Consider the following 57,671-nt stretch of genomic DNA (forward strand, 5'->3'; position numbering starts at 1 on the left):
CGCGCACGCTCGACGGCAACGCCGAGGGCGGCGTGCACCGCGAAGAAGTCATTGCCATCGACGATCACCCCCGGCATGCCAAAGCCCACGGCGCGCTCGGCGATGTCCTTGCACGCCACCGACCAGCCGGAACCGGTGGCTTCGGCATAACCGTTGTTTTCGGCGACGAACAGGCACGGCAACTTCATGATCGCGGCCAGGTTCATCGCTTCAAACACCGCGCCTTCGTTGGAGCCACCGTCGCCAAAAAACGCCACGGCCACGCCCTGGCTGCCCTTGAGCTTGGACGCCAGCGCCGCGCCGGCCGCCAGCGGTGCGCCGGCACCGACGATGCCGTTGGCGCCGAGCATGCCCTTCTCCTGGTCGGCGATGTGCATGGAGCCGCCCTTGCCGCCGCATACGCCGGTTTTCTTGCCGTAGATCTCGGCCATCATGCCGAACACATCCACGCCCTTGGCGATGCAATGGCCGTGGCCACGGTGGTTGGAGGCGATGCAATCTTCATCGTTGAGGTGGGCCATGACCCCGGCGGCGCTGGCTTCCTGGCCGGCGTACAGGTGCACAAAACCGGGGATCTCGCCGGTGGCGAATTCCACGTGCAGGCGTTCTTCAAAATCACGGATGGTGCGCATCACGGTGTAGGCATGCAGCAATTGATCGGTGGACAGGTGAGTGGACATCTTGTTGTTCTCCAGGTTGTCTCGACACACAAAAGGCTGATCGTGTTCAGCTACAGGGCCTTCAGCACAGCCTGTGCCAAGGCCCGGAAAAACCTGGCAAAGCCTTGATCCAGAGCAGTTGTAGTGGTGCGGCACAGCATCGCAGAATGAGACGCCGGATTGCACGGCGCAGGCCGCGTCTCAGGCGCGATGAGACGCGGCGTCTCAGCCCGGGCAGTTGGTCAGGCCGCGCTTGTCCCACGCGCCCCATGCGCGCTTAATGGCGGGCATAACAACAAAGATCGAGAACCGGAGGCCTTATGCTCGCCGCGAACTCCAGGGAACACGTCGACTGCGTCAGTCGCGTGGTCCGCAACGCCGACCGCCTGCCCCAGGCGCCGGTGCCGTCGCTGATTTTCGATTCGTGGCGGCGTTCCATGGAACAACATCACCTGGACCCCGGCTCCTTGCAGGGGCCACGCATCCTCAGCGAACCCTTGCTCAAGGAATGCCGCGAGCGCGCCGAGCTGTTCATGCGCATCGCCGGTGAAGCGGTCGGCCAACTGCACCATCGCGTGCGCCACGCCGATTACTGCGTGATGCTCACCGACGCCCAGGGCCAGACCATCGACCACCGCGTAGACACCGCGATCCGCACCGACTGCCGCAAGGCCGGCCTGTACCTCGGCACCTGCTGGTCGGAAGCCGAAGAAGGCACCTGCGGCGTGGCCACGGTGCTCACCAGCAAAGCCGCCGTGACCGTGCACAAGCGCGACCACTTTCGCGCCGCGTTCATCGGCCTGACCTGCTCCGCCGCGCCGATCTTCGACCCCCAGGGCAACCTGCTCGGGGTGATGGACGCCTCGGCGCTGCAATCCCCGGACGACCGACGCAGCCAGCACCTGGTACGCCAGCTGGTGGCGCAAAGTGCCGAAGCCATCGAAAACGCCTTCTTCATGCACAGCGCCCGCGAGCACTGGGTGTTGCAGGCCCACAGCACGCCGGGCTTCGTCGACAGCCAACCCGACCTGCTGCTGGCCTGGGACCGCGACGGCCGCTTGCATGCCTTGAACAGCAAGGCGCGCCAGGCCCTGCGCCTGCGCTTTGGCCAGGTGCCGGCGCATATCGGCGAAGTGTTCGACCTCGACGCATTGCGCGCGGTGACCGATCAATCCGCCCAGCAATTGCACTGGCTGGGACAGCCCGGCGCCTTGCACGCACGCGTCAACGCGCCCCGCCGCACACCGGCACGCAGCGCGCTGGCGCCGCAGGTCGATGCGCGGGTGGAAGAACACCTGCGCCTGGCCGTGCGGGTCAAGGACCGCAACCTGCCGGTGCTGGTGCAGGGCGAAACCGGCGCGGGCAAGGAAGTGTTCGCCCGCCAACTGCATGAGCGCAGCGCCCGTCGCACCGGGCCGTTTGTGGCGGTGAACTGCGCGGCGATCCCTGAGAACCTGATTGAAAGCGAGCTGTTCGGCTATGTCGCCGGCGCCTTTACCGGCGCCTCCAGCAAAGGCATGCCGGGCCTGCTGGTACAGGCCGATGGCGGCACCTTGTTCCTTGATGAAATCGGCGACATGCCGCTGGCCTTGCAGACGCGCCTGCTGCGGGTGATGGCCGAGGGCGAAGTGGCCCCACTGGGCGCGGCGAAGACCCGTGCGGTGGAGATCCAGGTGATCTGCGCCAGCCACCGGGATCTGGCGGTGTTGGTCGGTGAAGGCCGCTTTCGTGAAGACCTGTACTTTCGCCTTGGCTGTGCACGCTTCTGCCTGCCGCCGTTGCGCGAGCGCACTGACAAGCTGGCGTTGATCAACCGCTTGCTGGAGCAGGAAGCACGCAACAGCGGGGTTGCAGTGGGCATCGGCCAGGCTGCGCTGGAGTTGCTGCTGGGCTATGCCTGGCCGGGGAATGTGCGGCAACTGCGGCATGTGCTGGCGTATGCCTGCGCGGTGTGTGAGGGCGATACGCTGCAGGTGGCGGATTTGCCGGTGGAGGTGCGTGGGGAGCAGATAGAAGCGTTGGTTGAAGAGAGCGTGAGCCCCGAAAGGCAGATAGTCCTGGACGCGTTGATTCGCCATCGCTGGAAGCCTTTGCCGACGGCGCAGGCGCTGGGCATATCCAGGGCCACCCTCTATCGTCGGGTCAACCAACTGGGCATCCACATGCCCAACAAAACCACCTGACACAATGGGCTCAAAATGTGGGAGCTGGCTTGCCTGCGATGGCGGTGTATCAGGGCCAAATGGGCAAACTGACCCTCCGCTATCGCAGGCAAGCCAGCTCCCACATTAGACCGAGTAGACCCTGCCTTATCAGCGGTAGACCAGGCCACCATCGATCAACGGCGCCTGCCCGGTCATGTAATCCGCATCCGGCCCCGCCAGGAACGACACCAACCCCGCCACATCCTCCGGCGTCTCCGCGCGGCCCAACGCAATGCCATCCACGTACTTTTTGTACGTCGCGCCAATTTCAGCACCGGTAATCTCGGCCATGCGCTTGTCGATCTCGACCCACATATCGGTGCCGACCACACCCGGGCAATATGCATTCACCGTGATCCCCGCGCTCGCCAATTCCTTGGCCGCGGCCTGGGTCAGCGCGCGCACGGCAAACTTGGTGGCCGAGTACACGCCGAGCAGCGCAAAACCTTCATGGCCGGCGATGGAGCAGGCGTTGATGATCTTGCCCTTTTGCTTGAGCGCCTTGAACTTCTTGCCGGCGGCCTGGATGCCCCACAGCACGCCCTGCACGTTGATGCCCAGGGTGCGCTCGACTTGCTCCGGGCTCACGTCCAACAGTGAATCGATCTGCGCCACCCCGGCGTTGTTGACGATGATGTCAAAGCCGCCAAGGGTCTGGTGTGCATGTTCAACGGCGGCCACCACTTGCTCCAGCTTGGACACATCGGCGACGAACACCGACGCCTTGCGGCCCAGCCCGACCACTTCGGCCGCCACGGCTTCGAGCTTGGCGCCATTGATGTCCACCAGGGCGATGTCGGCACCGTCCTGTGCCAGACGCAACGCAATGGCCCGGCCGATGCCCTGCCCGGCGCCGGTGACCAGCGCAACTTTTCCAGCAATAGCCATGACACTCTCCTGCAATCGATGAGGGAAGCCTTGTCTATCGCAGGTCCCTGCCATGGCTGTCGAGGCGCAACAGGATTGGCGTGAGGGCTGAGACGGGGCGTCTCAAGCCGCGAACCATTCTCGAAAACTTGTAAAACCGCGCACTTATGCCTAGCTTATGCGCCCCCCGCCCTGCGCTTTAAGGCCCTGCCCCCATGGTTTTGCGTTTTCGTCCCGTTGTCACTTCACGTTTCGCCCTTGGCCTGCTGCTGAGCGGCAGTATTGGCAGCAGCTTTGCGGCTGAGCTGGAACTGCCAGCGGTGAAAGTCCAAGGCCAGGATGAGTCCGGCCTGCGCAGCCAAACCGCGTCGGTGGGTGGCTTCGACGAAGCGCCGCTGCTGGACACCCCCGCCTCGATCACCGTGCTCAATGCCGCGCTGATCAAGGACCAGCAAGCGCGCCTGCTCAGCGAACTGCTGCGCAACGATGCCTCGGTGGGCGACAGCTATGCGCCCATCGGCTACTACGAAAACTTCGTGGTGCGCGGGTTCTCGCTGAATGCGGCGAGCAGCTACAAGATCAACGGACGCACCATCACCGGCGAGCAGAACGTCGCCCTGGAAAACAAGCAGCAGGTGGAAGTGCTCAAAGGCCTCGCCGGCTTGCAGAGCGGGATTTCCGAGCCCAGCGGCGTGATCAACTACGTGACCAAGCGCCCGGAAGACGTGCGTTCGGTGACGGTGGCCACCGATGACCGTGGCAGCGGTTATATCGCCACCGACGTCGGCGGCTGGTTTGGCAGCGAAAAACAGTTCGGCCTGCGCGCCAACGTCGCCCATGAAGATTTGAACTCCTACGTCGAACACGCCAACGGCCAGCGCGATTTCCTATCCCTGGCCTTCGACTGGAACATCAGCCCCGACGCCGTGCTGCAACTGGACGCCGAATACCAGGACAAGCAACAGCGCTCGGTGCCGGGTTATCAGCTACTGGGCGGCACCGAGGTGCCCCACGACGCTTCGCCGAAGAAACTGCTGGGGCATCAGAGTGGGTCCAGGCAGGTGGGGATTGATTCGCTGAACCTCAACGGCAAGTTTGAGTACCGTTTCAGTGATCAGTGGAAAGGCAGCGTGAGTGCGGCGCGTAGCAAGGTGGTAATTGACGATTACAGTTCGTTTGCCTACGGCTGCTTCTACGTAACCGATTGCGGCCTCGCCACCTTCGGCCCCACGGGCGACTACGACATCTACGACTACCGCAGCCCCGATGACACGCGCCGTGACGACGAAGTGCAGGCGGCGATGACCGGGTTGTTCGACACCGCTGGCCTGGGTCATGAGCTGACCTTCGGCACCAGCGCCTTCCGCCGCGTGATCGATAAACGCAAGTCGGTCAACGAGTACATCGGCAGTTCCAATATCAACACCGACGCGCCGACCTTCACGCCCACCGACGTGCCGCTGAACGACAAGCACCGTCGTCTCGACAGCCGCCAATACGGCCTGTTCGTCACCGACCGCATCCGCTTCAACGAGCAATGGCAGACCATCATCGGCGGGCGCGAAGTACGTCTGGATGAAAAGGCCTTCGATAAGAATGGCGATCAGGAGCGCCACACCCAGAAATACCAATTCCTGCCCCAGGCGTCGTTGATCTACAAACCCGTGGAAAACGTGTCGCTGTACACCAGCTACAGCAAGGGCCTGTCCCTTGGCGGTGAAGCACCGTGGACAACCACCAACGACGGCGAAACCCTCGCCCCCACCACCTCCCGCCAAATCGAAGCTGGGGTGAAATACGACTGGCGCCGCATCAGCTTCGCCGCCGCCGTGTTCCAGACCCGCCAGGCCTACCAATACGCCAAGCCCGACGGCACGGGCCTGTTCAACTACGTGCAACAAGGTGAGCAAAAGAACACCGGCCTGGAACTGTCAGCCAATGGCTGGGCCACCGAGCGCTTGCAGATCGCAACCAGCGTCGCCGCCATTCGTGCACGGGTCACCGGCAGCGGCACACCGCAATACGAAGGCCACCAGGCGATCAACGTGCCCAAGCTGCGCGCCAGTGTGTATGCGGACTATGCGTTGCCGTGGGTCAACGGTCTGGCGGTGCTGGGCGGCGTGCAATACAGCGCGAAGAAATCGGCCAATCGCGACGGCACCGTTGAGGTAGGGGATTACGCGGTGGTGAATGTGGGCAGCCGCTACACCACCAAGGTGGACGGCTATGAAACGGTGTTCCGCCTGAGCGTCGACAACCTGTTCGACAAGCGCTACTGGCGCGACGCGGGCGAGTACATGGGCGATGACTATCTGTTCCAGGGCGCGCCGCTGACGGCGCGCCTGAGTGCCTCAGTCAACTTCTGACGCAAAACCTGTGGCGAGGGAGCTTGCTCCCGCTGGGCTGCGTAGCGGCCCCAAAATCTTGGGAGCGCTGCGCACTCCAGCGGGAGCAAGCTCCCTCGCCACATCCTCAGCGACAGCTACAGCGGTGTTATTTAGGCATCTTGCGGAAACCCACCGCCAGGCGGTTCCAGCTGTTGATGGTGGCGATGGCCACGCTCAGGTCGATCTGTTCCTTGGCGCTGAACTGCTCGGCCAGGGCGTTGAAGTCTTCGTCCGGGGCGTGGGTGTGGCTGATCAGGGTCAGACTTTCGGCCCAGGCCAGTGCCGCACGCTCACGCGGGGTGAAGAACGGCGTTTCACGCCAGGCCGACACGGTGTACAGGCGGCGCTCGGTTTCGCCGCCCTTGCGGGCATCGGCGGTGTGCATGTCGAGGCAGAACGCGCAGCCGTTGATCTGCGACACACGCAGGCGCACCAACTCCAGCAGCGGCAGCTCGATGGACAGTTTGCCGACGGCGGTTTCCAGGGCCATCATGGCTTTCATCGCGTCTGGGGAAGCGGTGTAGAAATCGGTACGGGTTTGCATGGTGGAACTCCAGAACGGTGGGGATTGGTGGCTAGATTAGTCACCGTACCGCTCGGGAGGAATATCCAATTCGGCCTAAGAACAGGTGACCAATCGCACTACAGGCCGCGCTTGCGCAACCACTGCAAAAAGCCCTTCTTCACCGGCACCACCGGCGCTTCCTGAGTCAGCACCTGCGCCGCATGCAGACGGAAATCCAGCAACGCCTTCATTGCCTCGCCAATATCGTGTCGCGCGTCCAGGCACGGCTTGAGGTATTCCTTTTCGATGCGGTACAGCGTGCAAAAGGTCTTCGCCAAAAAGTCCGCCAGCGCCGCCTTGTCGGCGAGAATGCCCGCCTCGCCAATCACCTCGCCCGGCCCCATGCGCCCGGCCTCGAACGTGTGGCCGTCCTTGATCAGCATCACCGAGACCACGCCGGTCTCGACGATAAACAAATGATCGCTGACCTCCCCCGCCGGCAAGATCATCTCGCCGGTGCGGTAGGTATGCAGGGTCATGTTCTGGCTGAAGGTGTCTTTTTCTTCCTGGCGCAAGGTGGAGAAAATCGGCGAGCGCTCCAGCAGCGCGCGGGCGGCGGACATCGCTGACGGCGTGCTGCCTTCGGTGGCCGACAACAGGCTCACACCCGCCGCTTGCAGATGGCGGAAGGCCAAGTCGTAAAGCTGGTTGCGCACTTCGCGCTTGAGGGCCATGGCCGGGACAAAGCCGCTGATCTCGTACTCCACGCCACCACTGGCACTGGTCTTGAACGCGACGCTGGGCGCCGGCGTGGCCAGCAGCGGCCGGCAGCCTTGCATCGCCCGCTCCAGTGCCTCGATGACGATCTGCGGGCGCGCATGGGGGCTGACTTGCAGGCTGACCGCCAGGCCGAACATATCCGCCGGGCGCGAAAAGTTGATGATCTTGGCCTTGGCCGCCAGCGAGTTGGGAATCACCGCCATGCTGCCCTGGGAGGTTTGCAGGCGCGTGGCACGCCAGTCGATGTCGGTGACCCGGCCCTCGGTACCGTCGATGGAAATCCAGTCATCCAGCTGGTACGGCTTGGTGGTGTTGAGCACAATCCCCGAGAACACATCGCTCAAGGTGCTTTGCAACGCCAGGCCGACGATGATTGCCACCGCGCCCGACGTCGCCAGCACGCCCTTGACCGGCAGGTCGAGCACGTAGGCCAACGCTGCAATGATCGCAATCAGGAAAATCACCGCACCGAGCAAATCCTGCAACAACCGCCCGGTGTGCCCGACCCGCTGCATCATCACCGCGCCGAGCAACACCGTCAGCGTACGCGCCGCGAACAGCCACCAGCCAATCTGCAAGGCCGTGGCGGCCAGGTGCAAGGCGGTGTTGTCGGCATACGGCGCGACTTGCATGGGGTTCATGCCATCGTTGAACAGCACGGCGCTGAACACCGCGAAGATCAACAGGCGCGCGGCGAGCTTCCAGTTGGCGAGGTTGGCGGAGATCAGGCGCCAGACGGCGATGTCGATGAAGATCAGCGCCAGGGCGCAGAACATCGGGTGATCGGAGATAAATGACGGCATCCAGGCGACTCCAGGGCGAATGCGCTGAAGATCGCATGAAATGGCAACGCTGGAAAACGAAATGTGGGAGCTGGCTTGCCTGCGATGCGGGCACCTCGGTATGTCAGTGACACCGGGGTGATGCTATCGCAGGCAAGCCAGCTCCCACAGGGGTTTGGCGGTGGGCGGTTAATCGTGCATCTGGCCAAACCGGCCCGAATGGAAGTCCTCAAACGCCTGATGAATTTCCTGCTCGGTATTCATCACAAACGGCCCGTGCCCCACGATCGGCTCATCGATCGGCTCGCCGCTGAGCAACAGCACCTTGGCATCGTCGTTGGCTTCCAGGCTGATCTGGCTGCCATCGCGCTCAAACAACACCAGTTGCCCTTGGCGCGCGACTTCCTCGCCGTTGACCAACACCGTGCCGCGCAGGATCACCAGGGCGGTGTTGCGCCCGGCGTGCAGGTCCAGGGTCACGGGTTTGCCGGCGTTGAGGCGCAGGTCCCACACGTCGATTGGCGTAAAGGTCCGCGCCGGGCCTTGGGTGCCGGCAAATTCACCGGCAATCAGGCGCAGTTGCCCGGCAGCGTTGGCCAGCGGCAGCACGGGAATATCGCCGTCAACGATGGTCTGATAACCGGCATCGGCCATTTTGTCCTTGGCTGGCAGGTTGACCCACAGTTGCACCATCTCCAGCGCGCCGCCTTTGCGGGCGAAGGCTTCGGAGTGGAATTCTTCGTGGATGATGCCCCGGGCAGCGGTCATCCATTGCACGTCGCCAGGGCCGATGACGCCGCCGGCGCCGGTGGAGTCGCGGTGTTCGACTTCGCCGTCGTAGACGATGGTCACGGTTTCAAACCCACGATGGGGGTGTTGGCCTACGCCGCGACGCTCCTCGGTGGGGGTGAAATCTGCCGGGCCAGCGTGGTCCAGCAGCAAAAATGGGCTGATGTGTTTGCCCAGATTGTCGTAGGAAAACAGGGTGCGCACCGGGAAACCGTCGCCGACCCAATGGCCGCGTGGACTGGTGTAGATGCCGATGAGTTTTTTCATGGTGATCCTCCAAAGTGGATACACCTTAAATCCGACAACAATAATGCGCTAGACGGCAAAAACGGCCTTGATCGTTCTACTGATGGAACGACATACCGGCACCTCACGACAAATCCGCGTTAATGATAATGACTCGTAGTAATATCCGCCCTCTCCCGCTCAACCCACCGAGGGCTGCAATGCCGTTTGCCGCAGCAACTGTCGCACCGCGCGTGCTGGTGGTGGATGACCACCGCAAAATCCGCGAACCGCTGGCCACCTATCTGCGCCGCCACACCTTTGAAGTGCGCACCGCCGAAGACGCGGCCGGCATGTGGCAGTTGCTCAAGAGCCAGGCGTTCGATGTGGTGGTGCTCGACGTGTTGCTGCCGGACGGCGATGGCTTTGAGTTGTGCAACCAGTTGCATCGGCGCAGCAATACCCCGGTGATCCTGCTGACCGCCCGCGACACCGCCGCCGACCGCATTCGCGGCCTCGACCTGGGCGCCGACGATTACGTCACCAAGCCCTTCGAACCGCGTGAACTGGTGGCACGCATCAACAGCGTGCTGCGCCGCCAAGGCCGCAATACCGGGCCCGTCGCCCCCACCAGTGGCGCTCGCGCGTACCAGTTCGCCGGCTGGCATTTCAGCGCTGCCAGCGCGATGTTGACGCGCGCAGACACCCCGGCGATTCAACTGAGCACCGCCGAAAGCCGCCTGCTGCAAGTGTTCCTCGACCACCCCAACCGCCTGCTGCCCCGCGAACGCCTGATCGACCTGACCGCCGCCGCCGACAGCGACGTCAGCGACCGCGCCATCGACCGCCAGGTCAGCCGCCTGCGGCGCAAGCTGGCCCAGGGCGATGCCACGCCGGACCTGCTGCGCACCATCTGGGGCGGTGGTTACCTGCTGGCCGCCGAGGTCAGCGAGTGCACGCCCTGATCCGGCTGTGGCCGCGCACACTGGCGCGGCAACTGAGCCTGTTGTTGCTGCTGGCGTTGCTCGCATCCAATGCCATTGCCATGCTGTTTCTGCAACGCACCGGCAGCCTGATCCACCCGCTGTCCCGCAGTTTCAGCCTGGAACGCCTGGGGATTGCGCACCACACGGCCATCGACCTGCCGCCGACTGAAACCGCACACCTGCTGGAAGCCATGGGCACGGGCGACACACGTTTCTGGATCGCCGCCACGCCGGAAGTCCCACCGTTTGAGCTGCGCCCGGAAGAACAACGCCTGGCCAACGAACTGCGCAGCCAGCTGCAATTGGATAACGCCGCCAGCATCGGCATGCAGCTGGAACGTATCAGCGGCGCCAACGCCCGCACCCACGTGTTCAGCCCCGCTGGCTGGGCGCCGTTGCGCCTGCGCAGCAGCATTGCGTTGCCCAACGGTAGCTATCTGAACGCCGTGCAATATCCTGCCGGCGCCTATGAATGGGGCCGCGTATTGGCCTACAGCCTGCCCGTCACCACGCTGCCGGTGCTGTTGATCGTGATGTTTTTTATCGCCCGCGTGGTGCGCCCGGTGAAAACCCTGGCCCAGGCCACCGAACGCGTGAGCCGCGGTGAATGGATCGCCCCACTGGCGGAAACCGGCCCGCAGGAAGCCCGCGACCTCACCGCCGCCTTCAACACCATGCAAGCCAACCTCGCGCGGCATGTCGAAGGCCGCACGCGGATGCTCGCAGCCGTCAGCCATGACCTGAACACGCCGATCACCGAACTGCGCCTGCAAGTGGAACTGCTGGAACCCGGCGAGACCCGCGACGACATGCTGGAAAGCCTCGCCGAACTGAGCGCGATGGTGCGCGAAACCCTGAATTTTGTGCGCGATGATGCGGTGCAGGAACCCACCGCCACCGTGTCCCTGAGCGGCCTGCTGGATGACCTGGCCAAGCGTTATCAGCGCCTGCAACAGCCCGTCACCTGGCACGGCGCGCCGCCGCTGCTGCTGACCTGTCGCCCCTTGGCGCTGAAACGTGCCCTGACCAACCTGATCGACAACGCCCTGCACCATGCCGGCGACGCCAGCCTGGGCCTGCGCCGCGAAGACGATGGCTGGCTGCGTATCGACATCCTCGACCACGGCAACGGCTTGCCCGAGGACTGGTTGAGCAAAGTCTTCGAGCCTTTTGTGCAACGCGGCGTCAGCGACGGCGGCGTGGGATTGGGCCTGGCGATTGCACGCTCGTGCATCCAGGCCCATGGCGGCGAGTTGCTGCTGGAAAATCGCCCACCCGCCGGCCTGTGCGCCGTGGTGCGCTTGCCCGCCGCGCTTTAGAAGTTCAGCGTGGCACCCATCCACAGCGTACGGCCGTAGTTCACCGTGCCGTAGGTTTCATCGTCGAGGCGCTTGTCGGTGAGGTTGTTGAGGGAGGCGTTGAGGGTCAGCGAGTCGGTCACATCGAACGAACCGCCAAGGTCCGCCGTGGTGTAGCCCGGCGCCGGCTTGTCGGTGGTAATGGTGTTGCCGGTTTCTTCGCCGTAGTAGCTCAGCGAGGCCCAGGCCTGGGTGCGGTCGTTGATGCTCCATTCCGTACGCACATTGGCTTTTTGCTCGGGGGTGAGGGCCAGCGGTGCGCCTTTGTTGGCGCCGCTTTTCTGCTCGGAATCGGTGTAGGTGTAGTTGGCCTTGAGCAGCACGCGGTCGTTGATGTCCCATTGGCCGTTGAGTTCGACGCCCTGGATGATCGCCTTGTCGACGTTGACCCGCTCAACCACGGTGTAGCCATTCCACATGCGGTCGGTGGTGACGGTGGAGAGCTTGTCCTGGAAGTCGTTGTAGAACAGCGTCACGCCGCCCGAGAGGTTGTCGCGGTTGCTCCACAGCGCCGAGATTTCGTAGTTGGTGCTGGTCTCGGGCTTGAGGTCGGGGTTGCCAAACATCACGAAACGGTTGCGGCGCAGGTAGGCGTAATCGGCAACCACCGCGCGCAGTTCCGGCGCCTTGAAGCCACGGGCGATGCCGCCTTTGAACGTCCACTGCTCGCTGGCGCGCCATACGCCGTAAACGCGCGGGCTGATGTGGGCGCCGTACTCTTCGTGCTCGTCCAGGCGCAGGCCGGTGGTGAGGGCGAAGGTGTCGGTGACCGACCATTCGTTCTCGGCGAACAGGGCTTTTTGCGCAACGGAGAAGGTGTAGTCGACACGGTCGCCGAGGCCCTGGTTCCAGTCGGTCAGTTCGCTTTTGTTCCATTGCAGGCCGACGGTGCTGACGTTATGCGCGGTGGGCACCACCAGCTTGGCGTCGAACACGGTGTTCTTGATCTCGGGCTTGCGCCCGTAGATATCGGTTTGTGCCGGCGTGGCCTTGCCTTCACGGCTGGAGGTTTCCTGGGACAGCGCGACGTCCGACGTGGCCCAACCCCAGCGTCCCTGGTGGGACAGCGACCAGTGATCGCGGTTGTTCTCCTGCTCGCGGGTGGCCCAGTTGGCGCTGGTGCCGTCACCGTTTTTCAGGCGGGTAGCGCCGGCTTCCAGAAGAATGTCGTGGTCGATGCTCGGGGTGAAGGCCAGGCGCGCGGTGAGGTCGCGGTGGTCGGCGTTGCTGAAGCCATTGGTCTGCTCGATGTCGTCGTCGGCCTGGCGGTCGAGGTAACGACCCCACACCTGCAAGCCGAGGAAGTCTTCCTTGAGCGGGCCGCTGAGATAGAACTGAGTCTGGCGCGCGTTGCCCTGGTCGCTGTGTTGACGCGCGGAATAGTCATAACCAATGGAGCCGCCCCAGGTCGGCGAAACCTTGCGCGTGATCACGTTGATCACCCCGCCGATGGCATCAGAACCGTACAGCGACGACATCGGCCCGCGCACCACTTCGATACGCTCGATGGCGGCGGCCGGCGGCACAAAACTCTGCTCGTAGCCGCTGTTGCCGTTGACCCGCGATTCCCGCGCGCTCTGCCGTTTGCCATCGACCATGATCAAGGTGTAGTCGGCCGGCATGCCACGGATGGAGATGTCCGTTTCATTGGCGCCGCCGTTCACCGTCACCCCTTCCACGTCACGCACCGCGTCGCCCAAGTCGCGGTAGGACTTGCGGCGCAGCGCTTCACCATCAATCACAGTGACCGAGGCCGGCGCGTCTTCCACGCTTTGCGCAAAGCCGGCAGCCGTGACCACCACATCGTTGAGTTGCAGGGCAACGGGCTCGTCGGCATAGGCGTTAAAGCTGCCGGCGACCAGCAGCGCCAAGGGTGTGAAGCGGAAAGCAGGAAGCATGGGTGGGGACCTTAGGAGTGGACTCAAAAGAGAATCGTACTCATCCAGGCCCGGATAACTTGGACAAAGTGTGACATCGCCATATGCGCCCCCGCCCACCTCAAAGTCATATGGAGATCAAAATGTGGGAGCTGGCTTGCCTGCGATAGCGGTGTGTCAGCCTGCACATCCTTGGCTGACAGAACGCCATCGCAGGCAAGCCAGCTCCCACAAAAGCCCGCTCCCACATTTGATCCCAATCGTTTCCGATGACTGGGCGGCATCCAGATAAAAGAGGCTGGCTTAATTTTTATTTCGATCATAATATTCAACAAAATATTACCGACGTAATTTTATGTAATACCCCCGGAGCCCGCCATGCACCCTTCTCCCCTGCGCCTACTCACCCCCCTGGCCCTGTTGATCATCCTCAGCGGCTGCAACAGCCAGGCCGACACCGCCGCCCAAGCGCCCCAACCACGCCCGGTGCTCGCGGCCAAAGTCGAAGCCGCCAGCACCCAACAAAACGCCTACACCGGCGTGGTCGCAGCGCGTACGGAAAGTGACCTGGGCTTCCGTGTCAGCGGCAAAGTCATCGAACGCAAGGTCGACCCCGGCCAGCACGTCTCCCGTGGCGACACCTTGCTGGTGCTGGACATCGGCGACTTCGAACTGGCCCTGCGCTCGGCGAAAAACCGCGTCAACGCCGCCCAGGCGCAACTGCGCCAACGCCGTGACGACGAAAACCGCTACCAGCGCCTGGCCAGCACCGGCGCGGTGTCGCGGCAGATCTTCGACCAGTCGGCGACCAACCTGCGCGTCGCCGAGGCCGAACTGGCCGCCGCGCAATCCGACGCCAGCCAGATCGAAAACCGCCGCACCTATTCCGTCCTCAAGGCCGACGGCGACGGCATCATCACCGACGTGCGCGTGGAACGCGGCCAAGTGGTCGCCGAAGGCCAAGTCGTCGCGCGCCTGGCCCATGACGGCGCCCGCGAAGCCATCGTCAACCTGCCGGAAAACCAGCGTGACCAAGCCTCCCAGCGTGCCCTGGCCTTCCCCTTCGGTTCGCCGGATCAGGCGGTGACCGCGACCCTGCGCGAACTGTCCGCCAGCGCCGACCCCACCACCCGCACCTACCGTGCCCGCTACGTGTTGCACGGCGCCGTCGAGCGCTTCGCCCTCGGTTCCACCATCACCGTGCGCCTGCAAGGCAACGGCCAGGCCCAACACACCCGAGTCCCCATCGGCGCCTTGCAGGATGCAGGGCAAGGCACCGGCGTGTGGCTGATTGGCGCGGACGACCGCGTCAGCTTCGTCCCGGTAAATGTCGTCAGCCTCGGCCAGGAAGACGCCCTGCTCGACAGCGGCGTGGCCCCCGGCCAACTCATCGTCGCCCTTGGCGCCCACCTGCTGCACAGCGGTGACGCGGTACGCCTGCTGCCCGCCCAGGCACTGGCCCTCAACCGCAAGCAGGACCACTGAACATGCGCGGCATCAACCTCTCAGAACTGGCGGTCAAACACCGCGCGGTCACGCTGTTCCTGATCCTGGCGATTCTCGCTGCCGGGATCTTTTCCTTCGGCAAACTGGGCCGCGCCGAAGACCCGTCGTTTACCGTCAAGGTCATGACCATCACCGCCGCCTGGCCCGGCGCCACCGCCCAGGAAATGCAGGAACAGGTGGCCGACCGCCTGGAAAAACGCCTGCAGGAACTGGACTACTACGACCGCGTCGAGACCATCGCCCAGCCGGGCTTCGTGTCGATGCGCATGACCTTCAAGGAATCCACACGCCCCGGCGAGATCCAGGACTTGTTCTACCAGACCCGCAAAAAGCTCAGCGATGAAGCCGCGAAGCTGCCCAAAGGCGTGATCGGCCCCTTCTTCAATGATGAATATTCCGACGTGTACTTCGCCTTGTACGCACTGGAAGCCGAGCATATGCCCCACCGGCAACAGGTGCAGATGGCCGAAGAACTGCGCCAGGGCTTGCTCAATCTACCGGGGGTGAAGAAGGTCAATATCCTCGGCGAGCAGGCACAACGGGTGTTTGTCGAGTTTTCCTACGAGCGCCTGGCGACGCTGGGCATCAAGCCGGATCAGATCTTTGCCGCACTGGCCGCGCAAAACGCCGTGGCGCCGTCGGGATTCGTCGAGACGGCCGGCGCCCGCGCCTATATCCGTATCGACGGCGCTTTCGACAGCCTGGCGCTGATCGAAAACGTGCCGCTGGAAGTCAACGGCCGTGTCCTGCGCATCGCCGATGTGGCCACCGTCAGCCGTGGTTACGAAGACCCGCCCAGCTACCGCATCCGCCACCAGGGCGACCCGGCGCTGATGCTCGGCGTGATCATGGAAAAACACTGGAACGGCCTGGAACTGGACAAAAGCCTCAAGGCCGAGGAAGCCAGAATCCACGCCGACCTGCCCTTGGGCGTGAACTTTGCCAAGGTCTCCGACCAGGCGAAAAACATCCGCCTGGCGGTCAACGAGTTCATGCTGAAATTCTTCGTCGCCCTCGCCGTCGTCATGCTGATCAGCCTGCTGGCCCTGGGCTTTCGCGTCGGGTTGGTGGTGGCCGCCGCCGTGCCGCTGACCCTGTCGATCGTGTTTGTGATCATGCTGCTCACCGGCCGCGAGTTCGACCGCATCACCTTGGGCGCGCTGATCATTTCCCTGGGTTTGCTGGTGGACGACGCGATCATCGCCATCGAGATGATGGTGGTGAAACTGGAAGAAGGCTTCGACCGCATTCACGCCGCCACCTTCGCCTGGAGCTCCACGGCAGCGCCGATGTTGACCGGTACCCTGGTGACCATCATCGGTTTTCTGCCGGTGGGTTTTGCGCGTTCAGGTGCGGGGGAATATGCCGGCAATATCTTCTGGATCGTCGGTTTTGCGTTGATTTCATCCTGGCTGGTGGCGGTGGTCTTCACCCCGTATCTGGGCGTGAAACTGCTGCCGCAGGTCAAACCGGTGCCCGGCGGGCATGAAGCGATTTACGCCGGACGTTATTACCAGAAGCTGCGTGATTTGGTCGAAATCTGTGTACGTCGGCGCTGGCTGGTGACCGGCCTGGTAGTCACAGCGTTTGTGCTGTGCGGTTTGGGCATGGGCGCGGTGAACAAGCAGTTCTTCCCCAATTCCGACCGTTCCGAGCTGATTCTTGAGGTGTACATGCCGCCCGGCAGTGCGTTCAAAAGCACCGAAATGGTCGCCGCGCAGCTGGAAAAAGCCCTGCTGCAAGAACCGCAAACCACCCTGGTGGACACCTACGTGGGCGGCGGCGCGCCGAGGTTCTTTCTGTCGCTGAACCCGGAATTGCCTGACCCGGCATTCGCCAAGTTGATCGTGCAAACGGCGGATTCCCACGCCCGTGACGCCTTAAAGCTACGCATGCGCGAGCGCATTGCCGCAGGCGAATTCCCTGCCGCCCGCGTGCGGGTGACGCAATTGCTGTTCGGCCCGCCCGTGCCGTTCCCGGTGGTGTTCCGCGTTTCCGGCCCCAACGTCGATGTACTGCGCGGCGTGGCCGAAGACGTGCGCAAGGTCGTCGCCGCAAACAAGCTCACCAAGGACGCCTTCCTCGATTGGGGCGAGCGCACCAGTGGCTACCGCCTGGCGCTGGATCAAGACCGCCTGCGCCTGTTGGGCTTCACGCCCAACGAGGTCAAATCCCAGCTCAACGCCCTGCTCAGCGGCAACCCCATCACTGAAGTGCGCGAAGGCAACCGCACCGTGTCAGTGGTCGCCCGTGCCCAGGGCAGCCAGCGCGAAAACCTCGGCAACCTCAACAACATGACCCTGACCAACAGCACCGGCACGGCGGTGCCACTGGCCCAGGTCGGCCACTTCCAGGCGGTCATGGAGGAGCCGATCCTCAAGCGCCGCAACCGCGCAGCCACCGTGGAAGTGCGCGCCGACATCATCGACGGCGTACAACCGCCCGACGTGGAAATGGCCGTGTACAAAGACCTGCAACCCTTGCTAGCGACGCTGCCCGCCGGCTATCGGATCGACATCGGCGGCCCGGTTGAAGAAAGCGCCAAGGCCAACGTGGCACTGGCGGCGCTGTTCCCGATCATGATCCTGCTGACCCTCACGGTGATCATGTTCCAGGTGCGCTCGTTCGGCGTGATGTTCATGGTCTTCGCCACCGCGCCGCTAGGCTTGATTGGTGCGGTGCCGACCTTGCTGCTGTTCAACCAGCCGTTCGGCTTCAACGCGATCCTGGGGCTGATCGGCATTGGCGGGATCTTGATGCGCAACACGCTGATCTTCACCGACCAGATCCGCCAGAACCAGGAACACGGCATGGCCATCCGCGAGGCCATTGTGGAAGCCACCGTGAGGCGTGCGCGGCCAGTCATCCTCACCGCGCTGGCGGCGGCGCTGGCCTTTATCCCGCTGACGTTGTCGGTGTTCTGGTCGTCCCTGGCCTACGTGCTGATTGGCGGAGTGCTGGTGGGCACGTTGTTGACGCTGCTGTTTCTGCCGGCGCTGTGCAGCCTGGTGCTGGGGCGAGAGAAGACACGAGTTGTCGAAACGTCCCACGTAAGCGCCGGATAAGCTCTACTCCCTGCCCCTGAAAACCTCTGCAAAGTCCCTCGCCTGATTTCACAGTGCGAGGGATTGCAGATGGATTTAGTTCTAAGTGTCCTAGTTGTCGGGGCTGTCGCTTGACTCCGGTAATCGCCAGCTTTGTCCTGGCCCCCATGGATGGCAAAAATCCGGATATCGAAAGTGTCCTACGTGACTTCCGTAATTGCCTGAACACCTTTGACGAATGGGCTGAGAGCTTCTGGAGTGGCTCGGTGCTGGAAGTCGAGCAGGTATTCAAGGTTGGCGAAGAGGTCGCTCTCGTCGCCCCGGCGTCTTCCAAAAAACCCAAGCGTACCGTTGCCGTGTGCAAGGCCCAAGGCTCGCTGACCCTGGTGCACATGTTCGAAAGCACGCGGTTCGTGCCCATCGGCAACACGCCGGTGACACTGCAACCGATTGCCCCGGACGGCGGCCTGGTAGGTGCGCCGATCCCACACACCATCGGTCCCAGCGGCATTCTTGAAGTTACAGACTGCACCCGCAACCAGCGCTACCAAATCATCTTTTATCCCAACGTTTCCAAGGATCACGTCAAGGCGCTGTATGCGTCTTATCAATCAATGATTAGCGAGCTGGAAAGCCAGCTGCGCAATGAGTGGACAGAGACCTTTCAAGCCCAATGGGCCGACTTTGCCAACGCCACGCCCAGGGGGCGCAGTGCAAAGCAGGGTATCGCGTTTTCGGATGGGCTTTGCAACGTGCTCTACAACCTTTGGGACAACATCTTACAGCTGTATGACCTGCTGACTGACCTCAAGGCCAACAGCGAGAAGTTGTTGCGATTCGTCACCCAAGGCGAATTGGATGAGCTGCTGAAACTGGGCAAGGATGCGGTCGCCAAAGGTTTCTTGATGCTCAGTGATGAACCACTGCTGTTCATCTATTTATCAGCGATGGTCGGCTGGATTCGCATGCTGCCGCCGCCGCAGATGTACGAATTGCTGGGCGAAATCACCGGCGAGGTGCTTATCAATCTGTTCCTGGTGTGGGCCACGCGCGGCATGGGGGTGAAGGTGCGTCTGGGGGCCCAGGTATTAGGCCATATGAAATCCGGGCAGGCGCGTAAGTGGTTGCAGAGGTTGGCTGATCAAGTGGTGGGGCCGAAGCTCGACGCGCATGTCGAGGCGTCGAAGCCCTTGCTGCTGGGTGGTCCGGCAACGGCGATCAAGACGATCCCGGATGTGCCGTTGAAGGCTGGGGATCAGTTGGTTGCGAACCCGGTGCCGATGGTGCGGGGCAAGGGTCGGCAGCAGACCGTGTTGGTTCGCCAGGAAGCTGTCGATGATGTGCCTGCTTCCGGCAGGAATGCCAACGGTGATGCGGCGGCTTCTGCGGACAAGACCGCCACCAACGGCTGTCCGGTGTCGATGGTCACCGGGGAAGAATTGCTCACCCTGACTGACGGCGTGCTCGACGGGATTTTGCCGTTTGAGTGGACGCGGTTGTATCGCACCAGTGCGGTGGACGTGGAGTGCGGGTTGGGGTTTGGCTGGAGCCATTCGCTGGCCCACAGGCTTTGTGTTTCGGGCGATTCGGTGGTGTGGACGGATCATGAAAATCGGGCTACCACCCTGCCCTTGCCGACGGTTGCCCGGCCGGCGATCACCAATAGCCTGGCCGAAGTGGCGATCTATCTCGGGACTTTGCCTGACGAGTTGGTACTGGCGCAGGCGTCGCGTTTCTACCACTTTCGAGAGGGTTTGCTGACAGCCATCAGCGATGCGTATGACAACCGGCTGCGGATTTCCCGGGATCTTTTGGGGCGCATTGAACGGTTGGACAACGGTGTCGGGCGTTCGCTGTTTTTGCGGTATTCGGCCAGCCGTATTGTGGCGGTGGATTACCAGATTCAGCGGGCCGAGGGTTCTGATCCCTACGTCTGGATGACCGAGTACGGCGTTATTTCCTACGCCTATGACGACCTTGGCCGGTTGGTTTCGGCGACCAATGCCGTAGGCGAAAGCGAGGTTTATCGCTACGACGATCAGCATGTGATTCTTGAGCGTGGGTTGGCCGGTGGGGCGAGTTTCTTTTGGGAGTGGGAACGGTCTGGCAAGGCTGCGCGGTGTGTCCGGCATTGGGCGAGCTTTGCGCAGATGGACACGCGCTATGCCTGGGGGGACGACGGGCGCGTCACGGTGTTTAACGCCGATGGCAGCCAGGAAGTCTACGTCCACGATCAGCGGGCGCGGCTGGTGCAGCGGGTTGATCCAGATGGCTCGACGCACTTCAAATCCTACGACGACAAGGGCCGGCTGACGGTCGAGCAAGACCCGTTGGGCGCGGTGACGGCGTATCAGTACGACGACGCCGGACGTTTGGTAGCGCTGTTTCCAGGGGATGATGAGCCGACCTCCTACGAACATGACAACGGCTTCGTACGGGTTGTGCGGCGTGGTGAGGCGGTCTGGAAGTACGAGCGCAATGATCAGGGCGATGTCACGCGTAGGACGGATCCAGACGGCAATGTCACGGACTACAGCTACAACAAATATGGGCAACTGACGGGGGTTTGGTATCCCGATCACAGTTGCCATCGGCTGGTGTGGAATGAACGTGGGCAGCTGGTTGAGGAACAGTTGCCCAATGGCGGCGTTAAGCGTTATCGCTATGACGATGTTGGCCGGCAGGTTGCGAGAGAGGATGAATACGGTGCGCTGACCCAGTACCAGTGGGACAACCTGGGTCGGTTGATTCGTGTGGTTTTGCCAGACGATTCGACGCGGGAATACAGCTACAACCCGTACGGAAAAATCACCTTCGAGCGGGATGAGTTGGGTCACGTTACCCGCTACGAATACGCCGATGGCCTACACCTCATCAGTCGGCGGATTAACGCTGACGGCACCCAGGTCAAATACCGCTACGACAACGTCCGGCTACTGCTTACCGAGATCGAAAACGAAGTCGGCGAAACCTATGCATTGCAGTACCACCCCAACGGCCTGATCCAGCAGGAAACCGGCTTCGACGGCCAGCGCACGTCCTACCTCTACGACCTCAACGGCAATCTGCAGGAAAAGACCGAATACGGTGATGACAGCAGTCAGCTCGTTACCCGTTACGAGCGCGACTTCGCCGGCCGCCTCGTACGAAAAACCCTGCCCGACGGCGGAGTTGTGGATTACACCTACGACCGCCAAGGCAACCTCCTTGGCGTCGAAGACGGCCACTGGTCATTGGCCTACGAATACGACCGACAAAACCGCCTCACCGCCGAACACCAAGGCTGGGGCACCCTGCGCTACGGCTACGACGCCTGCGGCCAGCTGCAACACCTGCGCCTGCCCGACAACAACCGCGTTACGTTCAACCACGGCAAAGGCGGCCACCTCACCACCGTCGAACTCAACGGCGAAACCCTCACCTCGCACCTGTTCAAAGCCGGCCAGGAACACCAGCGTCAACAAGGCCAACTGCTCAGCCACTATCACCACGACGACCAACAACGGCTGCACGCCCACACCGTTACCCGACAGCAAAACCACCTCTACCGTCGCCAATACGACTACGACAAAACCGGCAACCTGAGCCGCATCCTCGACACCCGCAAAGGCGAACACCACTACAGCTACGACCCGCTAAACCGCCTAGTTCGCTCCAACCAAGAGCACTTCGCCCACGACCCAGCGGGCAACCTGCTCATGCAAAACCGCCCCGGCCCCGACATCGTCGCGGGCAATCGGTTGATGATCCAGGGGGATCGGCACTACGACTATGACGCCTTCGGCAACCTGATCCGTGAGCGACGCGGCAAAGGTCACCAACTCGTCACCGAATACCGCTACGACTGTCAGCACCGCTTGATCGGCGTCACCCAACCGAACGGGCAAACCGCCGCCTACCGCTACGACCCGTTTGGCCGACGCATCAGCAAAACCGTTGACGGCCTGACGACCGAGTTCTTCTGGCAAGGCGACAAACTGATCGCCGAACACCATGCGGATCGCCATCGCAGCTACCTCTACGAACCCAACAGCTTCCGCCCAATGGCCCTGCTGGAAGGCTTCGGCCCCAAAGCCACCCAGCCCTACCACTACCAACTGGACCACCTCGGCACACCCCAGGAACTGACAACCCCCGACGGCAAAATCGCCTGGTCCGCCTACTACCGCGCCTACGGCGAAATCACCCGCCTGGACGTGGGAACAATCGACAATCCGCTGCGCTTCCAAGGCCAGTACTTCGACGAGGAAAGCGGGCTGCACTACAACCGGCATCGCTACTACAATCCCGATATTGGTCGCTACCTGACGCCGGACCCGGTGAAGTTGGCGGGGGGGATCAATGGGTATCGGTATGTGCCTAATCCTACGGGGTGGGTGGATCCGCTGGGGTTAAGCACCTGCCCTGGTTCCGACGGATGCAAGCCAAAAGCAGGGCTCGAAGCCCCAAATGAAAGGGCAAGGGTTGATGAGCGACAACCCGCGATACCTCAACCCGCGCGGGAAGAACGACGAGCGCGAATAGAGGATTTAACCGAAGCAAACGCCAAAAGACGGGTACTGGAATTAGAGGAAAAATACGACATGCACACTGTCGCAAAGCACGGCAAGGAGATACCAAGTACAGCAATGCAAAAACGTTCAATAGATGGCACTAACCCAGCTAACGGAAAAAAGGGAAAAGTAAACTCCAGCTCACAATTCAAAAGCTGGAAAATTCAACTGCACGCGCTCAACAAAGCCATCCACAAAATGCAGGGCGGCAATCCGTCATACACGGGGCATGATCCATCCGGCAACCCGGTAATCAAGATGGAAATGCCCGGTGCTGGCCACGGATACAAACCTAACAAGAAAGACAAAGAAAACCCAAAGTACATAGAGAACATGGATCACGTCGAAGTCAGGTTTGATAAAAACAACAAAACCCGCCCATTTACTGCATTCCCATATTGAGCACCTACAATGCTGAAATCACCATTTATAGATGCCCCATTCACGCCAAAAATCTCCTACATTTTGGCAGCACTATCAATATATGACCTTGAAGAAACTAAAGGAGAAGCACTGTGGAAGTTTGACCCAAACAGCCCTACTGACAGAGAAATAATAGTAAAAGAATTCATCTTGAAAGAGCTTATGTACCTTTCTTACAGACATCGCTTTGCATTAATTTCAATGCTAAAAAAGGCATTAAACGTACCAGACTTTGACTTCGCGAAAGAATTCGAAAGTGATCATGACGAATACATAACAATGGCCTGGGACGAAACCGAAATAACCGACCCTCGAGGTTTCTTCACCGACATCTACCGACTCGCCAATGAGGTCTGGAAAGACGACCTCCAAAAAGCCAGCCTCGAAGACCAGTCAACGTGGTAACCACACCCCCTACACCGACCTCAACCAACTAACCTGCACCGAACTCACCCGATTCCGCCCACTGCTCTTCGCCTCATACAACGCCAAATCCGCATCATTCAACCAACTGGTGGAATCCACATGCCCCAGTTGGTAAGGCGCCAACCCAATACTCAAGCTCGCGCGCAACGTCGGGTCCTGCGCATAGGCCAGCGCATTGAAACGATCCCGCAACGCGTCCATCACTTCCGTGGCACGGTTGAGGGGCATATCCGGCAAAATCACGCAGAACTCATCCCCGCCGTAGCGTCCGGCCAGGTCGGTGGCGCGTAGGTTCTGGCGTAGGACTTTGCTCAGCCGGCGTAGGACAATGTCGCCGGTGACGTGGCCGTAGGTGTCGTTGATGGTCTTGAAGTGGTCGATGTCGATTAGCGCGATAGCAGCACCGGTCTGGCCACGGCGGCAGCGTTGGAATTCAAGTTCCAGTTGGTCTTTCCACGCGCCATGGTTGAGCAGGCCGGACAGGCTGTCGGTGCGGCTCAGGGCCAGCAGTTCGCGTTTATGCGCGGCCAGGGTGACGGCCTGGCGGTAGCAGATCCAGCCGAGAGCCAAGGGGTACAACATCAGGATCGGCAAGCAGGCATAGAGTTGCGCCTGGGTCGTGACGCCGATGAAGGCCGGGGCAAACACCAGCAGCGCGGTGCCGATGCCCAGGCCTTGGGCGAGCCAACCGGCGAGCATGAAGCGCAGCCCGCCGATGGCGACGTTGTTCATGGTCATCATCGACAGGGTGGTCACGGCGGGCAGCGGGTTGAAGTGCATGGCGCCAACCCAGAAGCCGCCGCAAAAGGAGTCGATCAGCAAATTACGCCGCTCGCTGCGCAGTGCATGTTCCGAACGCCGCGAGATCAGGTATGCCACATGCGGCCAAATGAAGGCGTTGGTCAGCATCAGCGCCCACACCCAGGGGTGCGGGTTCAGCGGGTACATCGCAAATGCCACGCACACAAAGCCGAGTGTCAGCCCCAGGGTGCGGGATTTGTACATGCGCGAAGCAAGCGGAAGTCCCTTTCCTCCGACGGCTGCCATGGTGGGGTGCGATCCTGAGGGCGTGCTCGGAGTCTATCAGGGCAACGGCAAATCGCCACTACCGCTCATAAGCTCAGCGCCCTCAGTGGGAAAAGCCCCGCGCGAGCATCAAGGCAACCCCCAGCAGCAACACCGCCGTGACCCGTTGCAGCAGCACGCGCCGTGCGGGGTTTTCCAGGACATGCTTGATGCGCTGGCCGAAATAGCAGTACAGGCAGCCACTGGCAAACTGTAACACCAGGAAAGTCAGGCCCAGGATGGCGATGTCCGACGCCGAGTTGTGCTCCCCTCCCCCGGCAAACTGTGGGAACACGGCGCTGAACATGATGATCGCCTTGGGGTTGGAAAACCCCGTCAGCAAGCCCTTGCTGAACAGGCTGCGCGCGCCTTCAACGGCGCCGGCCTTGTCGAGTGGCACGCCGCTGCTGGTCCACTGCTTGTACGCCAGGTAAAGGATGTAGGCCACGCCCACCAGTTGGATACCCTGGGTAATCGCGACATTGCCCTTGATCAACTCCGAAAAGCCCACGGCAAAGATCAGGATGGAAATCAGGTACGACACGCTGGCGCCGATCTGTGCGGGGATCGATCGGCGCAGGCCGTCCTTCAGGCCCAGGCTCAACAACAGCATGGTCATGGGGCCGGGGCTGAAGGTCAGGGTCGCGCAAAACAGTAGGAAGTAGAGAAACGAAGAGAGCGTCAATGCGCTGGTCATGGCCGTGGACCTTGAAGGAGAAGGCTCGCAGTCTAGGCAAGTGGCCTTGCGCAAGGCAGGTAAAGTACGGCCTAATCCGCCCGAACTTCACCGGTAAAATCACCGGCAAAGATAAGGAAGCCCCATGTTCGTCTCCGCCATCGCCTTTGTGCCAGGCACACCCAAGGTGCAACAGATCGTCGAGGCGTTCAGCCAGGCCATCGAGACGGGCGAGTGGGCGCCGGGCAGCAAGCTGCCGTCCGTGCGCGAACTGGGCCAGACCCTCGGTGTAAGCAAGTTCACCCTCAATGAAGCCCTCGACCGCTTGCGCGGGCGCAACCTGCTGACGTCCAGCCAGGGCCGTGGCTATTTCGTCGCCGTAGACAGCGCCCGCCCGGCGTCATCGGCCTGGGTCGAACTGCTGCCCCAGGACCTGCTCAGCGTACTGCGCCGGCCCCTGGCCACCGTCTACGGCGACCTGCGCCCCGGCGGCGGCCATTTGCCGGAAGACTGGCTGGACAGCGACGCCATCCGCCAAACCCTGCGCAGCGTGGTGCGCGCGCCGTCGTTGCGCATCGCCGGGCTGGGCACGCCGGCCGGGCTGTTGCCGCTGCGCCAGGCCTTGCAGCAAAAGTTGCACGGCGAAGGCTTGTCGGTGCCGGTGGAGCAAATCATCACCACCCCCAACACTGTGCAAGGCCTGGACATGCTGATGCGCCTGCTCGCGCGCCCTGGCGACACCGTGCTGCTCGACGCGCCGTGCTACTTCAACTTCCACGCCAACCTTGCCCTGCACGGCGTCAAGGTGCTGACCATCGAGCGGCGCCCCGACGGTTTCGACTTTGTCGCCCTCGAACAGCTGCTGGCCGAACATCGCCCCAGCCTCTACCTCACCACCAGCGTGCTGCATAACCCCACCGGGCATTCGTTCAGCCCCGGCCAGGCGTTCCGGCTGTTGCAACTGACGCGCCAGTACCAGTGCCACATCATCGAGGATGACCTCTACGGCGACCTGCACCCCAACCCGCCGCCGCGCCTGGCCGCCCTCGCCGGCCTGGACCAGGTCACCTACCTGTCGGGCTTCTCCAAGATCCTCAGCGCCAACACCCGCGTCAGCTACGTGGTGGCTGCGCCGCAACTGGCCGCCAACCTGACCAACATGAAGCTGATGAGCGGCGGCATCACCTCCGAGCTGTTTGAACAGGTTGTGTACCGCATGCTCAGCGAAGGCAGTTACGCCAAGCATCGCAAGCGCATGCAGCAGCGCTTGATGGAAGCCGGCGGGCGCGTCGAGCAATGGCTCAAGCGCTGCGGTTGCGTATTGCCGATGGGTTATGAAGGCGGGATGTTTATCTGGGCGCACCTGCCGCCGGGGGTGAACGGCGAGCTATTGGCCCAGGACGCCTTGAAGCAAGGCATGGTGCTGGCGCCGGGCACGTTGTTCGGCTACGACCCGGCCCTGCCGGAGGCCATGCGCTTCAATGTGGCACACAGTGATGCGCCACAAGTACATCAGGTATTCGAGGCGCTCCTGCGCAAACACCGCACTAGCGGCGATGGGCCAGCGACCGCACGCAGCGATCCCCCAGGCTCTGCACGCCCTGCACCAGCAGCACCAGCACAACCACCGTCACCACCATGATTTCGTTGTTGAAGCGCTGGTAGCCGTAGCGAATCGCCAGGTCGCCCAGCCCGCCGCCACCAATCACCCCGGCCATCGACGAAAAGCCGATCAGCATCACCAGGGTCAACGTCACCCCGGCCACCAGCGCCGGCAGGGCTTCGGGCAGCAGCACCTTGAGGATCACATGGCGGATATCGCCGCCCATGGCCACGATGGCTTCGATGCGGCCCTTGTCCACTTCGTCCAGCGCGGTTTCGACGATGCGCGCAAAAAACGGGAATGCGCCAATGGTGATCGGCACCACGGCGGCGGTGCTGCCCAAGGTGGTGCCGACGATCAGGCGCGTCAGCGGAATCAACGCGATCAGCATCACCACAAACGGCAACGAGCGCCCCAGGTTGATCACCGCGCCCAGCCCCCGGTTCAGGCGTGGCAATGGCAACAGCCCGCCGCGTCGGCTGATAAACAGCAACACGCCCAGCGGCAAGCCGATCAATAAGGTAAACAAGCCGGCCAGCAGCACCATGTACAGGGTTTCGCCGGTGGCGTTGAGCAGCAGTTGCAGGATGTCATTCCAATCGGTCTTCATACCGCCCTCACCACTTGTAGGCTGGGGGCCAGCGAACGACCGAGGCGCGAGGCCGGATCGGCTTGCAATTGCACCAGCGTGCCGCTTTCCACCACGCGGCCATCGGCCAGGGACACCGCGCTGTCGCAAATCGCCTTGACCACCTCCAGTTCGTGGGTGATCAACACAATGGTCACCCCCAGTTTGCGATTGATGTCGCGCAACAGCTCCAGGATCGACGCCGTGGTTTCCGGGTCCAGCGCACTGGTGGCTTCATCCGACAGCAAATACGCCGGCCGCGCCGCCAACGCACGGGCGATGCCTACGCGTTGTTTCTGCCCGCCCGACAGCTGCGATGGAAACGCCTGCGCCTTGTCACTCAAACCCACCAACGCCAACAACTCGGCGACCCGCGCCGCGCGCTCGGCCTTGGGCACATTGCCGATCTCCAGCGGCACCGCGACGTTATCCGCCACGTTGCGCGAATGCAGCAGGTTGAAGCCCTGGAAGATCATGCCAATGCGCTGGCGTTGCTCGCGCAGGGCCTTGCCGGTGAGTTGCGTGAGGTCCCGGCCGTCCAGCAGGATGCGCCCGCTGGTCGGCCGCTCCAGCAGGTTGAGGCAGCGCAGCAAGGTGCTTTTGCCCGCGCCGCTGCGCCCGACGATGCCAAAGATCGAGCCTTCGGCGATGTGCAGCGAGACGTTATCCAACGCCGGCGGCTGGCCGTCGGCGTAGGTTTTGCTGACGCCCTCGACAGCGATCATTCGACCGCCACCGGGATTACGGAGCCCGCGTATTTCTCGGTGATGAACTTGGCCACTTGGGGCGAGCGCAGGTCCTTGGCCAATTGCTCGATGCGCGGGTCTTGCGCCAGTTTCGGCGTGGTCACCAGGATATTCGCGTAAGGGTTGCCCTTCGCCGCTTCCAGGCCCAGCGCATCCTTGGCCGGTTCCAGGCCGGCTTCCAGGGCGAAGTTGCCGTTGATCACCGCCAGGTCCACATCATCCAGCGCGCGGGGGATCTGCGGCGATTCGATTTCGAGGATCTTCAAGTGCTTGGGGTTTTCGGCGATGTCCTTGGGCGTGGCCTGGTCCTTGGCCGCATCGTTGAACCCCGGCTTGAGCTTGATCAAGCCATTGGCTTGCAGCAGGTACAGGGCGCGGCTCAGGTTGGTGACGTTGTTCGGCACGGCGACGGTGCCTTTGTCCGGCACCTGGTCGAAGCTTTTGTGGCGGCGCGAGTAAATGCCCAGCGGCTCGATGTGTACGGTGGCGGCCACGGTGAATTTCTGCCCCAGCGCTTGCTCCTGGGAATTGAGATACGGCAGGTGCTGGAAGTAATTGGCGTCCACATCGCCATGGGCCAGCAACTCGTTGGAGTTCACGCCGCTGGGGATCTCGATGATTTTCAGCTTCAGGCTCGGGTCGATTTTCTGTACGTATTCGAGAATCTGCGCGTGGGGAATCGGGTCGGCGGCAACGCGCAAGGCGTCGGCCGCCGACACGTTGAACGAGGCCAGCAACACTGCCAGGGTAAGGGCGGATTTCTTCAACATGGGTGAGCTCCAGATCAGGCGGACAGTGCTTGGGGAAGTGTGGCGTCGGCGTAGAAACGTTGGGCGACATCGGGGTGCGAGCGCAGGCGGCCTTTCAGGTAGTTCCAGCCGACATCGCGCAGCAGCGGGTTGCGCGGATCGCTTTCGGGGCCGTGGGCATCGCGCAGCAGTTCGGGAGCGAGTTGGTACACCGGCACCACCGCGTCCAGCTGTGCGCCGAGGAAAAACGCCAGGGACAAACGCTCGCTGCCCACCGGTGGCGAGACCACCCGGTGCACGGTGGCGCGCAGGTAACCGTTGCTGGCCAGCTCGAGCAATTCGCCGATATTCACCACCAGCGTGTCGGGGCGCGGCGACGCATCGATCCAGCGGCCCTCCTCCACTTCCACCTGCAAGCCGGCTTGCTGGTCTTGCAGCAGGAAGCTCAAGAAACCGGAATCCTTGTGCGCGCCGACCCCTTGGCGGCTTTGCTGCGCATTGCGGCCGGGGTAGCGGATCAGCTTGATATGTTCGTTGGGTCTTTCACCGTAGAGCGCATCGAAGGCGTTTTCCGGCAGGGACAAGGCCTGGGCAAACGCGCGCAACAGGCGCAGGGCCATTTGCGTCATTGCCTGCTGCCAGGCAAGCACCAGCGGCTTGAGGTCGGGCAACGCCTGTGGCCACAGGTTGGGGCCTTGCAGGCGGGCCCAGGCGGCTGGGTATTGAGCCGCGTTTAATGGCTCGCGCTCGGCGCCGACGTCGAACTGTTCGCGCAGGTCGGGCTGCCCGCGAGTGATCTCCGAAGCGGCGCGGTTGTAGCCGCGAAAATGCGGGGAGTTGATCATGCCGACGGCGAGCTTGTCGGCTTCAGGCAGGGCAAAAAATGCCCGCGCCTGCTGCTGCACCTGGGCGAGCAGCGCCGGGTCGATGCCATGGCCAGTGAGGTAGAAAAAACCGATATGCCGCGCGGCAAAACGCAGCTCGTCGAGAAACTGCTGGCGTGGTTGCGGGCCGGCGTCGAGTTGCGACAAGTCGAGCAGCGGCAAGGTGGTGATTGACTGAAGCTGCGACATCGGCGGCTCACTCCATGAACGTCTTGGGTTGGAGCAACCAATCTAAATGATCTTAAAAAATCGTAATAAATACCTTTTTGGCATTAGCTTAGGCCGTCCTGCGCCCCTCGATCACCTGTGAAGGCTGGCTTGTGCGGGAGCTGTTCACCTGCCCCAACCTGCAAACCCAATACCCTGTGGGAGCTGTCGAGCTTTAGCGAGGCTGCGAAAGCAGTGGGTCTGTTGGCTGGGATGTTGCCAGTGCCGCCGCCATCGCAGGCAAGCCAGCTCCCACACAAAAAGCCCCCCCGGTTTGCAGCCTTCAGCCCGGCAGCGGAATCACCCGCAACGGTCTTACCGATTTGTAGGAAAAGCTCGAATAAATCTCTTTGACACACGGCAGCGTCTGCAACACCTCCCGCGCAAATTCGCCAAAAGACTCCAGGTCCTTGGCCACCACTTCCAGCAAAAAATCATAACGCCCCGACACGTTATGGCACGCCACAATCTCCGGGATCTCCAGCAAACGCTGCTCAAACGCGCGGGCGATTTCCTGGGTGTGGCTTTCCATCATGATGTTCACAAACGCGGTCACCCCATACCCCAGCGCCTTGGGCGACAGGATCGCCTGGTAGCCACTGATCACCCCGCTCTCCTCCAGGTTGCGCACCCGGCGCCAGCACGGCGAGGTGGTCAGGGAGACGCGATCGGCCAGCTCGGCCACCGTCAGGCGGGCGTTGCCTTGCAGCGCGTTTAAAAGGGCTTTGTCGGTACGGTCCAGGCTTACGGGCATAACGTGCCTCTAATCATTATTTTTATGGGTTTTTCGTCCCGTGGCGCGGGAAATGTCAGCAAACTTTGCAACGTTCATCTGTGGTTATGAGCATAGCATTGTAGGAAATAAGGAGCGTCCGACATGAACAATAAACACAATGCATTCGGCTTTTCCACCCGCGCCATCCATCACGGCTATGACCCTCAGGACCACCATGGCGCCCTCGTGCCGCCCATTTACCTATCCGCCACGTTCGCCTTTCCCACCGCCGAATACGGCGCCGCCTGCTTTGCCGGCGAGGAAAACGGGCACTTCTACACACGCATTTCCAACCCGACCCTGGCCCTGCTGGAGTCGCGCATGGCCACCCTGGAAAACGGCGAAGCCGCCGTGGCGTTCAGCTCCGGCATGGGTGCGATTGCCGCGACGTTCTGGACCTTGCTGCGCCCCGGCGATGAAGTGATCGTCAGCCAGACCCTGTACGGCTGCACCTTCGCCCTGCTGCACCATGGCATCGGCGAGTTCGGTATCAAGGTGCGCCACGTTGACCTGACCGACCTGGACGCGTTGCGCGCCGCCCTCAGCCCCGCCACCCGCATGATCTACTGCGAAACACCCGCCAACCCCAACCTGCAACTGGTGGATATCGCCGCCGTGGCCGCCCTGGCCCATGCCCAGCCGAATATCACCGTGGTGGTCGATAACACCTACTGCACGCCGTACCTGCAACGCCCGCTGGAACTGGGCGCCGATGTGGTGGTGCATTCGGCCACCAAGTACCTCAGCGGGCACGGCGATATCACCGCTGGCATTGCCGTGAGCAGCCACGCCCTGGCGCAACGCATCCGCCTGCAAGGGCTCAAGGACCTGACCGGCGCGGTGATGTCGCCGCAGGATGCGTCCCTGCTGATGCGCGGCCTCAAGACCCTGGCCCTGCGCATGGACCGCCATTGCGCCAACGCCCAGGCCGTGGCCGAAGCCTTGCAGGCCCACCCGGCCGTGCAGTGGGTGACCTACCCTGGGCTGCGATCCTTCCCACAATACGAATTGGCGCAGCGCCAGATGAAAATGCCCGGTGGCATGATCGCCTTCGAACTCAAGGGCGGCATCGACACCGGGCGCCGCTTCATGAATGCGCTGCAACTGTTCACCCGCGCCGTCAGCCTCGGGGATGCCGAGTCGCTGGCCCAACACCCGGCCAGCATGACCCATTCCACCTACACCCCGGAGCAGCGCGCGCACCACGGCATCAGCGAAGGCCTGGTGCGGTTGTCGGTCGGCCTGGAGGATGTCGCCGACCTGTTGGCGGACGTGCATCAGGCGCTGGCCAAAAGCACGCGCACAGCACCGCGTCACGCCGAAAAGATCGAGCACGCGTTGAAATAAACCGCAGGTCGGACGTTATTTGTTCCTACACGGTGGTCGGATCGCTCCGACTACCGTTATGCAGTTTTAATCTAGATTAATCCGGATTGGATCCCCTTCCCGCCGCCCCGCTGTACTAGCATACGTCTCGGCGGGAAGCGCTCTCATCGTGGGGTATTCGCACTAGTTGATTCCCGTCGCGTCATGGCTGAATACCTGCACTCGAAACTCATGGACGAAGCAGATGAACTCACACCTGTTCCCACATATAGGCAAGGTCATCGCCAGCACCGGCAGTCGCCATTTCCCACGCATGCTGCATGACCTGATCCTCACTCAACTGGCCGTGGACGCCACCCACATCACGCAACTGCGAGTCAGTTCCGAAGGCCACACCCGCCGCGCGATCAGCCCGGTCTACACCGATTCGGTGGCGGCCATGGGTGACGAACAACCCGCCGCCCAATTGCACCTCACGCGCCACAAGGATGATGTGCGCTACGTGCTCTCGGTGTACCGCTCACACCCTTCGGAAAATTTCTCGCCCCAGGAACGCAGCATGTTGCAGGACTTCTCCACCCTGTTGCTGCCCATGGTGGAAAAACACATCGCCGCGATCCAGCCGTGCCGGCTCGACACCGATTCGGTGATGGCGCAGAACCAAGGCATCGAAACCCTGCGCCGACGCATCGAAGAACGCCTGGTGCAATCGGGGCTGACCTTGTCCAGGCGCGAGCTGGAAGTGTGTGTCGGCCTGCTGGCGGGGCGCACCGCGCCGGAGTTGGCGGAGCAGTTGGCGTTGAAGGTCAACACCATTGAAAGCTACCTCAAGCGCGCGTCGATCAAGCTGGGGATCAGCGGGCGGCATTCGTTGTTGCGGTGGATGTATGCCACGGAGGATGGCTCATCTCTTTAAAACACCACTAATCCCTGTGGGAGCTGGCTTTTGTGGGAGCTGGCTTGCCTGCGATGGCGGTGGGTCAGCAACCCATAGGCTGGCTGATACACCGCCATCGCAGGCAAGCCAGCTCCCACATTTTGAGTCCTCATTGTCTGAGCGGACTCAATCCCGCGCCAACGCCTCAATCGGATCCAACCGCGCCGCATTCCGCGCCGGCACAAACCCAAACACAATCCCGATCAACGTCGAGCAGGCAAACGCCGTCACCACCGAGCCCAGGGAAAACACCATTTCCCACTCCTTCACAAACAGCGAAAACAACCCACCCAACGCATACGACAACGCGATCCCGATGATCCCGCCGATCAAGCACACCATCACCGCCTCCACCAGGAACTGCTGGCGGATATCCGATTGCCGCGCCCCCACCGCCATGCGAATGCCGATCTCGCGGGTGCGCTCCGTGACCGACACCAACATGATATTCATCACGCCGATGCCGCCCACCAGCAAGGAAATCACCGCGATCAACGACAGCAGCAACGCCAGCGAACGGCTGGTTTTCTGCACCGTCTGCATGATGCTGTCGAGGTTGTTGGTGAAGAAATCCTTGGTGCCGTGGCGTTGCAGCATCAGCTGGTTGACGTTGTCTTCCACCACCTTGCTCGGCTGGCCGTCCTTGATGCGCACGGTGATGCTGTCCAGATGGCGCTGCCCAAGCAACCGCCCCGCCGCCGTTTCATACGGCACCCACACGTTCAACGCCTTGCTTGCGGCAAACATGTTCTTGTTGTCGGCCGTCACGCCAATCACCGTGCACGGCAGGTTACCCACCAGGATCACCTGGCCCAGCGGATCAACGTTAGGCCCAAACAGGCGCTGGCGGGTGTTGTGGTCGATCACCACCACCTGCGCCTGACGCCGCGCATCACTCTCGCTGAAGGCGATGCCGGCTTCGAGTTTGAGGCCCTTGACCTTGAAGTAACGGTCGCTGACGCCATTGACCTGCGCATCCAGGTCGATATTGCCAAAGCGCAGCAACAGGTGGCGGCCCACCACCGGCGTGGCGCTGTCCACGTAATACAGCTGGTTCAACGCCTCCACATCCGAGGGCAGCAACGTCTCGATGGCCGACGCGCGGCTGTCGCCAAAACTGCTGCCGGGAAAGATATCGATGGTGTTGCTGCCAATCGCCTGGATGTCCTTGAGCACATAACGCTTGGCGCCTTCGCCGATGGCCGAGATCGACACCACCGAAGTGATGCCGATGACAATCCCGAGCATGGTCAGCAAGGTGCGCATGCGGTGGGACACCAGCGCCACCCATGCCATGTTGAATGCTTCCTTGAACAACCCCAGGCTCGCCACCAGGCGCCGTGCACCGCTGCGCTTTGGCTCAATCGGTGCGTCGCTGGGCAACTCCGAGCCGGTATTGCGCGTGTCACTGATGATTTCACCGTCGCTGACCTCGACGATACGCTGGGCATTGGCCGCCACCTTGGGGTCATGGGTGACGATAATCACCGTGTGCCCGGCGGCGTGCAGCTCGGCGAGGATCTGCATGACCTCCTTGCCACTCGCCGTGTCGAGGGCCCCGGTGGGTTCGTCGGCGAGGATCACTTCACCGCCGTTCATCAACGCGCGGGCGATACTCACCCGCTGCTGCTGCCCGCCCGAGAGCTGGCTGGGGCGATGGCTGACGTGCCCAGCCAGACCCAGGCGCGCAAGCAACTCCCGCGCGCGGCTGTGACGCTGGGTTTGGGGCGTGCCCGCGTAGATCGCCGGCATTTCCACGTTGTGCAACGCGCTCAGGTGCGTCAGCAGGTGGTAACGCTGAAAGATGAATCCGAAGTAGTCGCGGCGCAGCTCGGCCAACTGCTCGTCGCCCAACGAACGAGTCTCGATGCCGTTGATCTTGTAGCTGCCGGCCGTGGCGTAATCCAGGCCGCCAAGGATGTTCATCAGGGTGGATTTGCCCGAGCCCGACGCGCCGATGATCGCCAGCATTTCCCCGGCCTCGATCTTCAAATCGATGCCCTTGAGCGCAATGAATTCACGCTCGCCGGCCATGAAACTGCGGGTGATGCCCTTGAGTTCCAACAGTGGCTGGCTCATCCGTCAGTTCCCCGCCACGGCGGGCATTGCGTCGCCGATCACCACGGTGTCGCCTTCGACCAGGCCGTCAAGGATCTGCACCTTGACGTTGTTGTTGATGCCGGTCTGCACCTCACGCTTCTGCGCCCGACCTTTGGCGTCGAGCACGCGCACGCCATAACGGCCATCGTTGTTGCGCGGACCGAGCGCCGCCACCGGCACGATCAACGCCGCCTGGGCGGTGGCGAGCACGATGCGCACCTGGGCAGTCATGGCAATGCGCAGGCGATGGTCGGGGTTGGGCACGTCGAACAGCGCGTTATAGAACACCGCCGTGTTCTGCTTGGGCGTGCCGGCGGCCTGGGTTTCGAGGAAGTTCTGCGGCGCCGGTTCGGTGCCGCGCAGCGTGGCGTAGTAGCGCTTGTCGGCCTCGCCGAGGATGGTGAAATACACCTTCTGCCCAGGGCTGATATGAATCACATCCGCCTCCGAGACCTGGGCCTTGACGGTCATGGTGTCCAGGTCCGCCAGTTTCAGCAGCACCGGCGCCAGTTGGCTGGCGATCACCGTCTGGCCTTCCTGGGTGACGATACCAACCACGTCGCCATCGATGGGCGCGACGATCCGGGTGTAGGCCAGGTTGATCTTGGCGGTGTCGATCTGGATATGCGCGCTCTTGATCTGCGCATCCAGGGACAACAGGTTGGCCTGCTGCACCAGGAACGTCGATTCCGCGCTCTCGAAATCCTGGCGCGACACCGACTCATCATCCTGCAAGCCCTTGTAGCGCTCATACACCGAGCGCGCCTGCTTGAGCTGCGCCGCCGTGGCGCGGCGCTGGGCCTGGAGGTTTTCTTCATCGACCTGGGCCTTGCGCAGGGTGTTCTGCAGGATCAGCGGATCGATTTCCGCCAGCCACTGGCCCTGCTTCACCTTGTCACCGACCTTGACCTTGAGCGACTTCAACTGCCCGGACACCTGGGCGCCGACATCGACCTGCTTGACGCCCTCCAGCAAACCGGTGGCCAACACGGCGTTTTCGATATCGCCGCGCTCAGCCGTGGCGGTGAGGTACTGCGGAGCCTCGGCGGGCGCTTGCACGGTGTAGACAATCAGGCCAACGGCAATGGCCAACACGCTGAACAGACCCACTTTGCGAAATTTTGAAGTGTGCATAAATGACCATAAACAAGGGATGAATGTGGGAGCTGGCTTGCCTGCGATGGCAGGCGGTCAGTCAATACATGGGCGACTGAGCCACCGCCATCGCGGGCAAGCCCGCTCCCACAAGTCCTTCCCGCCACCACTGGGCAAGCCCCTGCACATTCGGCGCCTTGAGCAACGTGAAGTGATTGCCGCCGCCATACCACACCTCCAACTCCCGGCCCTGGCGGCGCCAGCCTTCGATCATCAAGCTCTGCTCGCGCTGATTGCCGGCCGCGTCCAATGCCGGGTCTTGCGCCAACACCAAACGCACCACGCCGTCAAAGCGCCGGCTCGGCCGATACACCGTGCGCAACGCCGCCGCGTAGGTGCGGCCCGGCCCATCCATCGCCGCCACACTGGCCCGCGCCGGCAACAAGCCAACCGCGACCATGCCGGCATGCAAGCTTTGGCGCTGCGCCACTTCATCGCGCCCGGCGAAGTCCAGCGGGTCGATCCCCAAGGACTTGCCCGCCGCCAACTGCATCGACTCGATCAAGCGCAGCAACGCCGCCGTGGTCGTGTACGCGCGGCCCGCGCCACCCGGCGCTTCGCTGTCGATCACCGTGAGCGACGCCACCTCGCGCCCTTGCGCCTGCAACTGCAACGCCATCTCCAGCGCGACCCAGCCGCCAAACGAATGCCCGACCAGATGCACCGGACCGTGCGCACATTCCTGCGCCAGCGCCGCCAGATTCGCCCGCGCCGCCGCTTCCACCTGGCTGTGGGGCACCGCCTCGCCATCCAGGCCACGGGGCTGCAAGCCAAACAGCGGCCAGTCGCGCCCCAAGGCTTCGCTCAAACCGACAAAGCCGGTGACGCTGTCCCCCGCCCCCGGTACGCAGAACAGCGGCGCATGCCCGGCGCGCCCGCTCTGAATGCGCAGCAAGGGCAAATGTGCCGTCTGTGCCACAGGCGCGCAGGTCGCCAATGCCGCTGTGATTGCATGGCCCAGCGCCTGGATATGCGGCGCCTGCATCATGCTCTGGTGATCGCCCGGCACTTGCACTTGGCGCAACTGCTCCGGCGCCAGCGCGCCTGCCCAGCCCAGCGAATCGCTACGCCGCGCCAATTCGGTGGGGCGCTCCTGCGCACTGAACAGATGCACCGGTATCGGCAACGGGAACAGGCTGTAGTGCGCCAGCGCATGCCCATGCCCGACTTCCCGTTCCAGGTAATTCGCCAAGTCGGCATCTGTCGCCGCCGCCATTTGCGCGTGCAGCAAACCGGCCGAACGGCACTGTTGCAGCAACTCGGCAAACTCCAGCTGTGCGATGTCCGCGTCCAATTGCCCAAGACTCGCCAGCAAATCTGCCCGACCCTGGGTTTTCCAGTACGCCGTGCACTGCAACAGCAACTGGCGCTTGAGCGCATCCGCCCCACTCCAGCGCGCCTTGCCTTGATCGGTCAGGCGCGGCACGTAGCTGTCGAGCAAACCGAGAAACGCCACCGGCTCATCCGCCCCCAGCAGTTGCATCGCCACTTCATAGGCCAGCACGCCGCCAAACGACCAACCGGCCAGCCGATACGGCCCATGGGGCTGGATGCCACGGATCAAGCCGACCAGTCGCGCGGCCAGGCCTTCCATGCTGTCCAGGTGCGGCTCGCCAAGGGCCACGCCCGGCAGGCCATAGATCGGATAGTCGCCGGGCAGATGCTGGCCCAGCGCCGGGAAATACACGTCCATACCGCTGAATTCGTGGACCAGGAACAACGGCGCCTGGGTGCCTCCACTGCGCACGGTGATCACCGGGCTATCGCGCAGCGGTTCGTCGCTACGCTGACGCAACAGCGCGGCGACGGCGGCCACATTGGCATGCTGGAACAGCTCGGCCAGGGACACCGGCAACCCCGCTTCCTCCAACACGTTCACCAGCCGAATCGCCAGCAACGAATGCCCGCCCAGCTCGAAAAAGCTGTCATGGCGCCCCACCTGTTCCAGCTTCAGCACCTCGGCCCAGTGCTGGGCCAGGGCTTGCTCCAGGGCATCAACCGGCGCTTCGAACTCACGACTGATCAGTGCCTGCAACGGCGGCACCGGCAAGGCTTTGCGGTCCACCTTGCCATTGCCGGTCAACGGCAACCGCGCCAGCGCCACATAGGCCGACGGCAGCATGTACTCCGGCAATTGGTCGAGCAGATGGGCGCGCAGCTGGTCGATCTCCAGGGGCTGCGCCGCCCAGGTGAAATACGCCACCAGGCGCTTGTCCCCCGGCACGTCCTCACGGGCCAGCACCACCACGTCCTGGATACCCGCCAAGGTGCCCAGGCGCGCTTCAATCTCACCCAGTTCGATGCGGAAACCACGGATCTTGACCTGGTCGTCATTGCGACCGATGCACTCCAGCAAGCCGTCCGCCGTCCAGCGACCAAGGTCGCCGGTGCGATACAGCAGCGCGCCGCCGTTGAAGGGGTCAGCGACGAACTTCTCGGCGGTCAACGCCGGGCGATTCAAATAGCTCAGGGCCACGCCATCACCACCGATGCAGATTTCACCGGCCACGCCCAATGGCACCGGCTGCAAGTGCGCATCCAGCACATGCACCTGGGTGTTGGAAATCGGCCGGCCGACGGGCACGCTGTCGGCGCCATCGGCCAGCGCGCGTACCTCATGGGTGGTGGCGTAGGTGGTGCTTTCCGTCGGCCCGTAGCAATGCACCAAGCGCAGTGCCGGCGCCCGCGCCAACAGCCGGCGAAACGCCGCCGGGTCGGCCCGCTCGCCGCCGCACAGGAGGATGCGCAAACCCGCCAGGGCCTCGGGGATCAGTTGCACATAGTGGTTGAACAACGCCGTGGTCACGAACAGCACCGTCACCTCGGCCAAAGCCGCGCCAAACGCCACCGGGTCGAGCACGGTGGCGTGGTCGATCACCTGGATCTGCCCACCGTTGAGCAACGGCCCCCACACGTCCATGGTGCTGGCGTCGAACGCCGGGTTGGAGGCGAACGCCACGCGGTCGCTGGCATTGAAGTCGGCGTAACCGTTGTTGAGCACCAGCCGCGTGATGCCGCGATGGGGCACCAACACACCTTTGGGCGTGCCGGTGGAGCCGGAGGTGTACATGATGTACGCCACGCTCTCCGACGACTGCGACAGGCCGGGGTTGTGGCTCGGTTGCGGGTCGAGGGCCAGGGTGTCCAGGTCCAGGCGTTGGACCGCGCCATCGACAACGGCATCGCTGCGCGTCAACACGCAGGCGGCGGCACTGTCTTGCAGCATGAACCCTTGACGCTCGGCGGGCGCGTGGATGTCCAGCGGTACATAGGCGGCCGCACATTTGAGCACGGCGAGTTGGCTGACCAGCAGGTCCACGGAACGTGGCAACAGCAGCGCGACGTTAGCGCCGGCCCGCACCCCCAGCCCCAACAGGTGATGGGCCAGGCGGTTGGCGCGGCGGTTCAGCTCGCCATAACTCAATCGTTGCGCGCCCTCCACCACCGCCAACGCGTCAGGCCGCGCCTGGGCCTGGGCTTCGAACAGGCGCTGCACCGTGTGTTCCCGTGGAAACAGGCGCGTGGTGGCGTTGAATCCGGCCAACTGCCGACGCTCGGCAATCGACAGGATCGGCAAGTGGCCGATGGCAACCCCGCTGTCGTGCTCCAGTGCCTGCACCAGTTGCTCCACGGCGGTGTGCAGGTAGTCGCAGATGCGCCGCGCGCCCTGCCCCACAGCCGTCAAGGTGAAGCCATCGGCCAGCTCATCGACACTCAGGGACAAGCCATAGTTGCTGTGCTCCTCGGCCTTGAGCAGTTGAATACCCTGCCAGCCCTCGCTGCCCACCGGCGCGGCGCTGTGGCGATAGTTGAACAGCGTGCCAAACAACGGCGTGCCCACCGGCACGCCGCTGCAACGCTGGGCCAGCGCCAGCGGCGCGTGTTCATGGCTGAGCAACTGGGTCAAGCGCCCATGGGTTGCGCGCAACGCGTCCAGTACGCTGTGCTCACCCAGATCAACCCGCAGCGGCAAGGTATTGATAAACACCCCGATGGCGCGCTCGGCCCCTTCGCCACCGTGCAAACGGCCGAGCATCACCGTGCCGAATACCACCCGCTCGCGGCCCGCAACCTTGCCCAGCACGTGGGCCCAGGCCAGGTGCATCAGGCTCGCGGCGCTGACGCCCGCTTGCCGCGCCTGCACCCGCAGGCGCTGGCTCAACGGCGCATCAAGCTGGCGCTGCACATGCTCATCGGCACCCAGCGCTTCGACGCTGGTCGGCTCATCGATGGCGCCGAGCATCTCGCTAAAGAACCCCGCGTGATCGTCCACACCCAGGCGGGTCTGGGCCACGTAGTTGCGATACGGCACGGCCGCGCCGAGGGTGTGCGCGGTGCCCAGCAGGAACGCCTGCATTTCGTGCTGCAGGATGTCCAGGGCGATGTGGTCCATCACCAGGTGGTGGAACAGCAAGGTGGCGACCACGCGCTGCGGTTGCTCGGCGTACACCAGGCGCATCAACGGCGCCTGGGCCAGGTCCAGGCGTGGCGGCAACGGCCCGGTTTCAACGCGCAGCGCGGCCTCGCGCCACACCACTTGCAGCGGTTCTTCCAGGCCATCCCAATGGAACGATGAACGCAACGCGTCATGCCGTTGGATCACCGCCTGCAAGGCCTGGGCAAACGCGTCCAGACGCGCGCGGCTGTCGAAGGCGAACTGCGCGCGCAGCACATAGTCGTCGCTGCCCTGCGTGGCGCGGTGGTGGTAGAGCATGCCGGCCTGCAACGGCGCCAGCGGGTAGATGTCCTGCACATTCGCCGCACCGCCCGGAATGCAGGCGACCACACGGTCGATGGCCGCTTGATCCAGGGTGATCAGCGCCAGCATGTCCGGGGTGATGCGCGTGCAATCGGCGGCAATGCGATTGGCCGGCACCGCGACTTCGCGCCCGCCGCCCAGCGCGGCGGCCAACGCCGCCAACGTCGGCTGGCCGAACAATACTTTCACATCCGCCGACAGCCCGAGGCGGCGCATGCGCCCCACCAGGCTCACCGCCAGCAGCGAGTGCCCGCCCAGTTCGAAGAAGTCGTCGTGACGCCCCACCCGTTCCACGTTAAGCAACTCGGCCCACAGGCTGGCCAGGGCGATTTCCGTGTCGCCCTGGGGCGCCTCGTAGTCGCGTGTGATCACTGAATCCGCGCCCGGCGCAGGCAAGGCCTTGCGGTCGAGCTTGCCGTTGGGGCTCAGGGGCAGCGCGTCGAGGTGCACGAACAGCGCCGGCACCATAAAGTCCGGCAGGTGCTGCAACAGATGGCCGCGCAGGGCGTCGATCTCGCTGCGCACGCCGGTGTAATACGCCACCAGGCGCTCGTCGCGGGCGATCACGGCGGCTTCATCGACGCCCAGATAGTCAATGAGACGCGCATGGATTTCCCCCAGTTCGATCCGCAGGCCACGGATCTTCACCTGATCGTCATTGCGTCCCAGATATTCAATAGTGCCGTCGGGTAAATAGCGGCCAAGGTCACCCGTGCGGTACATGCGTGCACCGGTGAACGGGTCCTTGAGGAAGCGTTCGGCCGTCAGCTCAGGTCGGTTCAGATACCCCCGCGCCACTTGCACACCGCCGATGAACAGCTCGCCAACCACCCCCAGCGGCACCGGTTGCAATTGCTCATCGAGCACATACATGCGCGTGTTGGCGATGGGTTTGCCGATGGGCGTGTTGTCCGGCGTAACGGCGCCCGCGCAATTCCAGGCGGTCACATCCACCGCTGCTTCGGTCGGGCCGTACAGGTTGTGCAACTCACTGCCCGGCAACTGCTGCTTGAAGCGCCGCACCAGGCTGCCGGGCAAAGCTTCGCCGCTGCACATCACGCGCACCAGGCCGGCGGCCTGGGCCACGTCGCCGTGGGCCAGGAACACGTCAAGCATCGACGGCACGAAGTGCAAGGTGGTGACCTGTTCAGCCTCGATCACCTCGCACAGGTACGCCGGGTCTTTGTGCCCACCCGGGCGCGCCATCACCAGCCGCGCGCCGGTGCACAGCGGCCAGAAGAACTCCCACACCGACACGTCGAAACTGAACGGGGTTTTCTGCAACACCGTATCGGCGGCGGTCAGGCCGTAGGCGTCCTGCATCCACAGCAAGCGGTTGACCACCCCGGCGTGGTCGTTGATCACGCCCTTGGGCTGGCCGGTGGAGCCGGAGGTGTAGATCACATAGGCACCCACGGCGCTGACCTGCGGGTTGTCGACGGGTTGCTGCAACCAGGTCGGCTGTTCCAGGTCGATCACCGGCACCGCCCCCAACAGCGCGCGTGTCGAGCCTTGGGCCAGCACCACCACGGGCGCGCTGTCTTCGAGCATGTAGGCCAGGCGTTCCGGCGGATACGCCGGGTCCAGCGGCACGTAGGCGGCGCCGGCCTTGAGGATCGCGTACAGGCCGACCACCATCTCCAGGCCACGCTCCATGCAAATGGCGACCCGCGAATCCACCTGTACACCCTGCGCCAGCAGGTGATGCGCCAACTGGTTGGCCCGCGCGTTCAGCTCGGCATAGGTCAACACCACGTTGCCCGACTTCAGCGCAATGGCATCCGGCGTACGGGCCACTTGCGCTTCAAACATCCCGTGCAAGGTCTGGTCGAGGTTGTAATCCACTTCAGTCGCGTTGAACTCACTCAACAGCTGGTGACGCTCACGCTCATCCACCAGCGGCGCATGGGCCAACACCGCCTGATCGTTGTCGACCATGGCCTGCAACACGCGGGTGAGGTAACCGGCATAACGGCGCACGGTCGCTTCATCGAACAAGGCCTGCGCATATTCCAGCGCGCCGATAATGCTGCCCTGCACTTCGCCCAGGTCCAGGGACAGGTCGAACTTGGCGAAGTGACTGTGTTCGATGATGCCTTCCAGCGCCAGGTCGCCCAAGGCCAGGGCCGGCGCGCTGCCGTCCTGCCAGGTCAGCAGGGTCTGGAACAGCGGGCTGTGGGCCAGGCTGCGGGTGGGCCGGGTGATTTCCACCACTTGTTCAAACGGCAGGTCCTGATGGGCCTGGGCGGCCAGCGCCTGGGCCTTGACCCGCGCCAACAGTGCTTCGCTGCTCACGTCGCCCGAGGTGTCGATGCGCACCGCCAGGGTGTTGACGAACAGGCCGATCAGCCCTTCCACCTCGACGCGGTTACGGTTGGCCGCAGGCGAGCCAATCACCAGCTCCGGCTGCCCGGACAGCCGCGTCAGCAGCGACGCCCACGCCGTCATCATGATCATGTAAAGCGTGGTGCCATGCCGTTGGCCGAGGGCTTTGAGCGCTGCGGTGAGGCGCTCATCCAAACGCACCTCGACGCTGCTGCCGGCGTAGTCCTGCCGCGCCGGGCGCGGGCGGTCGGTGGGCAAGGTGAGCAACACCGGCGCACCGGCCAGCGCTTGCTGCCAGTAAGCGCTTTGCCGATGCAGCACTTCGCCGCTGAGCCACAGGCGTTGCCACACCGCAAAGTCGCCGTACTGGATCGCCAGCGGCGGCAACGGGTCGGCCTGGCCCAGGCTGAAGGCCTTGTACAACCCCATCAGCTCGCGGGTGAGCACGCCCATGGAGCCGCCATCGGAGACGATATGGTGCAGGGTCAGCAACAGCACATGGTGATCGTCGGCCATCACGATCAAGCGCCCGCGCAGCAGCGGGCCGCGCTCCAGGTCAAACGGCGCCGAGGCCTCGCCGTGGATCAACGCCTCCAGCGCTTGCTGCGGTTGCGCGTGATGACGCAGGTCCTGCACTTGCAGGGGCAGCACGTCTTCCGGCGGCAGGATCAGCACCCGCGCCTCGTCGCCGTGCTGGGCGAAGCGGCTGCGCAGGGTTTCATGCCGCGCGACGATCCGCGCCAGCGCCCGTTGCAGCGCCTCCACATGCAACTGCCCACGCAAACGCAGGCCGATGGGAATGTTGTAGGCGGTGTTGGCCCCTTCCAGCAGCGCGAGGAACCACAGGCGCTGCTGGGCGAACGACAGCGGCACGGCGTCGTCGCGATTGGCCGGGAGGATGTCCGGCAAGGTGCTGCGCCCGGCGCTCGCCAATACGTCGGCGACGGCGGCCAGTTCGGCGTTGGCGAACAGGTCGCCGAGCAACAGCTCCACACCGAGGCGCTGGCGCACCTGCGAGACCATGCGCATCGCCAGCAGGGAATGCCCACCCAGTTCGAAAAAGTGATCCCGTCGCCCGACCCGTTCCACTTGCAGCACATCGGCCCAGATCTGCGCCAATACCGTTTCGATCTCGCCCTCGGGCGCGGCGTACTCGCGGCTGAACACAGCGGCCATGTCCGGCGCCGGCAGGGCCTTGCGGTCGAGCTTGCCGTTGGCGGTCAGGGGCAGCGCAGGCAGTTTCACGTAGGCCACCGGCACCATGGCGTCCGGCAGGTGCGCCACCAGGTGGGCGCGCAGTTCGGCGACGGTCAGCGGGTCCAGCTGCGGGTTCTCGGTGAAGTACGCCACCAAGCGTTCTTCGCGCACCAGCACCACCGCCTCCTGTACGCTCGGCAGCTGGTTGAGGTGGGTTTCGATTTCCCCCAGTTCGATGCGCACCCCGCGAATCTTCACCTGATCGTCGTTACGCCCCAGGTACTCAAGGTTGCCATCGGGCAACCAGCGCGCCAGGTCGCCGGTGCGGTACATGCGCCCGGCGTTGAACGGGTCTTGCAGGAAGCGTTCAGCCGTCAGCTGCGGGCGATGCAGATAACCGCGCGCCACGCCCTTGCCGCCCACATACAACTCCCCCGCCACCCCTAACGGCACCGGGCGCAGTTGTTCATCCAACAGGTACACCGTGGCATTCGCGATAGGTTTGCCGATATGCAACGCCTGCCCTGCCTCGACCTTGCCGGACGTGGCCACCACCGTGGCCTCGGTGGGCCCGTAGTTGTTGATCACCTCGAAGCGCTGCCCACGGCCAAACTGGCGCAGGCGATCACCGCCGATCAACAAAGTGCGCAACGTCGGGTGCTCGATGCGCTGGCTGAAGGCGTACTCGGCCACCGGCGTCGGCAAAAAGGCCACATCCAGCGGCTGCACGCACCACCAGGCCAATAGTGCGTCGATGTCCTCATTGCCGTCCTGGGCCGGCGGCAGGTGCAGGGTCGCGCCCACGCACAGGGCCGGCCACACCTCCCAGGCCATCGCATCAAAGCCGAAACCGGCGACGCTGGCGGTGTGGCGCCCGGCGCGCAGGTCGAAGGCATGGCAATGCCAATCCACCAGGTTGGCCACCGTGTGGTGTTCCACCATCACGCCTTTGGGCTGGCCGGTGGAACCGGAGGTGTAGATCACGTACGCGAGGTTCGCCGCCGTCACCGCCACCTGGGGATTGCACGCCGAATGGTGCTGCCAGGTGTAGCGGTCGAGGTGGATCACCGGCACGTCGAGGGGCGGCAAGCGCTCCAGCAACGCCTGTTGGGTGAGCACCGCCACCGGCGCGCTGTCGCTGAGCAGATAGTGCAGGCGTTCGGCCGGGTGCGACGGGTCCACCGGCACATAACAGGCGCCGGCCTTAAGCACCGCGAGCAAGCCGGCCAGGGTGTCGAGGCCACGGCGCGCGACGACGGCCACGCGCTCGTCAGGCTTCACGCCCAGCGCCAGCAAGTGGTGGGCCAGCAGGTTGGCTTGTTGATTCAACTCGCTGTAGGTCAGTTGCCGGCCTTGCTGCACAGCGGCAATGGCATCCGGAGTGAGGGCGGCCTGGGCTTCGATGCGCCCGTGCAGTGTGCTGCCCTGGGGGAAATCGGCCCCAGTGGCGTTGAACTGTTCCAGCAGCAATTGCTGTTCGGCGGCGGGCACCACCGCGAGCTGGTCCAGCGCCGTCAACGGCGCCTGCTCCAATGCCGTCACCAGGTTTTCGAGGGCGGTTTGCAGGTAGGCGCAGACACGCTGCGGATCGACCTGGGCGGTCGCCAGCAGCCGCAGGATAAAGGCGTCACCCAGGTCATCCACACTCAGGGTCAGCGGGTAATTGGTGCGTTCATCCGAGCGCAGCGTGGCGATGCCCTGCCACGCGGCCTGCGCGTCGCTGCTGCCGGTGGCGCTGTGACGATAATTGAGCAAGGTGCTGAACAACGGCGTCGGTGCCAGGACGCCGCTGCACCGCTGGGCCAGGGCCAGCGGCGCATGTTCATGGCGCAGCAGCCCGGTAAGGCGTGCGTGGGTGGCCTTGACGGCGCTGCGCACGCCTTCACCGCCCACATCCAGGCGAAACGGCAGGGTATTGATGAATATCCCCAAGGCGCGCTCCGTGGTGTGCCCGCCGTGCATGCGGCCCATCAGCACCGTGCCGAACACCACTTGGGACTTGCCCGCCAGCGCGCTCAACACCCGGGCCCAGCCCAGGTGGAACAGGCTGGCGACGCTCACCCCCAGCAGCCGCGCCTGGGCGCGCAGGCGCTGATTGAGGGCATCCGCCAGCGGCCAATCGAGCTCGCTGATCCCCCGGCCATCGCCCTGCACGTCCTGCAAGCCAAAGGGCAAGGTCGGCTCGACCACATCCCCGAGCATCTGCCGGAAGAACGCCTCGTGCTCCTGCTCGCTCACCCCCAGCCGCGCCTGGGCCACGTAGTCGCGAAACGGTACCGCCGCCCCCAACTGCGCGCCCTGGCCTTGCAGGAACGCCTGCATTTCATGGCGCACCACCTCCAGGGCGCTGTGGTCGAGGGCCATGTGATGGAACAGCAGCATCGCGACGATGCGCTGCTGCACCGGGTCCGCCGCCCAGGCCAGGCGCAGCAGCGGCGCCTGGGTCACGTCCAGGCGGTAATGGCGCGCGTCAAAACGGGCGTGCAGTTGTGCGGCGATATCGCCGTCGGCCGGATCCAGCTCAACCGCTTGCACCGGCAGGTTTGCCTTGCGCCATACCACTTGCGACGGCTGCTGCACGCCTTCCCACACCACGCCCGTGCGCAGGATGTCATGGCGCTCGATCACGCCTTGCAAGGCCTGGGCAAACGCATCGAAACGCTCGACGCTATCAAAGGCGAACTGCGACTGCATCACATAGGGGTCGCCCTGCGCGGTGCGCACATGGTGGAACAGGATGCCTTCCTGCAACGGCGCCAGGGGGTAGATGTCCTGGATATTCGCCACGCCGTCGTCGACGCTGGCGACGATGCGCTCGATTTCATCCTGGCTCAGGCTGGACAAGGTCAGCATGGCCGGCGTGATGTGCTCGGCATCGGCCGGGATGGCATTGGCCGGCACCGCGTTGGCGGCCGCGTATTCACCGGCCTTGAGCAACTCGATCAGCGCCGGTTTGTGTTCACGCAAGGCGGCGAGGATCAAGGGGTCGCTCAACGCCTGCTTGTTGCCTTGCACCGACAATTGCTCGCCCTTGAGCGCCAGTTGTACATCCTTGGTTTTCAGTGTCGCCAGCAGTTCGAGGATGCTCACAGGACGATCTCCATTCGTTCGGTTAATGCGGCGTAGCCGGCCAGGGTCGGCTGTTCGAACAACGCACGCACATCGGCTTCCATGCCCACCTGGCGCAAGCGCCCGATCAAGCTCACAGCGAGCAGCGAATGCCCGCCCAGTTCAAAGAAATTATCCTGGCGCCCGACCCGCTCCACCTTGAGCAGTTCGGCCCACAGTTGCGCCAGCAGGATCTCGGTGTCGCCCTCGGGCGCTTCGTACGCGTGTGTACTTAGCGCCTCTACATCCGGCGCCGGCAGGGCCTTGCGGTCGAGCTTGCCGTTGGGGCTCAAGGGCAAGGCGTCGAGGTGCACAAACAACGCGGGCACCATAAATTCCGGCAAGCAGCTCAGCAGGTGTTCACGCAAGTCGCCGATCCGCGTGCCGGTGTAATAGGCGACGAGGCGATCGTCGCGGGCGACCACGGCGGCTTCGTTGACCTCGGGATGCTCCAACAGGCGCGCCTGGATTTCCCCCAGTTCGATGCGCAGGCCACGGATTTTCACCTGGTCATCGTTGCGGCCCAGGTATTCGAGATTGCCGTCGGGCAGGAAGCGCCCGAGGTCGCCGGTGCGGTACATGCGGCCGCTGCTGAACGGGTCCTTGAGGAAGCGCTCGGCGGTCAGCTCAGGCCGGTTCAGGTAACCCCGCGCCACTTGCACGCCGCCAATGAACAACTCGCCAACCACCCCCAGCGGCACCGGCTGCAACTGCGCGTCCAGCACGTACATCCGCGTATTGGCGATGGCTTTGCCGATTGGCGTGTTGTCCGCCACCTCGGGGCGTGCGCAGTTCCAGGCGGTCACGTCGACGGCGGCTTCGGTCGGGCCGTACAGGTTATAGAGGCCGATCCCCGGCAGTTGCTGTTTGAATCGGCGCACCAGGCTGCCGGGCAAGGCTTCGCCGCTGCACATCACGCGCACCAGCCCGGCCGCCTGGCGCACATCGCCGTGGGCAAGGAACACGTCGAGCATCGACGGCACAAAGTGCAACGTGGTGATCTGCTCGGCCTCGATCACTTCACACAGGTACAACGGGTCTTTGTGCCCGCCGGGGCGCGCCATCACCAGCCGCGCGCCGGTGAACAGCGGCCAGAAGAATTCCCACACCGACACGTCAAAGCTGAACGGGGTTTTCTGCAAGACCCGGTCGTGGGGCTTGAGGCCGTAGGCGTCCTGCATCCACAGCAAGCGGTTGACCACCCCGGCGTGGTCGTTGATCACGCCCTTGGGCTGGCCGGTAGAACCGGAGGTGTAGATCACGTAAGCGCCCACGGCGTTGACCTGCGGATTGTCGCTGGGTTGGTGCGACCAGCTCGGCTGTTCCAGATCGATCACCGGCACCGCGCCCAGCAAGGCACGCGTCGAGCCTTGGGCCAGCACCACCACGGGCGCGCTGTCTTGCAGCATGTAGGCCAGGCGTTCCGGCGGATAGGCCGGGTCCAGCGGCACATAGGCGGCGCCGGCCTTGAGGATCGCGTACAGGCCGACCACCATGTCCAGGCCACGCTCGACGCAGATCGCCACGCGCGAATCCGGTTCTACGCCCAGCGCCAACAGGTGATGCGCCAGCTGGTTGGCCCGAGCGTTCAGCTCGGCGTAGGTCAATACGACGTCGCCCGCCTTGACCGCAATCGCATCCGGCGTGCGTGCCACCTGCCGTTCGAACATGCCATGCAGGGTCTGGTCGAGGTCATACGCCACCTCGGTGGCGTTGAACGCGCCGAGCACTTGCTGGCGCTCCTGGGCCTCCAGCACCGGCAGGCGATTGACCGGCAACTGCGGCGCCTGCTCCAGCGCTTCCACCAGGCCCTGCAACGTCACTTGCACATAGGCGCAGATGCGCTGCGCGCCGATTGGCGTCGCCGCCAGGGCGGTCAGGCGGAAACCGTCACCCTGATCATCCACGTTGAGCGTCAACGGGTAGTTGGTGCGCTCTTCGCTGGCCAATGTCTCGATGCCCTCCCACGCCGCCGACACCGGCGTCTGCCGGCTGTCACTGTGGCGGTAATTGAGCATCGCGCTGAACAACGGCTGCGGCGCGGCGACACCGCTGCAACGCTGGGCCAGCGCCAGCGACGCGTGTTCATGCCCGAGCAGCGCGCTCAGCCGGACGTGGGTGTGCTTGACCGCAACACGTACGCCGGTGGCGTCGATGCCCACCCGTAGCGGCAAGGTGTTGATGAACATGCCCAGCGCGCGGTCGCTGCCCTTGCCGCCCTGCATGCGGCCCAACAGCACGGTGCCGAACACCACCTGTTCCTGGCCGGACGTACTGGCGAGCACCCGCGCCCAGGCCAGGTGGAACAGGCTGGCCGCGCTGACCCCAAGCACACGCGCCTGGGCCCGCAGGCGTCTGTTGAGGTCGGGCGTCAGATGCTGCTGGGCCTCTTCGATGGCCGTGCCGTCGCCGCGCACATCCTGCAAGCCGAATGGCAGGGTCGGTTCATCGATATCAGCGAGCATCTCGCGGAAGAAGTGTTCGTGCTCCTGCTCGCTCACCCCGAGGCACGCCTGGGCCACATAGTTGCGGTACGGCGTGGCGTCCCCGACGGGCTGCGGCTGCCCGAGCAGGCTGGCTTGCATCTCGTGGCGCACGCTGTCGAGGGCGGTGTGGTCAAGGGCGATGTGGTGGAACAACAGGAGTGCATTCACCCGATGCTGATCCGGGTCCCGGGCGTACACCAAACGGATCAACGGCGCCTGATCCAGCGGCACGCGGTAGTGGCGCGGATCAAAGCCTTGCAGATCACCAGCCTGTACCTGCAACCGGGCCGTGCGCCACACCACTTGCAGCGGTTGCGCCAGGCCTTCCCAGACCACGGCGGTGCGCAGGATATCGTGGCGGTCGATCACCTGTTGCAGCGCCTCGGCAAAGGCATGCAGGCGTTCCAGGCTGGCAAACGCCAGGTGCGATTGCAGCAGGTACGGGTCGCCCTGCCCGGCCGTGATGTGGTGGTAAAGGATGCCTTCCTGCAACGGCGCCAGCGGGTAGATGTCCTGCACATTGGCGGCGCCACCGGGGACCTGGGCGACTACATGGTCAATCGTCTGTTGGTCCAGCGTCACCAGCGACAGCAGGTCCGGGGTGATGCGCTGGCAATCGGCGGCAATCCGATTGGCCGGCACCGCGACCTCGCGACCACTGCCCACGGCAGCAGCCAGTGCCGCCAAGGTCGGCTGGCTGAACAGCACGCGCACATCGGCGCTGAGGCCGGCCTGGCGCATGCGTTCGATCAGGCTGACGGCCAGCAGGGAATGGCCGCCCAGTTCAAAGAAGTGGTCATGCCGGCCGACCTGCTCCACCTGCAACACCTCGGCCCAGATCGCCGCCAAGGTGGTTTCGACGCCACCTTCGGGCGCTGCATATTCACGGCTGAGCAACGCGCCTTGATCCGGTTCAGGCAGGGCCTTGCGGTCGAGCTTGCCGTTGGCGGTCAGAGGCAGCGCGTGCACCTGCACATAGGCCACCGGCACCAGGGCGGCGGGGAGTTGCGCTTGCAGTTGCGTGCGCAAGTGCTCGATATCCAGCGGTTGCCGGGCGGTGAACCAGGCGATCAGACGGTCTTCGCGCACCAGCACCACCGCTTCGTCAACGCCGTCGAGTGCCGCGAGGCAGCTGTCGATTTCCCCCAGCTCCACGCGTATGCCACGCAACTTCACCTGGTCATCGTTACGGCCCAGGTACTCGAGATTGCCATCGGGCAACCAGCGCGCCAGGTCGCCGCTGCGGTACATGCGGCCGCCGTTGAACGGGTCTTGCAGGAAGCGTTCGGCGGTCAGGTCCGCGCGGTTCAAGTAACCCCGCGCCACGCCACTGCCGCCCACATACAATTCGCCGGCCACGCCCAACGGCACCGGGCGCAAGTGCGCATCCAGCAGGTAGACACTGGCGTTCGCCATGGGCCGGCCGATATGCAGCGCCTGCCCGGCACGCACACGGCCGGAGGTGGCGACCACCGTGGCTTCGGTGGGGCCGTAGTTGTTGATCACCGCAAAACGCCGCTCCTGATTGAACTGGCGCAGACGGTCGCCGCCGATCAGCAGGATGCGCAACGTCGGGTGCAGCAGTTCCTGGCTGAAGGCGTACTCGGCCACCGGCGTCGGCAGGAAGCTCACGTCCAGCGGCTGCGCCAGCCACCAGGCGAGCAGCGCGTCGATGTGTTCATTGCCCACTTCGGCGGGTGGCAGGTGCAGGGTCGCACCGGCACACAGCGCCGGCCAGACTTCCCAGGCCATCGCATCAAAGCCAAAGCCGGCGACGCTGCTGGTGTGGCTGCGAGCGTCCACGCCAAAGGCGTCGCAGTGCCAGTGCACCAGGTTTTCCACGGTGTGGTGTTCGACCATCACGCCCTTGGGCTGGCCGGTGGAGCCGGAGGTGTAGATCACGTAGGCCAGGTGCGCCGGGGTCAGCGCGCTGAGTTGCGGGTTGCTGGTGGGCTGATCGAGGCCGTGTGCATGCAGGTCGACATACGCGACCGCGCCCAACAGCTCGCCCGTGCTCGCCTCCGCCAGCACCGCCACCGGGGCGCTGTCTTGCAGCAGATAGGCAATACGCTCGGCGGGATACGCCGGGTCGATGGGCACGTAGCCGGCGCCCGCCTTGAGGATGCCGAGCAAGCCCACCAGCATCTGCGGGCCGCGACGGCAGCAGATCGCGACACGGTCGTCGGGCTGCACGCCCAGCGCCAGCAGGTGATGGGCGAGTTGGTTGGCGCGCCGGTTGAGCTGCTGATAGGTCAGGGAAACGCCGTCTTGCACCACGGCTACCGCGTCCGGTTGGCGCTCAGCCTGGACTTCGAAGGCGCCGTGAACGGTGTGGCCGGTGGGGAAATCTGCGGCGGTCGCATTGAATTCCCGCAGCAGCGTTTCGCGCTCCGCCGCTGGCAGGCTTGGCAGCTGGGTGAGCGCGGTCGGCGTTGCGTTTTCCAGGCTGGCGACCAACTGCTCCACGGCGTGGTGCATGTAGCCGCACAGGCGCAGGGCGCCGATCTGCGGCAGCGCCAGCACCGTCAGGCCAAAGCCGGTGCCGAAGTCGTCCACGCTCAAGGTCAGCGGGTAGTTGCTGCGCTCTTCGCCGCCCAGCAACTGCACGCCGGCCCAGATGCCGTGACCGTCGCGGGCCATGGCGTCGGGACTGCTGTGGCGGTAATTGAGCAGGCTGCTGAACAACGGCGCCCCCGCCGCCACGCCGCTGCAACGCTGGGCCAGGGCCAGCGAGGCATGCTCATGCCCGAGCAAGGCGCTGAGCCGCGCGTGGGTCGCCTTGAGCGCCGACGTCGCACTCGCCGCCAGGTCCACCCGCAGCGGCAAGGTGTTGATGAACATGCCCAACGCCCGGTCCGCACCCTCGCCCGCTTGCAGGCGGCCCATCAATACGGTGCCGAACACCACCTCATCACGCCCGCACACCAGCCCCAATACCTGCGCCCACGCCAGGTGCATCAGGCTCGCCGCACTGACGCCGCAGCGGCGCGCCTGCTCGCGAACCCGCTGGGCCAGCGTCGCGTCCAGGGCTTGCTCGGCCTCTTCGATATCACGCCCGTCGCCCTGCACATCCTGTACGCCAAACGGCAGGCTCGGTTCATCGATGTCGGCAAGCATCTCGCGAAAGAACTGCTCGTGTTCCGCCTCGCTGACACCCTGGCGCGCCTGGGCCACGTAGTTGCGAAACGGCGCCGCCGCCGGCAGCCCATGCGCCTGGTTGCACAGGAACGCTTGCATCTCCTCGCCGACCACCTCCATGGCGGTGTGGTCCAGCGCCAAGTGGTGGAACAGCAGGATCGCCGCCACACGGCCATTGGCCGGGTCCTCGGCGTAGACCATGCGCAGCAGCGGCGCCTGGGTCAGGTCCAGCCGGTAGTGACGGGCATCGAACCGCGCGTGCAATTGCGCGATGACGTCACCGTCGGCCGGGTCCAGGGCCACGGCCTGCACGCTCAGCTGGGCGTCGCGCCACACCACTTGCACCGGGCTGTCCAGGCCTTCCCAGACCACGCCGGTGCGCAGGATGTCGTGGCGCGCCACCACCTGTTGCAGCGCGCCCATAAAACCGTGCAAGCGCTCCAGGCTGTCAAAGGCCATGCGCGATTGCAGCAGGTACGGATCGCCCTGCTCGGCGCTGAGATGGTGGTAGAGGATGCCTTCCTGCAACGGCGCCAGCGGGTAGATATCCTGCACATTCGCCGCGCCACCGGGGACGCTGGCGACGATACGCTCGATGGCCGGCTGATCCAGTTGCAGCAGGGTCAGCATCGACGGCGTGATCTGCGTGCAACCAGCGGCAATGCCATTGGCCGGCACCACCACCTCGCGCCCGCTGCCCACCGCCGCTGCCAATGCCGCCAGGCTTGGCTGGCTGAACAGCACGCGCACGTCGCAACTCAGGCCGACCTGGCGCATGCGTTCGATCAGGCTGACCGCCAGCAACGAGTGGCCGCCCAGTTCGAAGAAATGATCGTGCCGACCGACGCGCTCCAGCTTGAGCACGTCCTGCCAGATCTGTGCGAGCAGGGTTTCCACTGCGCCTTCCGGCGCTTCGAAGCCACGGCTGAGCAACGCGCTTGCGTCGGGCACTGGCAGGCCTTTGCGGTCGAGCTTGCCGTTGGCGGTGAGCGGCAACAGGGCCAGCCACACATAGGCCGACGGCACCATATAGTCCGGCAAGCGGCCTTGCAGGTGGGCGCGCAGGGCTTGGATGTCCAGTGCTGCCGGGGCGGTGTAGTAGGCCACCAGGCGTTTGTCGCCGAGCACGTCTTCGCGGGCCAGCACCACCACGTCTTTCACGCCGGGGAAGGCGGCGAGGCAGGTTTCGATTTCCCCGGGTTCGATGCGGAAACCACGAATCTTCAGTTGCAGGTCACTGCGTCCCTGGTACAGCAAGGTGCCGTCGGCCTGCCAGCAGGCGAGGTCGCCGGTGCGGTACAGCACGCCGTCGCCGAAGGGGTTGGCGATGAATTTTTCGGCGGTCAGTTGCGGTTGGTTCAGATACCCCAACGCCACACCCGCACCGCCGATATACAGCTCGCCGGTCACGCCCAGCGGCAGCGGTTGTTGGCGCGTGTCCAGCACAAAGGCCTGGGCGTTTGCCAGCGGCCGTCCGATTGGAATCGCCGCCGTACCCGCCGTGGTGATTTCAAACGTGGTGGAGAATGTGGTCGCTTCGGTCGGCCCGTAGCCGTTGAGCAAATGCTGCGGCTTGCCGTGGGCGAGTACGCGGTTGATCACCAGCGGGTCGAGCACATCGCCGCCGACGATCAGGTAACGCAGTTGACGGAACGCCGGCAGTAGCGCGTCGGCGTACTGATGGAACAGCCCGGCGGTCATCCACAACACGCTGACGGCTTGCTCCTCTAGCAACGCGGCGAAGGCCGCCTGGGACAACAGCACCGCCTGCTCGACCACCACCACGCAACCGCCGTTGAGCAACGGCGCCCACACGTCGAGGGTGCTCGCATCGAACGCCGGGTTGGAGGCAAAGGCCACGCGGTCGCGCGCGATGAAATCGGCATAGCCGTTGTTGAGCACCAGGCGCGAGATCGCGCGGTGCGGCACTTGCACGCCCTTTGGCGTGCCGGTGGAGCCGGAGGTGTAGAGGATGTAGGCGACGCTTTCCGAAGACTGGGCCAATTCGGGATTGCGCGGCGACTGGGTCTCCAGCGCCAGCACGCTGAGGTCGTCGAGGACCCGGCGGGCGCCGCTGTCCTGCACGATAAAGGCCTGGCGCTCGGCCGGCGCGTTGATGTCCAGCGGCACATAGACCGCCGCACACTTGAGGATCGCCAGCTCGCAGACCAGCAGGTCCAGGCCGCGCGGCAGGGCAATCGCCACGCTTTCCCCCGGTTGCACGCCTTGGTCGATCAAGTGGTGCGCCAGGCGGTTGGCGCGACGGTTGAGGTCGCGGTAGCTCAAGGACAACGGGCCATGCACCGCCGCCACGGCGTCGGGATGTGCCTGCGCCTGGGCTTCGAACAGCTGGTGCACGGTGCGGTGCGCCGGGTAGTCGTGGGCGGTGGCGTTGAAGTCCACCAGCAGTTGGTGACGTTCGGCGGGCGGCAGGATCGACACCGCCTGCAACGGCGTGGTCGGTGCCTGTTGCAGCGCCGTCACCAGGTGGCGCAGCGCAGTGAGCAGGTAGTCGCCGACACGTTGCACGTCGAGGCTGGCCACGCCTTGCACGGTGAGCGCGAAACCTGCGCCGAGGTCATCGACGTTGATCACCAGCGGGTAGTTGCTGCGCTCCTCGGAGCTGAGGATCTCGATGCCCCGAGCCGCGAACGGGTTGGCGCCGGGCGCTTCGTCCACCGCGCTATGACGATAGTTGAGCAAGGTGCTGAACAGCGGCAGCGAACCCGGCACGCCACTGCAACGCTGGGCCAGGGACAGCGACGCGTGCTCATGGCCGAGCAATTGCGCAAGTCGCGCATGGGTGGCGCGCACGCCGGCTTGCACGCCCACCGTGCCGAGGCTGACGCGCAACGGCAAAGTGTTGATGAACATGCCCAGCGCCCGATCAGCGCCCTCGCCGCCCTGCATGCGCCCCAGCAACACGGTGCCGAACACCACCTCCTGCTGGCCGGAAACCTGCGCCAAAACCTGCGCCCAGGCCAGGTGCACCAGGCTCGCCGGGCTCACCCCCAGTTGCCGCGCCTGTTCGCGCAGGCCCAGGCTCAGTTCGGCTTCCAGCGCCAGGTGCGCTTCGAGGATGCCGCTGCCGTCGAGGTTCACGTCGTGCAGACCAAAGGCCAGGGTGGGTTCGTCGATATCGCCGAGCATCGCGCTGAAGAACGCTTCGTGCTGCGCCTGGCTGACGCCGAGCCGCGCCTGCGCCACATAGTTGCGGTACGGCACCGCCACGGGCAAGTGCACGCTGCGCCCGTCGAGGCTGGCGCTTATCTCTTGCACCAGCACCTGCAAGGCGGTGTGGTCGAGCAGGATATGGTGCAGCAGCAGGATGCCGACAAAACGGCCCTGCTGTTCGCTGTAGGCAAAATGCATCAGCGGGGCGCGGGACAGGTCGAGGCGAAAGTGCCGGGGATCGAAGCGCTGTTGCAACTGGGCAAGGGGCTCGTCGATACGCTCGACAACCAGCGACGCCTGGCGCAGGACCACTTGCACCGGTTCGTCGAGGCCGTCCCAGAGGATCGCCGTGCGCAGGATGTCGTGGCGCTCGATCACGCTGTGCAGGGCATGGATAAATGCGTCCACCGCCGCTTGGTTGGCAAAGCTGAACTGCACCTGCAACCCATAGGGATCGCCCTCGGTGGTTGCCAGGTGGTGGTACAAAATCCCCGCCTGCAACGGGGCGAGGCCATAGATGTCCTGCACATTGGCCAGGCCGCCGGGCACGCGGTTGAGGATGTGGTCGATGGCGGCCTGGTCCAGGTCAACCAGGGGCAGCATCTCGGGGGTGATGCGCGTGCTGGCCGGGGTAATCGGGTTGGCCGGGACGTGCACCTCGTCACCCACCGCAGCGGCCAGCGCCGCCAGCGTCGGTTGGCCGAATAGCACGCGCACGTCGGCGCGCAGGTCCACCTGGCGCATGCGTTCGATCAGCTTGACCGCCAGCAGCGAATGCCCGCCCAGCTCGAAGAAATTATCGTCACGGCCCACGCGGTCGATTTTCAGCAGGTCTTGCCAGATGGCGGCAATGGCGATTTGCGCCGCGCCCTCGGGGGCCTGGTAGTCGCGACGGGCCAACGCCTGGGCATCCGGTGCGGGCAAGGCCTTGCGGTCGAGCTTGCCGTGGGCGGTCAGCGGAAAGGCATCGAGTTGGACAAAGGCGCTGGGCACCATGTAGTCGGCGAGGCTGCGCAGCAGGTGGTCACGCAAGACGCCTGCGCTGAATGTGCCCTCGGCAATCACGTAGGCCACCAGGCGCTGGTCGCCCGGTTCGTCCTCACGGGCAAGCACGATGGCCTCACGCACGCCCTCGGCTGCGGCCAGATGGGCTTCGATTTCACCCAGTTCGATACGGAAACCGCGGATCTTCACTTGATCATCGTTGCGCCCCAGGTAGTCGATACTGCCATCGGCACAGCGGCGGCCAAGGTCGCCGGTCT

Annotated in this window: 28 protein-coding genes (2 of these 28 cut by a window edge); 11 read left to right on the top strand and 17 right to left on the bottom strand. The window is 63.9% G+C overall.

Annotated features, from left to right (window positions below):
* Window positions 1-680, bottom strand: the 5' portion of a protein-coding gene (locus ACU688_RS24910) for a thiamine pyrophosphate-dependent dehydrogenase E1 component subunit alpha (RefSeq protein ID WP_448186767.1). Its footprint begins 298 nt before the window's first position; only the first 680 of its 978 coding nucleotides appear in the window; the start codon lies at window positions 678-680; its stop codon lies beyond the left edge, outside the window.
* 299 nt (window positions 681-979) lie between these two features.
* Between ACU688_RS24910 and ACU688_RS24915 the strand changes: the two genes are divergently transcribed.
* Window positions 980-2,842 (top strand): sigma-54-dependent Fis family transcriptional regulator, encoded by a 1,863-nt coding sequence (locus ACU688_RS24915; RefSeq protein WP_448186768.1) that lies wholly within the window; start codon window positions 980-982, stop codon window positions 2,840-2,842.
* A gap of 129 nt (window positions 2,843-2,971) precedes the next feature.
* Here the strand turns inward: ACU688_RS24915 and ACU688_RS24920 are convergent, their stop codons facing one another.
* Window positions 2,972-3,751 carry an acetoin reductase gene (locus ACU688_RS24920; RefSeq protein WP_448186769.1) on the bottom strand — a complete coding sequence of 260 codons (780 nt, stop codon included), beginning with the start codon at window positions 3,749-3,751 and terminating at the stop codon, window positions 2,972-2,974.
* A gap of 194 nt (window positions 3,752-3,945) precedes the next feature.
* On the opposite strand from ACU688_RS24920, the gene ACU688_RS24925 reads away from it, so the two are divergent.
* Window positions 3,946-6,096: a TonB-dependent siderophore receptor gene (locus ACU688_RS24925; RefSeq protein ID WP_448186770.1), complete on the top strand. Its 2,151-nt coding sequence runs from the start codon at window positions 3,946-3,948 to the stop codon at window positions 6,094-6,096.
* A gap of 127 nt (window positions 6,097-6,223) precedes the next feature.
* On the opposite strand, the gene ACU688_RS24930 is transcribed toward ACU688_RS24925, so the two are convergent.
* The 3 genes from ACU688_RS24930 to ACU688_RS24940 all read right to left on the bottom strand — a co-directional run bounded on the left by ACU688_RS24930 (window position 6,224) and on the right by ACU688_RS24940 (window position 9,240).
* On the bottom strand, window positions 6,224-6,661 hold the full coding sequence (locus ACU688_RS24930; protein WP_017737301.1) for a carboxymuconolactone decarboxylase family protein: 438 nt from the start codon (window positions 6,659-6,661) through the stop codon (window positions 6,224-6,226).
* Between the two features lie 98 nt (window positions 6,662-6,759).
* Window positions 6,760-8,205: a mechanosensitive ion channel domain-containing protein gene (locus ACU688_RS24935; RefSeq protein WP_448186771.1), complete on the bottom strand. Its 1,446-nt coding sequence runs from the start codon at window positions 8,203-8,205 to the stop codon at window positions 6,760-6,762.
* Window positions 8,206-8,373: 168 nt separating this feature from the next.
* Window positions 8,374-9,240, bottom strand: a complete 867-nt coding sequence (locus ACU688_RS24940; protein WP_448186772.1) for a pirin family protein — start codon at window positions 9,238-9,240, stop codon at window positions 8,374-8,376.
* A gap of 179 nt (window positions 9,241-9,419) precedes the next feature.
* Here ACU688_RS24940 and ACU688_RS24945 point away from each other — a divergent pair, with 179 nt between their 5' ends.
* Window positions 9,420-10,163 (top strand): response regulator, encoded by a 744-nt coding sequence (locus tag ACU688_RS24945; RefSeq protein WP_448186773.1) that lies wholly within the window; start codon window positions 9,420-9,422, stop codon window positions 10,161-10,163.
* A gap of 20 nt (window positions 10,164-10,183) precedes the next feature.
* Complete coding sequence (locus tag ACU688_RS24950) at window positions 10,184-11,503, top strand: ATP-binding protein (protein WP_448186802.1); 1,320 nt, start codon at window positions 10,184-10,186, stop codon at window positions 11,501-11,503.
* Here the strand turns inward: ACU688_RS24950 and ACU688_RS24955 are convergent.
* On the bottom strand, window positions 11,500-13,440 hold the full coding sequence (locus tag ACU688_RS24955) for a TonB-dependent receptor domain-containing protein (protein ID WP_448186774.1): 1,941 nt from the start codon (window positions 13,438-13,440) through the stop codon (window positions 11,500-11,502). The genes ACU688_RS24950 and ACU688_RS24955 overlap by 4 nt on opposite strands.
* A gap of 357 nt (window positions 13,441-13,797) precedes the next feature.
* Here ACU688_RS24955 and ACU688_RS24960 point away from each other — a divergent pair, with 357 nt between their 5' ends.
* The 4 genes from ACU688_RS24960 to ACU688_RS24975 all read left to right on the top strand — a co-directional run bounded on the left by ACU688_RS24960 (window position 13,798) and on the right by ACU688_RS24975 (window position 23,350).
* Window positions 13,798-14,904 carry an efflux RND transporter periplasmic adaptor subunit gene (locus tag ACU688_RS24960; RefSeq protein ID WP_448186775.1) on the top strand — a complete coding sequence of 369 codons (1,107 nt, stop codon included), beginning with the start codon at window positions 13,798-13,800 and terminating at the stop codon, window positions 14,902-14,904.
* 2 nt (window positions 14,905-14,906) lie between these two features.
* Window positions 14,907-17,990, top strand: coding sequence for an efflux RND transporter permease subunit (locus ACU688_RS24965; protein WP_448186776.1), 3,084 nt, complete (start codon window positions 14,907-14,909; stop codon window positions 17,988-17,990).
* A 110-nt stretch (window positions 17,991-18,100) separates the two neighbouring features.
* Window positions 18,101-22,924 carry an RHS repeat-associated core domain-containing protein gene (locus tag ACU688_RS24970; RefSeq protein WP_448186803.1) on the top strand — a complete coding sequence of 1,608 codons (4,824 nt, stop codon included), beginning with the start codon at window positions 18,101-18,103 and terminating at the stop codon, window positions 22,922-22,924.
* A gap of 9 nt (window positions 22,925-22,933) precedes the next feature.
* Entirely contained in the window at window positions 22,934-23,350 is a 417-nt protein-coding gene (locus ACU688_RS24975) for a hypothetical protein (protein ID WP_448186777.1), read from the top strand.
* A 9-nt stretch (window positions 23,351-23,359) separates the two neighbouring features.
* Here ACU688_RS24975 and ACU688_RS24980 read toward each other — a convergent pair whose 3' ends face one another.
* Both ACU688_RS24980 and ACU688_RS24985 read right to left on the bottom strand, forming a co-directional pair.
* A complete protein-coding gene (locus ACU688_RS24980) occupies window positions 23,360-24,418 on the bottom strand; it encodes a diguanylate cyclase (RefSeq protein WP_448186778.1) in 1,059 nt (352 codons plus the stop codon).
* Window positions 24,419-24,500: 82 nt separating this feature from the next.
* Entirely contained in the window at window positions 24,501-25,133 is a 633-nt protein-coding gene (locus ACU688_RS24985) for a LysE family translocator (RefSeq protein ID WP_448186779.1), read from the bottom strand.
* Window positions 25,134-25,257: 124 nt separating this feature from the next.
* Between ACU688_RS24985 and ACU688_RS24990 the strand changes: the two genes are divergently transcribed.
* Window positions 25,258-26,754: an aminotransferase-like domain-containing protein gene (locus ACU688_RS24990; RefSeq protein WP_448186780.1), complete on the top strand. Its 1,497-nt coding sequence runs from the start codon at window positions 25,258-25,260 to the stop codon at window positions 26,752-26,754.
* Here ACU688_RS24990 and ACU688_RS24995 read toward each other — a convergent pair.
* From ACU688_RS24995 to ACU688_RS25015, 5 genes are all read right to left on the bottom strand, one after another.
* On the bottom strand, window positions 26,660-27,325 hold the full coding sequence (locus tag ACU688_RS24995; RefSeq protein WP_124528176.1) for a methionine ABC transporter permease: 666 nt from the start codon (window positions 27,323-27,325) through the stop codon (window positions 26,660-26,662). The two genes, ACU688_RS24990 and ACU688_RS24995, sit on opposite strands and share 95 nt — an antisense overlap.
* A complete protein-coding gene (locus ACU688_RS25000) occupies window positions 27,322-28,068 on the bottom strand; it encodes a methionine ABC transporter ATP-binding protein (protein ID WP_257782400.1) in 747 nt (248 codons plus the stop codon). Before ACU688_RS25000 ends, ACU688_RS24995 begins: the two co-directional genes overlap by 4 nt.
* Window positions 28,065-28,859: a MetQ/NlpA family ABC transporter substrate-binding protein gene (locus ACU688_RS25005; protein ID WP_448186781.1), complete on the bottom strand. Its 795-nt coding sequence runs from the start codon at window positions 28,857-28,859 to the stop codon at window positions 28,065-28,067. The genes ACU688_RS25000 and ACU688_RS25005 overlap by 4 nt, the downstream gene beginning before the upstream one ends.
* Before the next feature lie 14 nt (window positions 28,860-28,873).
* Window positions 28,874-29,911, bottom strand: a complete 1,038-nt coding sequence (locus tag ACU688_RS25010) for an isopenicillin N synthase family dioxygenase (RefSeq protein ID WP_448186782.1) — start codon at window positions 29,909-29,911, stop codon at window positions 28,874-28,876.
* Window positions 29,912-30,212: 301 nt separating this feature from the next.
* Complete coding sequence (locus ACU688_RS25015; RefSeq protein ID WP_017739424.1) at window positions 30,213-30,683, bottom strand: Lrp/AsnC family transcriptional regulator; 471 nt, start codon at window positions 30,681-30,683, stop codon at window positions 30,213-30,215.
* 123 nt (window positions 30,684-30,806) lie between these two features.
* On the opposite strand from ACU688_RS25015, the gene ACU688_RS25020 reads away from it, so the two are divergent.
* Window positions 30,807-32,051: a methionine gamma-lyase gene (locus tag ACU688_RS25020; RefSeq protein WP_448186783.1), complete on the top strand. Its 1,245-nt coding sequence runs from the start codon at window positions 30,807-30,809 to the stop codon at window positions 32,049-32,051.
* A gap of 223 nt (window positions 32,052-32,274) precedes the next feature.
* Window positions 32,275-32,946, top strand: coding sequence for a LuxR C-terminal-related transcriptional regulator (locus ACU688_RS25025; RefSeq protein ID WP_448186784.1), 672 nt, complete (start codon window positions 32,275-32,277; stop codon window positions 32,944-32,946).
* Window positions 32,947-33,093: 147 nt separating this feature from the next.
* On the opposite strand, the gene ACU688_RS25030 is transcribed toward ACU688_RS25025, so the two are convergent.
* The 4 genes from ACU688_RS25030 to ACU688_RS25045 all read right to left on the bottom strand — a co-directional run.
* Window positions 33,094-35,046: a MacB family efflux pump subunit gene (locus ACU688_RS25030; protein ID WP_448186785.1), complete on the bottom strand. Its 1,953-nt coding sequence runs from the start codon at window positions 35,044-35,046 to the stop codon at window positions 33,094-33,096.
* Between the two features lie 3 nt (window positions 35,047-35,049).
* Window positions 35,050-36,201, bottom strand: a complete 1,152-nt coding sequence (gene macA / locus ACU688_RS25035) for a macrolide transporter subunit MacA (RefSeq protein ID WP_448186786.1) — start codon at window positions 36,199-36,201, stop codon at window positions 35,050-35,052.
* A gap of 61 nt (window positions 36,202-36,262) precedes the next feature.
* A complete protein-coding gene (locus ACU688_RS25040; protein WP_448186787.1) occupies window positions 36,263-47,593 on the bottom strand; it encodes an amino acid adenylation domain-containing protein in 11,331 nt (3,776 codons plus the stop codon).
* Window positions 47,590-57,671, bottom strand: the 3' portion of a protein-coding gene (locus ACU688_RS25045) for an amino acid adenylation domain-containing protein (protein ID WP_448186788.1). 2,725 nt of this gene lie beyond the right edge of the window; the window shows 10,082 of its 12,807 coding nt (coding positions 2,726-12,807); its start codon lies off the right edge, out of view — the gene reads right to left on this strand; it ends in the stop codon at window positions 47,590-47,592. Before ACU688_RS25045 ends, ACU688_RS25040 begins: the two co-directional genes overlap by 4 nt.

The sequence above is a fragment of the Pseudomonas acericola (SeqCode) genome (assembly GCF_053456465.1).

Excerpts from the sequence above, each read along its gene's own strand:
- ACU688_RS24915 (WP_448186768.1), top strand. The coding sequence starts at position 980 with ATGCTCGCCGCGAACTCCAGGGAACACGTCGACTGCGTCAGTCGCGTG.
- ACU688_RS24920 (WP_448186769.1), bottom strand. The coding sequence starts at position 3,751 with ATGGCTATTGCTGGAAAAGTTGCGCTGGTCACCGGCGCCGGGCAGGGC.
- ACU688_RS24925 (WP_448186770.1), top strand. The coding sequence starts at position 3,946 with ATGGTTTTGCGTTTTCGTCCCGTTGTCACTTCACGTTTCGCCCTTGGC.
- ACU688_RS24930 (WP_017737301.1), bottom strand. The coding sequence starts at position 6,661 with ATGCAAACCCGTACCGATTTCTACACCGCTTCCCCAGACGCGATGAAA.
- ACU688_RS24935 (WP_448186771.1), bottom strand. The coding sequence starts at position 8,205 with ATGCCGTCATTTATCTCCGATCACCCGATGTTCTGCGCCCTGGCGCTG.
- ACU688_RS24940 (WP_448186772.1), bottom strand. The coding sequence starts at position 9,240 with ATGAAAAAACTCATCGGCATCTACACCAGTCCACGCGGCCATTGGGTC.
- ACU688_RS24945 (WP_448186773.1), top strand. The coding sequence starts at position 9,420 with ATGCCGTTTGCCGCAGCAACTGTCGCACCGCGCGTGCTGGTGGTGGAT.
- ACU688_RS24955 (WP_448186774.1), bottom strand. The coding sequence starts at position 13,440 with ATGCTTCCTGCTTTCCGCTTCACACCCTTGGCGCTGCTGGTCGCCGGC.
- ACU688_RS24960 (WP_448186775.1), top strand. The coding sequence starts at position 13,798 with ATGCACCCTTCTCCCCTGCGCCTACTCACCCCCCTGGCCCTGTTGATC.
- ACU688_RS24965 (WP_448186776.1), top strand. The coding sequence starts at position 14,907 with ATGCGCGGCATCAACCTCTCAGAACTGGCGGTCAAACACCGCGCGGTC.
- ACU688_RS24975 (WP_448186777.1), top strand. The coding sequence starts at position 22,934 with ATGCTGAAATCACCATTTATAGATGCCCCATTCACGCCAAAAATCTCC.
- ACU688_RS24980 (WP_448186778.1), bottom strand. The coding sequence starts at position 24,418 with ATGGCAGCCGTCGGAGGAAAGGGACTTCCGCTTGCTTCGCGCATGTAC.
- ACU688_RS24985 (WP_448186779.1), bottom strand. The coding sequence starts at position 25,133 with ATGACCAGCGCATTGACGCTCTCTTCGTTTCTCTACTTCCTACTGTTT.
- ACU688_RS24990 (WP_448186780.1), top strand. The coding sequence starts at position 25,258 with ATGTTCGTCTCCGCCATCGCCTTTGTGCCAGGCACACCCAAGGTGCAA.
- ACU688_RS24995 (WP_124528176.1), bottom strand. The coding sequence starts at position 27,325 with ATGAAGACCGATTGGAATGACATCCTGCAACTGCTGCTCAACGCCACC.
- ACU688_RS25000 (WP_257782400.1), bottom strand. The coding sequence starts at position 28,068 with ATGATCGCTGTCGAGGGCGTCAGCAAAACCTACGCCGACGGCCAGCCG.
- ACU688_RS25005 (WP_448186781.1), bottom strand. The coding sequence starts at position 28,859 with ATGTTGAAGAAATCCGCCCTTACCCTGGCAGTGTTGCTGGCCTCGTTC.
- ACU688_RS25010 (WP_448186782.1), bottom strand. The coding sequence starts at position 29,911 with ATGTCGCAGCTTCAGTCAATCACCACCTTGCCGCTGCTCGACTTGTCG.
- ACU688_RS25015 (WP_017739424.1), bottom strand. The coding sequence starts at position 30,683 with ATGCCCGTAAGCCTGGACCGTACCGACAAAGCCCTTTTAAACGCGCTG.
- ACU688_RS25020 (WP_448186783.1), top strand. The coding sequence starts at position 30,807 with ATGAACAATAAACACAATGCATTCGGCTTTTCCACCCGCGCCATCCAT.
- ACU688_RS25025 (WP_448186784.1), top strand. The coding sequence starts at position 32,275 with ATGAACTCACACCTGTTCCCACATATAGGCAAGGTCATCGCCAGCACC.
- ACU688_RS25030 (WP_448186785.1), bottom strand. The coding sequence starts at position 35,046 with ATGAGCCAGCCACTGTTGGAACTCAAGGGCATCACCCGCAGTTTCATG.
- macA (WP_448186786.1), bottom strand. The coding sequence starts at position 36,201 with ATGCACACTTCAAAATTTCGCAAAGTGGGTCTGTTCAGCGTGTTGGCC.